Source organism: Pseudophaeobacter sp. TrK17 (genome assembly GCF_042192375.1).
GTDB lineage: Bacteria > Pseudomonadota > Alphaproteobacteria > Rhodobacterales > Rhodobacteraceae > Pseudophaeobacter.
Genome location: NZ_CP071700.1, coordinates 3584577 through 3640486, shown reverse-complemented (window position 1 = coordinate 3640486; position 55910 = coordinate 3584577). Strand labels below are relative to the sequence as shown.

General features: G+C 58.6%; 56 protein-coding genes, 1 tRNA gene and 3 pseudogenes (2 of these 60 cut by a window edge). 38 read left to right on the top strand and 22 right to left on the bottom strand.

All coding sequences use genetic code 11. The annotated features are described in order from the left end of the window. The 5 genes in view from def (JZI28_RS17280) to JZI28_RS17260 are tightly spaced (at most 49 nt apart) and all read left to right on the top strand, a layout consistent with a single transcriptional unit that may run on beyond the window. Positions 1 to 145, top strand: the final stretch of a protein-coding gene (gene def / locus JZI28_RS17280; protein WP_375698396.1) for a peptide deformylase. It extends 365 nt beyond the left edge of the window; only the last 145 of its 510 coding nucleotides appear in the window; its start codon lies off the left edge, out of view; the stop codon is at positions 143 to 145. Further along, the gene (gene def / locus JZI28_RS17275) at positions 142 to 639 is read left to right on the top strand and encodes a peptide deformylase (RefSeq protein ID WP_295454683.1); all 498 of its coding nucleotides are present in this window, start codon (positions 142 to 144) and stop codon (positions 637 to 639) included. Before def (JZI28_RS17280) ends, def (JZI28_RS17275) begins: the two co-directional genes overlap by 4 nt. Positions 640 to 657: 18 nt before the next feature. After that, on the top strand, positions 658 to 1605 hold the full coding sequence (fmt, locus tag JZI28_RS17270) for a methionyl-tRNA formyltransferase (protein ID WP_375698395.1): 948 nt from the start codon (positions 658 to 660) through the stop codon (positions 1603 to 1605). 49 nt (positions 1606 to 1654) lie between these two features. Then, positions 1655 to 1891: a hypothetical protein gene (locus JZI28_RS17265; protein ID WP_375698394.1), complete on the top strand. Its 237-nt coding sequence runs from the start codon at positions 1655 to 1657 to the stop codon at positions 1889 to 1891. 12 nt (positions 1892 to 1903) lie between these two features. After that, the gene (locus tag JZI28_RS17260) at positions 1904 to 2140 is read left to right on the top strand and encodes a GlsB/YeaQ/YmgE family stress response membrane protein (RefSeq protein WP_375698393.1); all 237 of its coding nucleotides are present in this window, start codon (positions 1904 to 1906) and stop codon (positions 2138 to 2140) included. 13 nt (positions 2141 to 2153) lie between these two features. Here JZI28_RS17260 and JZI28_RS17255 read toward each other — a convergent pair whose 3' ends face one another. From JZI28_RS17255 to ispH, 5 genes are all read right to left on the bottom strand, one after another. Next, entirely contained in the window at positions 2154 to 2777 is a 624-nt protein-coding gene (locus JZI28_RS17255; RefSeq protein WP_375698392.1) for a trimeric intracellular cation channel family protein, read from the bottom strand. Positions 2778 to 2808: 31 nt separating this feature from the next. Then, positions 2809 to 3276: a ribonuclease HI gene (gene rnhA, locus JZI28_RS17250; RefSeq protein WP_295454688.1), complete on the bottom strand. Its 468-nt coding sequence runs from the start codon at positions 3274 to 3276 to the stop codon at positions 2809 to 2811. Next, positions 3269 to 3862 (bottom strand): class I SAM-dependent methyltransferase, encoded by a 594-nt coding sequence (locus JZI28_RS17245; protein ID WP_349387429.1) that lies wholly within the window; start codon positions 3860 to 3862, stop codon positions 3269 to 3271. The genes rnhA and JZI28_RS17245 overlap by 8 nt, the downstream gene beginning before the upstream one ends. Positions 3863 to 3905: 43 nt before the next feature. After that, positions 3906 to 4520, bottom strand: coding sequence for a LysE family translocator (locus JZI28_RS17240; RefSeq protein ID WP_375698391.1), 615 nt, complete (start codon positions 4518 to 4520; stop codon positions 3906 to 3908). A gap of 150 nt (positions 4521 to 4670) precedes the next feature. Beyond that, positions 4671 to 5645, bottom strand: coding sequence for a 4-hydroxy-3-methylbut-2-enyl diphosphate reductase (gene ispH, locus JZI28_RS17235; protein ID WP_295454691.1), 975 nt, complete (start codon positions 5643 to 5645; stop codon positions 4671 to 4673). A gap of 315 nt (positions 5646 to 5960) precedes the next feature. On the opposite strand from ispH, the gene JZI28_RS17230 reads away from it, so the two are divergent. Continuing rightward, positions 5961 to 8162 carry an ATP-binding protein gene (locus JZI28_RS17230; protein WP_375698390.1) on the top strand — a complete coding sequence of 734 codons (2202 nt, stop codon included), beginning with the start codon at positions 5961 to 5963 and terminating at the stop codon, positions 8160 to 8162. 400 nt (positions 8163 to 8562) lie between these two features. Here JZI28_RS17230 and JZI28_RS17225 read toward each other — a convergent pair whose 3' ends face one another. Then, positions 8563 to 9135 (bottom strand): NYN domain-containing protein, encoded by a 573-nt coding sequence (locus JZI28_RS17225; protein WP_297339761.1) that lies wholly within the window; start codon positions 9133 to 9135, stop codon positions 8563 to 8565. Between the two features lie 136 nt (positions 9136 to 9271). On the opposite strand from JZI28_RS17225, the gene folK reads away from it, so the two are divergent. From folK to recO, 12 genes are all read left to right on the top strand, one after another. Then, positions 9272 to 9841: a 2-amino-4-hydroxy-6-hydroxymethyldihydropteridine diphosphokinase gene (gene folK, locus JZI28_RS17220; RefSeq protein WP_375698389.1), complete on the top strand. Its 570-nt coding sequence runs from the start codon at positions 9272 to 9274 to the stop codon at positions 9839 to 9841. Positions 9842 to 9934: 93 nt separating this feature from the next. Continuing rightward, positions 9935 to 10288: a DNA-directed RNA polymerase subunit omega gene (rpoZ, locus tag JZI28_RS17215; RefSeq protein WP_297339763.1), complete on the top strand. Its 354-nt coding sequence runs from the start codon at positions 9935 to 9937 to the stop codon at positions 10286 to 10288. A 41-nt stretch (positions 10289 to 10329) separates the two neighbouring features. Further along, positions 10330 to 12462 carry a RelA/SpoT family protein gene (locus JZI28_RS17210; protein WP_375698388.1) on the top strand — a complete coding sequence of 711 codons (2133 nt, stop codon included), beginning with the start codon at positions 10330 to 10332 and terminating at the stop codon, positions 12460 to 12462. A 32-nt stretch (positions 12463 to 12494) separates the two neighbouring features. Continuing rightward, on the top strand, positions 12495 to 13202 hold the full coding sequence (locus JZI28_RS17205; RefSeq protein ID WP_375698387.1) for a DUF2062 domain-containing protein: 708 nt from the start codon (positions 12495 to 12497) through the stop codon (positions 13200 to 13202). A gap of 84 nt (positions 13203 to 13286) precedes the next feature. After that, complete coding sequence (locus JZI28_RS17200; protein ID WP_375698386.1) at positions 13287 to 14036, top strand: pyridoxine 5'-phosphate synthase; 750 nt, start codon at positions 13287 to 13289, stop codon at positions 14034 to 14036. A 17-nt stretch (positions 14037 to 14053) separates the two neighbouring features. Beyond that, positions 14054 to 14584, top strand: coding sequence for a hypothetical protein (locus tag JZI28_RS17195; protein WP_375698385.1), 531 nt, complete (start codon positions 14054 to 14056; stop codon positions 14582 to 14584). 81 nt (positions 14585 to 14665) lie between these two features. Beyond that, positions 14666 to 15121 (top strand): holo-ACP synthase, encoded by a 456-nt coding sequence (gene acpS, locus JZI28_RS17190; RefSeq protein WP_297340852.1) that lies wholly within the window; start codon positions 14666 to 14668, stop codon positions 15119 to 15121. A 61-nt stretch (positions 15122 to 15182) separates the two neighbouring features. Continuing rightward, positions 15183 to 16019 carry a signal peptidase I gene (gene lepB / locus JZI28_RS17185; RefSeq protein WP_295455130.1) on the top strand — a complete coding sequence of 279 codons (837 nt, stop codon included), beginning with the start codon at positions 15183 to 15185 and terminating at the stop codon, positions 16017 to 16019. Further along, complete coding sequence (gene rnc, locus JZI28_RS17180; RefSeq protein WP_295455128.1) at positions 16016 to 16702, top strand: ribonuclease III; 687 nt, start codon at positions 16016 to 16018, stop codon at positions 16700 to 16702. Before lepB ends, rnc begins: the two co-directional genes overlap by 4 nt. After that, the gene (era, locus tag JZI28_RS17175; protein WP_295455126.1) at positions 16699 to 17604 is read left to right on the top strand and encodes a GTPase Era; all 906 of its coding nucleotides are present in this window, start codon (positions 16699 to 16701) and stop codon (positions 17602 to 17604) included. The genes rnc and era overlap by 4 nt, the downstream gene beginning before the upstream one ends. 124 nt (positions 17605 to 17728) lie before the next feature. Continuing rightward, a complete protein-coding gene (locus JZI28_RS17170; protein ID WP_297340849.1) occupies positions 17729 to 18058 on the top strand; it encodes a DUF1491 family protein in 330 nt (109 codons plus the stop codon). A 107-nt stretch (positions 18059 to 18165) separates the two neighbouring features. Then, entirely contained in the window at positions 18166 to 18900 is a 735-nt protein-coding gene (gene recO, locus JZI28_RS17165; RefSeq protein ID WP_375698384.1) for a DNA repair protein RecO, read from the top strand. A gap of 2 nt (positions 18901 to 18902) precedes the next feature. On the opposite strand, the gene JZI28_RS17160 is transcribed toward recO, so the two are convergent. Beyond that, entirely contained in the window at positions 18903 to 19517 is a 615-nt protein-coding gene (locus JZI28_RS17160) for an SGNH/GDSL hydrolase family protein (RefSeq protein WP_375698383.1), read from the bottom strand. 322 nt (positions 19518 to 19839) lie between these two features. Beyond that, the gene (locus JZI28_RS17155; protein ID WP_375698382.1) at positions 19840 to 21525 is read right to left on the bottom strand and encodes an acyl-CoA dehydrogenase family protein; all 1686 of its coding nucleotides are present in this window, start codon (positions 21523 to 21525) and stop codon (positions 19840 to 19842) included. A 161-nt stretch (positions 21526 to 21686) separates the two neighbouring features. Between JZI28_RS17155 and JZI28_RS17150 the strand changes: the two genes are divergently transcribed. The 3 genes from JZI28_RS17150 (at position 21687) to dgt (ending at position 24852) form a co-directional block, all read left to right on the top strand. Beyond that, entirely contained in the window at positions 21687 to 22454 is a 768-nt protein-coding gene (locus JZI28_RS17150) for a sulfite exporter TauE/SafE family protein (protein WP_375698381.1), read from the top strand. Between the two features lie 64 nt (positions 22455 to 22518). Next, entirely contained in the window at positions 22519 to 23415 is an 897-nt protein-coding gene (locus tag JZI28_RS17145) for a cation diffusion facilitator family transporter (protein ID WP_375700117.1), read from the top strand. A 90-nt stretch (positions 23416 to 23505) separates the two neighbouring features. Continuing rightward, positions 23506 to 24852, top strand: a complete 1347-nt coding sequence (dgt, locus tag JZI28_RS17140; protein ID WP_375700116.1) for a dGTP triphosphohydrolase — start codon at positions 23506 to 23508, stop codon at positions 24850 to 24852. 84 nt (positions 24853 to 24936) lie between these two features. On the opposite strand, the gene JZI28_RS17135 is transcribed toward dgt, so the two are convergent. Next, complete coding sequence (locus JZI28_RS17135; RefSeq protein ID WP_295455112.1) at positions 24937 to 26535, bottom strand: phosphoenolpyruvate carboxykinase; 1599 nt, start codon at positions 26533 to 26535, stop codon at positions 24937 to 24939. A 356-nt stretch (positions 26536 to 26891) separates the two neighbouring features. Between JZI28_RS17135 and JZI28_RS17130 the strand changes: the two genes are divergently transcribed. From JZI28_RS17130 to JZI28_RS17100, 7 genes are read left to right on the top strand one after another with little or no spacing between them, the layout of a single operon-like run. Then, positions 26892 to 27596 (top strand): response regulator transcription factor, encoded by a 705-nt coding sequence (locus JZI28_RS17130; protein WP_295455111.1) that lies wholly within the window; start codon positions 26892 to 26894, stop codon positions 27594 to 27596. 33 nt (positions 27597 to 27629) lie between these two features. Further along, positions 27630 to 29345, top strand: coding sequence for a sensor N-terminal transmembrane domain-containing protein (locus tag JZI28_RS17125; protein WP_375698380.1), 1716 nt, complete (start codon positions 27630 to 27632; stop codon positions 29343 to 29345). Between the two features lie 6 nt (positions 29346 to 29351). Further along, positions 29352 to 29810: an HPr kinase/phosphorylase gene (locus tag JZI28_RS17120; RefSeq protein ID WP_375698379.1), complete on the top strand. Its 459-nt coding sequence runs from the start codon at positions 29352 to 29354 to the stop codon at positions 29808 to 29810. A gap of 14 nt (positions 29811 to 29824) precedes the next feature. Next, the gene (gene rapZ / locus JZI28_RS17115) at positions 29825 to 30685 is read left to right on the top strand and encodes an RNase adapter RapZ (protein ID WP_295455105.1); all 861 of its coding nucleotides are present in this window, start codon (positions 29825 to 29827) and stop codon (positions 30683 to 30685) included. A gap of 21 nt (positions 30686 to 30706) precedes the next feature. Beyond that, positions 30707 to 31114, top strand: coding sequence for a PTS sugar transporter subunit IIA (locus JZI28_RS17110; RefSeq protein WP_295455103.1), 408 nt, complete (start codon positions 30707 to 30709; stop codon positions 31112 to 31114). Then, entirely contained in the window at positions 31115 to 31384 is a 270-nt protein-coding gene (locus JZI28_RS17105) for an HPr family phosphocarrier protein (protein WP_295455101.1), read from the top strand. It begins immediately after the preceding gene. A gap of 33 nt (positions 31385 to 31417) precedes the next feature. Further along, complete coding sequence (locus JZI28_RS17100; protein WP_375698378.1) at positions 31418 to 32311, top strand: lysophospholipid acyltransferase family protein; 894 nt, start codon at positions 31418 to 31420, stop codon at positions 32309 to 32311. A 259-nt stretch (positions 32312 to 32570) separates the two neighbouring features. Here the strand turns inward: JZI28_RS17100 and JZI28_RS17095 are convergent, their stop codons facing one another. Next, positions 32571 to 33446 (bottom strand): 3-hydroxybutyryl-CoA dehydrogenase, encoded by an 876-nt coding sequence (locus JZI28_RS17095; RefSeq protein WP_375698377.1) that lies wholly within the window; start codon positions 33444 to 33446, stop codon positions 32571 to 32573. Positions 33447 to 33603: 157 nt separating this feature from the next. Here JZI28_RS17095 and JZI28_RS17090 point away from each other — a divergent pair, with 157 nt between their 5' ends. Next, on the top strand, positions 33604 to 34419 hold the full coding sequence (locus JZI28_RS17090; protein WP_353402429.1) for a DUF6473 family protein: 816 nt from the start codon (positions 33604 to 33606) through the stop codon (positions 34417 to 34419). A 175-nt stretch (positions 34420 to 34594) separates the two neighbouring features. Here the strand turns inward: JZI28_RS17090 and JZI28_RS17085 are convergent, their stop codons facing one another. The 6 genes from JZI28_RS17085 to JZI28_RS17060 form a co-directional block, all read right to left on the bottom strand. Beyond that, the gene (locus JZI28_RS17085; RefSeq protein WP_295455094.1) at positions 34595 to 35524 is read right to left on the bottom strand and encodes an electron transfer flavoprotein subunit alpha/FixB family protein; all 930 of its coding nucleotides are present in this window, start codon (positions 35522 to 35524) and stop codon (positions 34595 to 34597) included. Next, entirely contained in the window at positions 35524 to 36282 is a 759-nt protein-coding gene (locus tag JZI28_RS17080; RefSeq protein ID WP_297339394.1) for an electron transfer flavoprotein subunit beta/FixA family protein, read from the bottom strand. The genes JZI28_RS17085 and JZI28_RS17080 overlap by 1 nt, the downstream gene beginning before the upstream one ends. A gap of 369 nt (positions 36283 to 36651) precedes the next feature. Next, complete coding sequence (locus JZI28_RS17075) at positions 36652 to 37224, bottom strand: cob(I)yrinic acid a,c-diamide adenosyltransferase (protein WP_348157384.1); 573 nt, start codon at positions 37222 to 37224, stop codon at positions 36652 to 36654. 2 nt (positions 37225 to 37226) lie between these two features. Next, the gene (locus tag JZI28_RS17070; protein WP_297339392.1) at positions 37227 to 37433 is read right to left on the bottom strand and encodes a twin transmembrane helix small protein; all 207 of its coding nucleotides are present in this window, start codon (positions 37431 to 37433) and stop codon (positions 37227 to 37229) included. Positions 37434 to 37504: 71 nt separating this feature from the next. Then, on the bottom strand, positions 37505 to 38335 hold the full coding sequence (locus JZI28_RS17065) for an SDR family NAD(P)-dependent oxidoreductase (protein WP_375698376.1): 831 nt from the start codon (positions 38333 to 38335) through the stop codon (positions 37505 to 37507). Positions 38336 to 38389: 54 nt separating this feature from the next. Then, a complete protein-coding gene (locus tag JZI28_RS17060; protein ID WP_375698375.1) occupies positions 38390 to 39133 on the bottom strand; it encodes an SH3 domain-containing protein in 744 nt (247 codons plus the stop codon). Between the two features lie 314 nt (positions 39134 to 39447). On the opposite strand from JZI28_RS17060, the gene parC reads away from it, so the two are divergent. The 4 genes from parC (at position 39448) to JZI28_RS17040 (ending at position 44808) form a co-directional block, all read left to right on the top strand. After that, positions 39448 to 41793, top strand: coding sequence for a DNA topoisomerase IV subunit A (gene parC, locus JZI28_RS17055; protein WP_375698374.1), 2346 nt, complete (start codon positions 39448 to 39450; stop codon positions 41791 to 41793). A gap of 140 nt (positions 41794 to 41933) precedes the next feature. Continuing rightward, positions 41934 to 42554, top strand: coding sequence for a hypothetical protein (locus JZI28_RS17050; RefSeq protein WP_375698373.1), 621 nt, complete (start codon positions 41934 to 41936; stop codon positions 42552 to 42554). Between the two features lie 143 nt (positions 42555 to 42697). Next, the gene (tuf, locus tag JZI28_RS17045) at positions 42698 to 43873 is read left to right on the top strand and encodes an elongation factor Tu (protein ID WP_349376251.1); all 1176 of its coding nucleotides are present in this window, start codon (positions 42698 to 42700) and stop codon (positions 43871 to 43873) included. Between the two features lie 194 nt (positions 43874 to 44067). Further along, positions 44068 to 44808, top strand: a complete 741-nt coding sequence (locus JZI28_RS17040) for a hypothetical protein (protein ID WP_375698372.1) — start codon at positions 44068 to 44070, stop codon at positions 44806 to 44808. A 50-nt stretch (positions 44809 to 44858) separates the two neighbouring features. On the opposite strand, the gene JZI28_RS17035 is transcribed toward JZI28_RS17040, so the two are convergent. After that, positions 44859 to 45554: a lysophospholipid acyltransferase family protein gene (locus JZI28_RS17035; protein WP_375698371.1), complete on the bottom strand. Its 696-nt coding sequence runs from the start codon at positions 45552 to 45554 to the stop codon at positions 44859 to 44861. 142 nt (positions 45555 to 45696) lie between these two features. On the opposite strand from JZI28_RS17035, the gene JZI28_RS17030 reads away from it, so the two are divergent. Beyond that, a tRNA-Trp gene (locus JZI28_RS17030) sits at positions 45697 to 45772 on the top strand. 574 nt (positions 45773 to 46346) lie between these two features. On the opposite strand, the gene JZI28_RS17025 is transcribed toward JZI28_RS17030, so the two are convergent. The 3 genes and pseudogenes from JZI28_RS17025 to JZI28_RS17015 all read right to left on the bottom strand — a co-directional run. Then, a complete protein-coding gene (locus tag JZI28_RS17025; RefSeq protein ID WP_375698370.1) occupies positions 46347 to 46994 on the bottom strand; it encodes a hypothetical protein in 648 nt (215 codons plus the stop codon). Positions 46995 to 47163: 169 nt separating this feature from the next. Next, on the bottom strand, positions 47164 to 47643 hold the full coding sequence (locus tag JZI28_RS17020) for a hypothetical protein (protein WP_375698369.1): 480 nt from the start codon (positions 47641 to 47643) through the stop codon (positions 47164 to 47166). A gap of 537 nt (positions 47644 to 48180) precedes the next feature. Next, positions 48181 to 48453 (bottom strand): annotated as a pseudogene (locus JZI28_RS17015) (transposase); the annotation flags it as partial. Between the two features lie 137 nt (positions 48454 to 48590). Between JZI28_RS17015 and JZI28_RS17010 the strand changes: the two are divergent. Continuing rightward, positions 48591 to 49847, top strand: coding sequence for an IS110 family transposase (locus JZI28_RS17010; RefSeq protein ID WP_375698368.1), 1257 nt, complete (start codon positions 48591 to 48593; stop codon positions 49845 to 49847). A gap of 234 nt (positions 49848 to 50081) precedes the next feature. Here the strand turns inward: JZI28_RS17010 and JZI28_RS17005 are convergent. Beyond that, positions 50082 to 50896, bottom strand: a pseudogene (locus JZI28_RS17005) (IS3 family transposase); the annotation flags it as partial. Between the two features lie 245 nt (positions 50897 to 51141). Here JZI28_RS17005 and JZI28_RS17000 point away from each other — a divergent pair. The 3 genes and pseudogenes from JZI28_RS17000 to JZI28_RS16990 form a co-directional block, all read left to right on the top strand. After that, a complete protein-coding gene (locus tag JZI28_RS17000) occupies positions 51142 to 52302 on the top strand; it encodes an ABC transporter substrate-binding protein (protein ID WP_375698367.1) in 1161 nt (386 codons plus the stop codon). 179 nt (positions 52303 to 52481) lie between these two features. Further along, entirely contained in the window at positions 52482 to 55085 is a 2604-nt protein-coding gene (locus tag JZI28_RS16995) for a methyl-accepting chemotaxis protein (RefSeq protein WP_375698366.1), read from the top strand. Positions 55086 to 55260: 175 nt separating this feature from the next. Further along, a pseudogene (locus JZI28_RS16990) lies at positions 55261 to 55563 on the top strand (IS5/IS1182 family transposase); the annotation flags it as partial. Positions 55564 to 55781: 218 nt separating this feature from the next. Here JZI28_RS16990 and JZI28_RS16985 read toward each other — a convergent pair. Next, positions 55782 to 55910 carry the 3' portion of a tetratricopeptide repeat protein gene (locus tag JZI28_RS16985; RefSeq protein WP_375698365.1) on the bottom strand. 2097 nt of this gene lie beyond the right edge of the window, so 129 of the gene's 2226 nt are visible here — the last part of the coding sequence; its start codon lies off the right edge, out of view; it ends in the stop codon at positions 55782 to 55784.

Here is a 55910-nt window from a genome sequence, read left to right as displayed (position 1 = left end):
CGGCACATTCGACGGCTTTGCCGCCCGGTGCATACAGCATGAATATGACCACCTCGATGGTCTGGTGACCTTTGACCGTCTGGTGCCCGAGGCCCGCGTTGAAGCCGAAAAGACCTATCGCCGACATCTGGAGAGACCCGCATGACCGCACGTATTTGCCTGCCCTGGCCCGACAAACGCCTGCGCACCGCCGCCGCTGAGGTCAGCGAGATCACCGATGAGATCCGCGCGGTCTGGACCGACATGATCGACACCATGGAGGCCATGCCCGGCGTTGGTCTGGGTGCAAATCAGATCGGGGTGATGCTGCGCCTTGCGGTGGTGGATGGCTCCAAAGAACGCGGTCGCGCCGTGCGCATGGCCAACCCCGAGGTGCTGCATGCCTCGACCCAGCTGCGCGAACACGAAGAGGCCAGCCCCAACCTGCCCGGGGTCTCGGCCAAGATCAAACGCCCCCGCGCCGTCACCGTGCGCTATATGGACGAAACAGGCGCGATCACCGAGCGCGATTTTGTCGGCATCGAGGCCACCAGCGTGCAGCATCAGATCGACCATTTGAATGGCAAGCTGTACATTGATCATCTCAGCAAGATGAAGCGCGATATGCTGATCAAGAAATCCAAGAAACTGAACGGGTAAACCCAAGGGGGCAACAGCATGCGTATCATTTTTATGGGAACGCCGGAGTTCTCAGTGCCGGTCTTGGATGCGCTGGTTGCGGCCGGTCACGAGATCGCAGCGGTCTATTGCCAGCCGCCCCGTCCGGCAGGCCGGGGCAAAAAGGACCGACCCACCCCGGTGCATGCCCGCGCCGCTGAGCTGGGCTTGGAGGTGCGCCACCCGGTATCGCTTAAGGGCGCCGCCGAACAAGAAGAATTTGCCGCGCTGGGCGCTGATATTGCGGTAGTGGTGGCCTATGGCCTGATTCTGCCGCAGGCGATTCTGGACGCGCCTGCCAAGGGCTGTCTGAACATTCACGCCAGCCTGCTGCCACGCTGGCGCGGCGCGGCGCCGATCCACCGTGCAATCATGGCCGGCGACGCCGAGACCGGCGTCTGCATCATGCAGATGGAGGCCGGGTTGGATACCGGGCCGGTGCTGCTGCGCGAAGGCACCCCCATTGGCGATGAGGAAACCACTAGCCAGCTGCATGATCGCCTGTCTGAAATGGGCGCGTCCTTGATTGTCACCGCGCTGCGCCATCTCGATGGGCTGACACCGGATGTGCAGCCAGATGAGGGCGTGACCTATGCCGCCAAGATCGACAAAAGCGAGGCGCAAATCGACTGGGCGCAACCGGCGACAGAGGTGGACCGCAAAATTCGCGCCCTATCGCCCTTTCCCGGCGCCTGGGTGGACATAGATGGCCAGCGGATAAAGCTTCTGGCCTCGCGGCTGGCCACCACAGGCACTATGGGCACCGGCACCATGGGCACCGGCGCGCCGGGGCAGGTGCTGGATGGCGACAGCCTGACAATTGCCTGTGGCGCCGGGGAGGAGGCTGGCGCGGTTGAAATTCTGCGCTTGCAACGGGCCGGCAAAGGCGCGCAGGATCGCGACATCTTTGTGCGGGGCTTCCCGCTTGCCACAGGGCGACAGTTGTAACAGGGCGGCAGTTTCAAACTGGGCGTCACTGTAAACGGGGAGTAGGGCATTGTTTCTGACCATGATGGGCACCGTGGTGATTGCCGGGATCACCGGCTACGCGGCAGAGAAAAGCGGCTTTACCCAAAACGGCTACCTGCCTTCGATCATCATCTGCATCGGCGGCGCCTTTTTGTTCTTCTTTGTACGGATCATGTTTGGCATCGGGTTTGCCTCACCGGGGCTTAATGCCATTGTGTCCGCAATAGGGGCACTGATCATCGTGCCGTTTCACTGGCGACGTTAGCGGAGAGATATTATGAGTGTTGTGTTTCTGATCATCATTGGCGTGGCCGCTGGTTTCCTGGCGACGCGGATTATGGGGATTGAGTCCGATATCATCACCACCATGGCGATTGGCATTGCCGGCGCACTGATCGGCGGCTTCGTCCTGCGTGCGCTGTTGACGGTGATGGGCATGGTTGCAGGTCTTGTTGGTGCCGTGCTGGGCGCCCTGCTGCTGATCTGGCTGTGGCAGATCTATATCAAGCGCTGACCTGCGCTCTATTTTATTGGCGTGGTGGGCGGCTTTTGTAGACGGGTAGATGCCAGCCAAAGGCAATGGAACCTGCCCGCAGCCCCCAACAGACCATGGCGCATAAGACCAGAGCGAGGCCAGAGGCCAGGCCGAATGAGCTGGCCGCAACCGCCACAATGGCGCCGCTCATGGCGCAGGTGATATAAAGCTCTCCCTGTTTCAGCACCAAGGGGACTTCCCCCACCACCACATCGCGCATCAGCCCGCCCATGCTGCCGGTGGCCATGCCCATCAGCACCACGATGACAGCGGGCTTGTCGAGCGCCAGTGCCACACCGGTGCCAGCCGAGACCGCAACGGCCAGGGCAAAACTGTCGAGCCAAATCAGCAGGCGCAAACGGCTCTCGACCAGATGGGCGGTAAAGAACACCACAACAGCTGCGCCCGCCGCCAGCAGGATGTGGTTGGGATCGGCAACCCAGAACACCTCTTCGCGGTTCAACACCAGATCCCGCACCGTGCCGCCGCCCACCGCCGTCAGACACGAGATGAAGGCAAAGCCGACTATATCCAGTTGGGCGCGGCTGGCCACCAGCGCGCCTGTGAGGGCAAAGACCAAAACAGCGGCATAATCGAGCAGGGTGACAAAAGTCATTGTGATCTCTCCATGATCCCCTGCGCGGGCCTCATGCCTTTGATTTGCTTTTCTTGAACGGCGCCATGCCGGCGCGGGCCAACTCATCGGCGCGTTCGTTTTCGGGGTGGCCGGCATGGCCCTTGACCCATTCCCAGGTGACCTGGTGGCGGCTTTGGGCGGCATCCAGACGCTGCCACAGCTCGACATTTTTGACGGGCTTTTTGGCAGCGTTTTTCCAGCCGTTTTTCTTCCAGCCAAAGATCCAGCCGGTGATGCCGTTTTTCACATAGTTGCTATCGGTCACCAGGGTCAGGGCTGAGGGCCGGTCGAGGCTTTCCAGCGCATTGATCGCGGCCAGAAGCTCCATCCGGTTGTTGGTGGTATTGGCCTCGCCGCCTTTGAGTTCCTTTTCCTTGATGACGCTACCGCCATCCTTGGCCTGCAACAGGGCGCCCCAGCCGCCGGGGCCGGGATTGCCGGAGCAGGCACCATCGGTATAGGCATAGAGATCAGCCATGACAGGCCACCGAAATCCAGCGGGCCATGGTGCCATCAAGGCCTTCGCTTTCCCCAAACGCGCAGTTCAGCACGGTAAATCCGGCGGTCTTGAGCAAATCTTGCAAGTCGTCTTCCTCGTAATAGGTATAAAGCCGCCCGAGAGCGTCGCGGGCTTCGCCTTTACCCAGCTTGAGGGCGATATAAAAGACGCCGTTTGATTTCAGGGCGCGTTTTAGTGCAGCCAGATGGTGGGGCATGGCGGCACGTGGGGCGTGCAACAGGCTGTAATTGGCCCAGATCCCGTCATAGAGTGCGACGCCCTGGATCTCCTCAAAGGTCGCCCGCCAGGCGGTAACACCTGGCAGGGCCTGCGCAAGAGCAACCATTTCCTGCGAGGCATCGGTGGCGTCGGCGCGCAGGCCCGCTTTGGCCATCACCGCAGCCGAGGTGCCGGGGCCGCAGCCCAGATCCAGCACCCGGCCTGCGGAAGGGCAGGCGGTAATGAACTCCAGCAATCGCGGGTCATTGCTGAGATAGTCCTGGTTCAGTGCTGCATAGTCTGCGGCCCGGTCACCATAAACTTTGAGTGTTTCTGTGTCGCTCATCGAAGGCCTTATCAATGGGGGGGGTGGAGGTGGGCCGTGGCGGTCAGGCGCGTTCAATGGCCAGTCGGGCAGCAAGGGCGGCAAAAATGCCAGCAAAGCCCCGGTTGAGCCATTTTACCACGGTTTCGGATCCCAGCACAAATTGCCGGGCCTGGGCTGCGAAATACCCATAGAGCACAAAGACCCCAAAGGTGAGCCCCATGAACACCGCGCCCAGCAGGGCCATTTCAGAGGTGGCATGCGCCGGGTCGCCGGACAGGAAGGGCGGCAGCAGTGCCAGGAAAAACACCGACAGCTTGGGGTTGAGGATATTGATCAGCGCGCCGCGTTGGGCGATGCGCAGAGCCGATTGCCGTTTGGTCTGCGAAGAGATGGTCAGTGCCCCACCAGAGCGCAGCGCCTGCCAGGCCAGATAGAGCAGGTAAAGCACCCCGAGCGTTTTGACGACTTGGAACAGCAGCGCGGAGCTGTGCAGTACCGCCGCCAGCCCCAGGGTTGCCGCAGCGAGATGCGGCAGGATGCCAAGGGTGCAGCCCAAAGCGGCCCAAACCGCAGACCGCGCCCCCTGACCAAGCCCCAGCGCCAGCGTATAAAGAACCCCGGTTCCGGGGGCCAGAACGACAACAATTGCGGTGATGAGAAACTGCATGGAAATCATAAGCTGGCCCTTTCGGTGGGGTCTCGATCTGGTTTGACATCTCAGCCTAAGAGCAAGTGAGCGCGCCGTAAACCGCCAGGGTCACCACGCGCTGGCTCTTGGCCACTATTGTCAGGTCATTGCCATCCGGCGGCTGTCATTAGGATCCTGTCAGGCCGAGCTCTCAGCTGATTTGTTGGCGGGGTGGCGCAGCACTCGCGGGACTTTGAACTCGACACGTTCCACGGCGGTTTCAACCACCTCGACCGTGACATCATAGCGGGCGCGAAAGGCGTCGATGACCTCATTGACCAGCAGTTCAGGTGCTGAGGCGCCGGCGGTGATGGCAATGCTTGAGATTCCTTCCAGGGCGCGCCAGTCAATGTTGTCGGCCCGCTGCACCAGCTGGGCATATTTGCAGCCCGCTTTTGCCCCGACCTCAACCAGTCGGCGCGAATTTGACGAATTTGGCGCGCCCACAACCAGCATGGCATCGGATTTGGGCGCAACCGCCTTAACCGCTTCTTGCCGGTTGGTGGTGGCGTAGCAGATGTCTTCCTTATGGGGGCCGACAATGGCAGGAAACCGTGCTTCCAGCGCCGCGACAATGCCCTTGGTGTCATCCACCGACAGGGTGGTCTGGGTGACATAGGCCAGTTGCTGCGGATCGCGCACCTGCACCTTTGCCACATCTTCGGGGGTTTCCACCAAAATCACCTCACCCTCGGGCAATTGCCCCATAGTGCCGACGGTTTCCGGGTGGCCCTTATGGCCGATCATGATCATCTGCAGCCCCTGTTCCGCGTGGCGCTGCGCCTCGATATGCACCTTGCTGACCAGCGGGCAGGTGGCATCCACATAGACCATCTGGCGCGCCTCAGCGGCGGCGGGTACCGATTTGGGCACCCCATGGGCTGAGAAGATTACCGGACGATCCTGGGGGCATTCTTCCAGCTCTTCGACAAAAACCGCACCTTTGGCCCGCAACCCATCCACCACAAATTTGTTGTGAACGATCTCGTGGCGCACGTAGACGGGGGCGCCCCATTTTTCGAGCGCCAGTTCTACAATCTTGATGGCGCGATCAACGCCGGCACAAAAACCGCGTGGCGCAGCCAGATAAAGTGTCAGGGCAGGTTTGGTCATCGGCGTCTCCTTCGCGGCAGAAGTAAGGCTTTGCCGGCCCAAGGTCCAGCCTGATGAACCCGCTGGATGAGGCTGTGCACAGCCCCGGTTGTTTGGTCAGGCCGGGCAGAATGCCGCTGGGGTGCCCGGAGGTCGGCGTGTTCTCGTGGTGCAGAGTGTCTATCCAAAAAAGGAATATGTTAACTGATCTGCTCCATGTTTGGGGCAATGCGGGGGCCTTTCCTGCGCCAAAGGGGGCTGCGCGCGATACCTCTTTGGGGGTGAACAGTATGTAGTTTTGGTCGGGTAGAGGATAAAAGCGCCGTGTACGGAAAAATGAGCCCAACCGAGTGCCTTGCGTTGGAGGAAAAGGGCGATTTTGCCACCAGGCAATATGCGGTCACGATGGAGCGCCGTTTTCGCACTGTCAGCGTCAGCTGCAATCTTGTGGTTGTGCTGGGCCTTTTGTGGATCGCTTTGGGCATCTCCATAAATGCGCCCAGCGTGGTGATCATCTCAACAATTGCGATCTTGGGTTCGATCGCCGCGCGTTTGCTCATAAATACGGAATATACGCTTTTGGCCCGCCTGCTGTGGTATTTCACGGGCTTGGTTGTGGTCATGGGGTCCGTTTTCACCATGCCCCCCGAAAGCTATATCGAACTGTTTTTTGTTGTCCTGCTCGGCGGGCCCTTTATGACGTTTTCGATGCGTCGCGAAAAGGCGATGATCATTACGCTGTTGGGGATCGTCTTTGCAAGCTGGGTGATGTTTCGGTTTTTGGGGCATGACTATTTTGGCCCGCCGCTTGTCGAGGTGGCGATTCCCGTCAGCTATCTTTCTGGCGGTGTGTTGGTCACGGTTTTTGCCGTCCTCGTTGTCGAAATGATGGCTTTTGGCGAGTTGGCGGAAAGCTATAGCGATGATCTGTTGCAGGCCCACCAAAAGGAAAGCCAGGCGAATCACGCCAAAAGCGAGTTCCTTGCCGCCATGAGCCATGAAATCCGAACGCCGATGAATGGGGTGCTGGGGATGGTTGAGGTGCTTGAAAGAACGGATCTCACCCTTGAACAGCGGCGCCTTCTGAACACCATCAAAGAGTCTTCGACCTCGCTTTTGTGGATTATTGACGACATCCTGGATGTCTCCCGTATTGAGGCAGGCAAAATGGAGTTGTTTGAAACGCCCATGCGCCTGTTGCCGCTGGTCGAGGGAGCGGCGGCAACCCTGCGGCCCCATGCCAGCCAGATGGATGTGGACCTGGCCCTGACGATACAGGCAGATCTGCCGGATACGCTGAGGGGCGATGCGGGGCGCCTGCGTCAGATTTTGCTCAACCTCATCGGCAATGCGATCAAATTTTCTGAACCGCTGGCCGGCGAAGCTGCCGGACGGGTGCGGTTGCGTGTAGAGATCTGCGAGCCCGGCTGGATTGATTTTGTCGTTGAGGACAACGGCATCGGGATTGAGCCAGAGGTCCAGGAGGCGATCTTTGCCCCCTTTGAACGTTCAGCAGTGGTGGCCAAGCGGATGATCAAGGGCAATGGCCTGGGATTGACGATTGTGCAGCAATTGGTCTCCAAGATGGGGGGCACTGTTTCGGTGGACAGCACCTTGGGTGAAGGCAGCACCTTCACGGTCCGGCTGCCCGTTCTGGAACCCTCCGGACCGATTAAGGGGCCGCGGTTGGCAGGGACAAAAGTTGTGGCAATGCTGCCAGAGCAGGGACGGGAGTGTAACTGGCCCACCTATGTCCTGGCTGCGGACTGTGATCTGAAATGGGTGTCCAGCCGGGAAGAGTTTATCGGGCTTGCCCGTCTTGCCGGACGGGAGTCCATTTTTGTGCTGCCGGATGAGATTGAAGATGATCAGCGGTCCGGCTGGTGTCGCACCCGCATTGAACAAGAGCTTCCGGACCTGAAAGTTCTTGAGTTCAAATCTTGCGCTGACATGTTGCAGCTGAGCTCAAGCAACCGCTGGGCTGTGGTGCAATCCGGGCCGGTGCTGCCCAGCGAGCTGTGGGATGCCCTTGAAAATCTGGTGGGATATGGCACCAACAAAGAGCCCCAGACCCATTCGGGAACCAAAGACCGCGCGACCGCACTGAATATGACGGGGGGGCGGATCCTGGTGGCTGAGGACAATGAAATCAACCGCGCGGTTATTGAGAGCCAGCTGGGGCTGCTGGGGTGCACGGTGACCATGACGCGTGACGGGGCAGAATGTCTTTCGGCCTGGAACAACGGTAACTTTGACATGGTTCTGGCGGATTGCCAGATGCCGGTGATGGATGGCTTTGAGCTGACACGCGCTATTCGCCAGATCGAAACCGAGCAGGGGCTGCGCCATACGCCGATTGTGGCGGTTACGGCAAACGCACTGGAGGGGGAGATTGGGAAATGCCTGGCCGAGGGGATGGATGCTTTTGTTTCCAAACCCGTGACATTAGCTGGTTTGGAAGCGGTGATCCGTCAGCAATTGCCTGCCTCCGATGTTAGTGCAGAAACCCGGCGATGGGCTGCGGCGCAACGAGGTTAAGGGCAGCACAAGGCAGTGCAGGGCGAACCTACAGGGGCAGACCTGGTGAGGCTGCTGGATTTTGCGCTTTTGGGCTTTGTAGCAGGGGTTCAAAACGGGCTGAGTGAGTGGCTACCCGTTTTGAACCGTCTGTTTTATGACCAACTGCCAGAGGCTGCTACCCTGGGGGCGCTGTTGCCTTGGGGCAGGGGGCATAACGATCAGGTCTTCTGTCGGCGGGACTTCTGCTGACAGCTTTTCCCTTTGAAAACGACTGGGAACAGTTGAGTGCTGTTATTGATCGGGCAGGTTCTGACGCTTAATCCTAACACAAGCGCAAAGAGCAGACCGATCCGGCAGAAGGTCCCTCGGGAATGCAAGCAGTGTGCCCCAAATACAGGCCACGCCGTCGCACATTTGTTTAACCCGGAACGGCAGACACGGACCTTGTGTCAGCGGGATGCTCCCGCGGGGGGCGCCCAAGCACATCTTTCAGCTCTTCCAGCTCGATGAAGTTGTCGGCCTGACGACGCAACTCATCAGAGATCATAGGCGGCTGGCTGCGAATGGTGGACACCACAGAGACGCGTACACCCTGCCGCTGCAAGCTAGCAATCAACGGGCGGAAATCGCCATCGCCTGAAAACAGAACAATGTGATCAACGCGTGGTGCCAGTTCCATAGCATCGACTGCAAGTTCGATGTCCATGTTGCCTTTGACTTTGCGGCGGCCCATGCTGTCGGTGTATTCCTTGGCAGGTTTGGTCACCATGGTGAAACCATTATAATGCAGCCAGTCAACAAGGGGGCGGATGGGGGAGTACTCATCATTTTCCAGCAGAGCCGTATAATAAAAGGCCCGCAAGAGCTTTCCGCGGCGCATGAATTCCTGCCGCAGAAGCTTGTAGTCGATATCAAACCCTAACGCCTTGGCTGCGGCGTATAGGTTCGAACCGTCTATGAACAGCGCAAGCCGTTCGTCTTTGTAAAACATCCTAAAGTGTCCTTCCGGTAAGTCCGTTTGCGCCATTTAGTCCGTGAGTGAATTTTGGGCGGCGAAACGGGTGGACATATTGTAAGTACTTTGGCACCTGCTTCAAGTGTACGGGTTTTCCTAAGTGGGGTCAAAAGTGACCATTATACGATCAAAAGCGATCATTTCTTTGGGTGGCAACCTACCCTTGGGCGAAATGTCGCCACGAAAAACACTATTGGCTGCAACTCAGGAAGTTTCTCGCCTTATAGGTGAGCAATGCCAAGTTTCGCGGCTTTTTCAAACCCCTTGTTTTCCGGCAGGTGCCGGCCCCGATTTTGTCAATGCGGCCATGGCGATTGAGACTGCCCTAGACCCCGAAGAATTATTGCAATGCTTACATAGTGTTGAGCAGAAATTCTCGCGGGTGCGAAAGCAGCGCTGGGGGACGCGCACTTTGGATCTGGATCTGATTTCTTTGGGCGAAAGTGTGTTCCCTGATCCTGCCATTCACCAACATTGGCGTGACCTGCCCCTTGAACAACAAATGTCACAAACACCTGAACAACTGATTCTCCCGCATCCCCGGATGCAGGACCGCGCCTTTGTTCTGGTGCCGATGTGCGACATTTGCCCCGAGTGGCGCCACCCCATTTTGGGGAAAACGGCGGCGGAACTCTGTGCTGCGCTGCCAAAATCGGACCTGGAGGCGGTTCTGCCGCTGTAATCCCCGGTTGAAGCGCTTTCTGCGCTTGTCAACAAAAAGATATCGGCGTAAAAGTCACTTTTCCGGACCCACACTGATTTTGGAGAGTCGCCTATGGCCCGCGTAACGGTTGAAGACTGCGTAGATAAAGTACCAAACCGCTTTGAGTTGGTCATGCTGGCGGCCCATCGTGCCCGCGAAATTGCTGCCGGAGCAGAGATCACGGTAGATCGTGACAACGACAAGAACCCTGTCGTATCGCTGCGTGAAATTGCGGATGAGACCCAGCGCGCGGATGATCTGCGCGAGCGTCTGATCGAAAACAATCAGAACCAGATCGAAGTCGATGAGCCCGAAGAAGACTCGATGGCTCTGTTGATGGGCGCCGAAAACGACAAGCCCGCTGACGACGATATGTCAGAAGAGAAACTGCTGCGTGCACTCATGGAGGCGCAGGGGCAGGGCTGACATCAGCCATTCACTCCCAATATTGAGGCTGCGGACCGGATATGATTTCACCAGAAGACCTGATTGCTCTGGTCCGCAACTACAATCCCAAAACCAATGCAGACAAACTCGCCGAGGCCTTTGCCTATGGCGAAGAGATGCATGAAGGCCAGTTTCGTCACTCGGGCGAGCCCTATTTCACCCATCCCGTGGCCGTTGCGGCCCTGCTGACCGAACAGCGACTGGATGATGCCACCATCATCACCGCGCTGTTGCATGACACCATCGAAGACACCAAGGCCTCTTATGAAGAGGTGGTCAGCCGCTTTGGTACAGAGGTGGCCGAGCTGGTGGATGGGGTTACCAAACTGACCAATCTACAGCTGTCCAGCCGTGAGACCAAACAGGCGGAGAACTTCCGCAAGCTGTTCATGGCGATGTCCAAGGATCTGCGGGTCATTCTGGTCAAACTGGCTGACCGTCTGCACAATATGCGCACCATCAAGGCGATGCGGCCGGAAAAGCAGGCGCAAAAAGCCCGTGAAACCATGGATATCTACGCGCCGCTTGCGGGTCGCATGGGGATGCAATGGATGCGCGAAGAGCTGGAAGACCTGGCTTTCAAGGTGCTCAACCCCGAGGGCCGCCAGTCGATCATCCGCCGCTTTGTGACCTTGCAACGGGAAACCGGCGATGTGATCCACCGGATCACCGGTGATATGCGGATAGAGCTGGAAAAAGCCGGCATCGAGGCCGAAGTCTTTGGCCGCGCCAAGAAACCCTATTCGATCTGGCGCAAGATGCAGGCCAAGGATCAGGGCTTTTCGCGGCTGTCAGATATCTACGGGTTCCGTGTCATCACCCAATGCGAAGAAGACAGCTACCGGGCGCTGGGCTGTATTCACCAGCGCTGGCGGGCGGTGCCGGGACGGTTCAAGGACTATATCAGCCAGCCAAAATCCAATGGTTATCGCTCGATCCATACCACGGTTTCAGGCCGGGACGGCAAACGGGTGGAGGTGCAGATCCGCACCCGCCAGATGCATGATGTGGCCGAGACCGGCGTCGCGGCCCACTGGTCGTATCGCGATGGCGTGCGCTCGCAGAACCCCTTTGCTGTGGATCCGGCAAAATGGATCGCCTCGCTCACGGAGCAGTTCGACGGGGAAGAGGATCACGACGAGTTCCTCGAAGCGGTCAAGCTGGAGATGTATTCCGACCAGGTCTTTTGCTTCACGCCCAAAGGCGATGTGACCAAGCTGCCCAAGGGCGCAACTCCAATTGATTTTGCCTATGCCATTCACACCCGGATTGGCCATGCCTGCGTTGGCGCCAAGATCGACGGCATTCGGGTGCCCCTGTGGACGCGTATTCGCAACGGTCAATCGGTCGAGGTGATCACCGCCGAGGGGCAGACCCCACAGGTGAGCTGGCTGGAAATCGCCACCACTGGCAAGGCCCGCACCGCTATTCGCCGCGCTCTGCGCGAGGCGGACCGGGCGCGATTTGTCAAACTGGGGCGCGAACTCGCGCGCTCTGCTTTTGAACATGTGGGCCGTAAATCCACCGATAAGACACTGGAAACCGCCGCAAGAGCATTGCGCATCGAATCGGTGAACGAGTTGTTGGCGCGTCTCGGCGCTGCCGAGATCACCACCCATGATGTGGTGCAGGCGGTTTACCCTGAACTGTCATCACAAGAGGGTGAGGTGATTTCGCCCCGCCGTGCGGTTATTGGCCTGGAAGCGGGCCAGAGTTTTGAGCGCGCGCCCTGTTGTCAGCCCCTGCCGGGGGAGCGGATCATCGGCATCACTTACCGGGGCCGCGGCGTTGTGGTTCATGCGGCTGATTGCGATCGGTTGGGCGAGTTCGAGGAACAGCCGGAACGCTGGGTTGATGTGCATTGGCACAGTGGCACCCACCCGGCGGCCTACGGCGTCACCCTGGGGTTGACCATTGGCAACGATGCTGGTGTGCTGGGACGAATTTGCACATTGATTGGTGAAAAAAAGGCCAATATTTCCAATCTTGAATTTGTCGACCGGAAACCAGACTTTTACCGGCTGATGATAAATGTTGAACTTCGGGATGTAGAGCAACTGCATTCTCTGATGTTAACATTGGAGGCCGAGAGTAACGTCGCCGAGGTTGCGCGTTTCCGGGAGCAGCCGGAGAAACGTTTGATTTCGGGCTGAGGCTCGGTTGGAACTAGGAAGGACGCAGGGCTTTGGTATTCAGGCGCCGTGATAGACGCCCGCTTCATCGCGCGGTTGCGGATTTCATCTGGCCCCGTGGGGGCTGGAAACGGGCATTTCTATACGTAAAGCACCGGGTCCGCCGTCTGCCTGATTCGCCTGAACGCATCGCCCGCGGGGTCTGGGCCGGGGTCTTCACCACCTTTACGCCGTTTTATGCCATGCATTTTGTCGTCGCGGCACTGATTGCCCGCTTGATGAACGGCAATATTCTGGCGGCGCTGAGTGGAACCTTTTTTGGTAACCCGCTGACCTATGTGCCGATTGGTGTGGCTGCCTTGCAGACCGGGCACTGGCTGCTGGGCACCGAATACGAAGAGGTAGACCGCTCGCTGGTTGGTAAGTTCCTGGATGCGGGCAAAGATCTGAAAGACAATCTCTTTGCGCTGTTCCATGATCAGCCGGCCGACTGGCACGGGCTGTCGTTGTTCTACGATGAGGTGTTTTTTCCCTATCTGGTTGGTGGTGTTCTGCCCGGTGCCATCACCGCAACCATCTGTTACATGATCAGCCTGCCGGTGATCCGCGCCTACCAGCAGCACCGGCGGTCGCGCATCAAGGCCAAATTTGAAGCGATCAAGAAACGCGCCGAGATGGAGGCCGCCGGGATCACACCGGCTGCCGAGACCAAAAAAACCAAACCCAAACTGGCCCTGCCACGGGTGCGTAAAGTGAAATAACCCGCCGCCTCGTCGCGGGGGGTTGCTCTTGGCGGTCTGCTGTCTAATCTCGCGGCAACAGATACTGATCTCAGGATAGATGACATGGCTCAGAACGCGTTGCGATTGGGTGTGAATATTGACCACGTGGCCACCGTGCGAAATGCGCGGGGCGGCGATAACCCGGATCCGGTCCGGGCAGCGATCCTGGCACAGAGCGCAGGCGCCGATGGCATCACGGCCCATCTGCGTGAGGACCGCCGCCATATTGTCGACGCCGATATAGACGGCTTGATGGCGGCCCTGCGCATTCCGCTGAATTTCGAGATGGCCGCCACGGCAGAAATGCAGGCCATCGCCCTGCGTCACAAACCTCATGCGGTTTGTCTGGTGCCGGAAAAACGGGAAGAACGCACGACTGAGGGCGGGCTGGACGTGGCGGGCAATGACAATGCGCTTGCTGACTATATCACGCCTCTGCGCGAGGCCGGTAGCCGGGTGTCGATGTTCATCGGTGCCGAAAAGGCGCAGGTCGAGGCCAGCCACAGAATCGGCGCACCGGTGATCGAACTGCATGCGGGCGCCTATGCCGACGCCTGGGCCGAAGGCCGCTGGGACGCGCGCGACGCGGAACTGGCCAAGATTACCGAAATGGTCGCCTACGCCAGTGAACTGGGCTTGGAGGTGCATGTGGGCCATGGTCTGACCTATGACAGCGTTGGTCCGATTGCCGCCCTGCCAGAGGTCAAGGAGCTCAACATCGGTCATTTCCTGATGGGAGAGGCGATGTTTGTCGGCCTGCCCGCCGCCTTGGCCGAAATGCGCCGTCAGATGGATCTGGCACGCCAGAGTTAAAACTGAGGAGACCCAGGATGCGCCGTTTCTTTTCAGCACTTTTTGGCAGTGCGGTGATCGCTGTGTCAGGGGCGTCTGCTGTCGGGGCGCAAAGCCTGCAAAGCTGCGACTGGGTGGCCTCAGCCGCCAATCTGGTTGAACCTTGGGAAGAGACCAGTCGCACCTATGGGGATGGCGCGGTGCGTATCGCCCTGCTGGACACCGGCGGCGAGCCTGCCTGCTGTTCCAGTCATTTGCTTATCCTGTCGCCAGACCCTGACTATGGTCAGGCCTGTCACGTGCTGTCTGACCAGCCTGGAACCGGGTTTCGCCAGGTGTTCCTGGAAGAGAGCAACAGCCGCTATGAGGCTGGCAGGGGCCTGCTGGTGACCATTCCCGTTGGCCGGTTTGACCCGGATACCGGGGCCGTGGACAGGGCGGGCATCCGGCCTGTGTCGATCCGGATCAATCAAGCCTCGGGTCAAGTGACCCTGGAGGCGGCCGCTGCAGCCCCGAATTCTGCGCCGACTTCTGCCCCCTCATCTGGCGCTCAGGGGGCAAAGAAGTAACATCCTTTGGCAAGAGCGCCCTTGGACAATTGTGTCGCCTTGCACCCGGGGCATCGCCCTTGAACTCCTGAGAGGCCTACCATGATCCTTGGTATCGGAACCGACCTTGCCAATATCGAACGCATTCAGGGCACCCTGGATCGGTTTGGGGATCGGTTCCGCAATCGGGTGTTTACCGATGTCGAGCAGCGCAAGGCGGAGCGACGCCGCGATGTGGCGGGCACCTATGCCAAACGCTGGGCCGCCAAAGAAGCCTGTTCCAAAGCGCTGGGCACCGGGCTGCGGATGGGCATCGCCTGGAAGGACATGGCGGTCAGCAATCTGCGCAGTGGCCAGCCGGTAATGCAGGTCACTGGCTGGGCCGCCGAGCGCCTGGCTGAAATGACACCCGCTGGCCACAGCGCGATTATCCACGTGACATTGACCGATGATCACCCCTGGGCGCAGGCCTTTGTGGTCATTGAGGCCCGGCCAATTCACGCTCAGCCCGTGGATCAGTCTGCGGATCAGCCCTCTGAAACCGCCAGTGAAGCTTGACTCGCGCCCCTCACGCGCTCATGTAGCGCCGGACCCTTAAATTCATAACCCGGAGAGCCTGATGACGGCAAAACCCACGGCCGGACAATCGATCCTCGAAACGGTAAAGACCATTGTTTATGCCCTTTTGATTGCTGGGGTCTTTCGGACCCTGTTTTTTCAACCCTTCTGGATCCCATCGGGGTCGATGAAGGAGACGCTGCTCATTGGTGATTTCCTCTTCGTCAACAAGATGGCCTATGGCTATTCCTATGCCTCTTGTCCCAGTGTCCGCATCGGCGCTATCGGGCTGAATATCGATGCCGAAGACATCTGCGGCTTTCTCGACAATGATAACACCCGGTTGTTGGGCTCTGACCCAGAACGCGGCGATGTGGTTGTCTTCCGCCACCCGGTGACTGGCACCGACTTCATCAAACGGCTGGTTGGCCTGCCGGGGGACAGTATCCAGGTCAAAGATGGGGTGCTGTTCATCAACGGCACAGCCGTTGGGCTGGAGGATGCGGGCAACTTTGAGGAAGCCATGGCGCCGCAGGGGCCACAGGGCTCTCGACCTCGCTGTGAAAACGCGCCTGTTGGTCTGGGTGGGGCCTGCCTCAAATCGCGCCAGATTGAGACCTTCCCCAATGGCAACACCCATGCCATCCTCAATATTGGCAACCAGTCTGCGGATCACACGGGCGTCTATAAGGTGCCTGAGGGGCATTTTTTCTTCATGGGTGACAACCGCGATAATTCCAGTGACAGCCGTCTGGTACAGACCGCTGGCGGGGTTGGCTTTGTGCCACTCAAAAATCTGATCGGGCGCGCGGATCGCATCATGTTCTCGTCTGCTGGCCGCTCCATGTTGTTTTTCTGGACCTGGCGTTCTGACCGCTACTTCAAGGGGATCGAGTGAAACTATCGAAAGAAATGCGCGTCTTTGAGCAGCGGATCGGGCACCAGTTTGCCCGGCCGGAGCTTTTGGTGCGCGCCTTGACCCACCCCTCGGTGTCTTCTCCAAACCGCAAGGATAACCAGCGTCTGGAGTTTCTCGGGGATCGTGTGCTTGGCCTGGTCATGGCAACAGCCCTGCTGGAGCATGACAAGGAGGCCAGCGAAGGCCAGTTGGCGCCACGCTTTAACGCGCTGGTGCGCAAAGAAGCCTGCGCCGATGTCGCCCGCGAGATCGAACTGGGTGAGGTGCTGAAACTGGGGCGTTCGGAAATGATGTCCGGCGGGCGCCGCAAGCTGGCCCTGTTGGGCGATGGCATGGAGGCGGTGATTGCTGCCGTCTACAAAGACGCCGGGTTCGAAGTCGCCCAGGCGATGATCCTGCGGCTCTGGGGCGCGCGTATTCATCAGGTGGAGGCCGACGCCCGAGATCCCAAAACCGCGCTACAGGAATATGTCCAGGCGCGCCGTCAGAATCCACCGGACTACGTGCAGGTGGCACGCGAAGGTCCGGATCACCAACCTATTTTTACCATTGCTGTTCGGCTGGAAGATGGCACCGAAGAGCGCGCAACTGCGGGCTCAAAACGTCTCGCAGAACAGGCCGCAGCCAAGGCGCTCTTGGCACGTTTGGAGCACTCAACATGACAACACGCGCCGGTTTCGTCGCCCTGATCGGAGAGCCCAACGCGGGCAAATCCACTCTTCTTAACCGAATGGTCGGGGCCAAGGTCTCGATCGTCACCCATAAGGTCCAGACCACCCGCGCCCGGGTGCGCGGCGTGGCGATGGAAGGCGAAAGCCAGATCGTTTTTGTCGACACGCCGGGCCTGTTTCAGCCCCGCCGCCGTCTGGATCGCGCCATGGTGGCAGCCGCCTGGGGCGGCGCTGCCGATGCTGAAATTGTGCTGCTGCTGGTCGAGGCCCACCGGGGCATCACCGAAGGGGTGGAGCGCATTCTCGAAGGTCTCGCGGATGTGGCTCAGGGCCGGACCGTGGCTCTGGTGATCAACAAAATCGACCGGGTGCAATCCGAGGTGCTGCTTGGCCTCACCAAGGATCTGAACGATCGCTTTGATTTTGCCGAAACCTTTTTGATCTCGGCCGAACGCGGCCATGGGGTCGAGGTGCTGCGCAGCTGGCTGGCCAAAACACTGCCCGAAGGTCCCTGGCTCTACCCCGAAGACCAGATCGCTGATCTGCCAATGCGGATGATCGCGGCGGAAATCACCCGCGAAAAACTGACCCTGCGCCTGCACCAGGAACTGCCCTATCAGATGACGGTCGAGACCGAAAACTGGGAAGAGCGCAAAGATGGCTCGGCCAAGATCGACCAGGTGATCTATGTGGTCCGCGATGGTCACAAAGGCATCGTTCTGGGCAAGCGCGGCGAAACCATTAAATCCGTGTCGCAATCCTCCCGCGAAGAACTGACCGAGTTCCTGGGCCGCAAGGTGCACCTGTTCCTGCAGGTCAAAGTGCGCCCCAACTGGCTGGAAGAGGCCGAGCGTTACTCGGAAATGGGACTGGACTTCAAAGACGGCAACTAAGCGGGGCGCGCTCTGCACAGGGCGCGTACCACCCTTCATCTTTCCCTAACTATCTCCGCCGGAGGCTCCGGCAGCTGCCACAGATGCTGCGGCCTGCGGCGGGGATCACACCAGAGGCCCCGCAATGCCCCGACTGACCGCCCGTTTCTGGGTTGATGCCTATCTTGCCCGCCTGCGGTTTCAGGATATTCCGGGGTTTGTCACCGCCCATGGCGATGACACCGCAGGCGCGGTGCTGGTCAAGCTGAACACCCTGGACGGGCAGGCGCAGTCGTTTCATCGCTCCTACGATTTGATGAGCGGCGCACGCAAATGGATCGAACATGCCAGCGGAGTTGAGGCGGATGTGGACGCCGCGATCCGACGCCAGCAAGAGTTTGACCCCGATCTCTGGGTGATTGAGATTGAGGACCGTGCCGGGCGTCACCTGCTGGATGAACCAGGGCTGGAATGATCTTGGTTTGAACACCCAAGCTCCAAGGGCTGAGGCAAGGCTTGCCGTTGGGGGGCTGTTAGGGTCTGATAGTCAGGGCCGCAGCGCGCAATCAGGGGGAAATATCAGTGGAATGGCGTGATCATGGCATTCTGTTGTCCCGACGGCGTCACGGCGAAGGGGCTGCAATTATTGATGTTTTTACTGAACATCACGGCCGCCACGCCGGTATTGTGCATGGGGGCGCCAGTCGCAAAAAGGCGCCGGTGCTACAACCGGGTGCGCAGCTGGATCTGTTGTGGCGGGCTCGGCTGCAGGATCACCTGGGCAGCTATCAGGCCGAACCTCTGCGCAGCCGCGCGGCGGCGGCCTTTTCTGGTCGTATGGCCTTGGCGGGGCTGAATGCGGTGACAGCGCTGTTGGGGTTTTGTCTGCCCGAGCGCGAAGCCTACCCGGTGCTTTACAAACAGTCCGAACAATTGCTGGACCTGCTGGAGCAGGCGGAGGTCTGGCCCCTGGCCTACCTGCGCTGGGAAATGGCCTTGCTCAAAGAAATGGGCTTTGGGCTTGATCTCAGCGCCTGCGCGGTGTCCGGGCGCAACGAAGATCTGGCCTATATTTCGCCTCGGACGGGGCGGGCGGTGTCCGTTCAGGAGGCGGGGCAATGGGTCAGCCGCCTGTTGCCGTTGCCGCCGGTCCTGCGCGGGATCGGTGAGGCTGCAGATCATGAGGTGGCGCAGGGGCTGCAGACCACCGGATTTTTCCTGGCAGAGCGGCTGGCACCCAGTCTGGGGAACCAGCCGCTGCCCGAAGCCCGCAGCAGGTTTGTTGATGCCTTCATGCGGCGATTTCCGGACAGCTGAGACTACTCCGCCTGTGTTGCTTCGGTGATCAAATTCACAATGCGGGTTGCAATAGCATCGCTTCCCTTGACCGAGGGGTGGATCATATCAATCGCGTGGTAGCTGCGATCCCCATGTGGCACCAGGTCGGCCAGAGACAGGAAAAAGACGCCCTCGTCTCGGGCTGCCATCCGGGCCGCGCGTCGATCCAGCTCTTCGCCTTCGTCCTTGCAGTGTTCAATGGGAGAGCCAAGTCCGGGGCTGCGCAGATAGCCGGTGTAGATCACCTTGGCCCCCTTGCTGCGCAGCTGGTTCACCAGATCAGGAATTGCGCCGCTGCTGCCATCGCTGGTGGCCAACCCGTCCATCTTGCGCCCACATGCGGTGCAGCCGCACCCCAGCCACAGGTCATTGCCGCCGCCATTCAACACCACCCAGTTCCAGTCGCCCGCATTCCAGTCGCCCTTGGGCATTTGTTTGGGAATACTCAACCCGGCCGCGCCACTGACGGGCAGGCGATAGATCATGCGCGCCGCAGAAAGGGAGCGATCAGTGACCTCGACTTGGAGGTGTTCCTCCATCACGTCTGAGACCGCCCGCTGGGAGGTGCCATTCCAGGCCATCAGCGAATCGCCCATCACCAAAATTCCGCCCTCCGGGTTCTGGGGTGCGCGCTCGCCACAGCCGGATAGGGTAAGCAAGGCACAGAAAATGCAAGATAACCGGGGCAGAAATTGAAGCATGGGCACAGGGCTCACTTGGAGAGTAAATCGAATTTTAAATGCAGTTATACCGGATGTTGTAAATCAATAAACATCAGGGCAGGCGGTAAGGCAAAGCCGGGGAATTGTAGGGCAACAGGCCTGATGCGGGCCTTATGCCGAGATAAGATTGAGCTAACACCAGGAACAAAAAAGCCCGACCAATGGCCGGGCTTTTAGGGATCTTGTTGTAAAAGGATCAGGCCAGAAGGCGGCGGGCAATAACCTGTGCCTGAATTTCTGCGGCGCCTTCAAAGATGTTCAGGATCCGCGCATCACACAGCACCCGGCTGATTTTATACTCCAGCGCAAAGCCATTGCCGCCGTGGATCTGCAAACCGTTGTCAGCAGCGGCCCAGGCCACCCGGGCACCCAGCAGTTTTGCCATGCCGGCTTCCAGATCGCAGCGATGGCCGTGATCCTTTTCCCAGGCCGAGAAATACGTGAGCTGACGCGCCACCATTATCTCGACTGCCATCATCGCCAGCTTGCCGGAGACGCGGGGGAAGTTGATCAGGCTCTTGCCGAATTGTTTGCGGTCCTGGGCGTATTGCATGGAGATATCCAGTGCCGACTGGGCCACGCCGATGGCGCGGGCTGCGGTCTGGATCCGGGCGCTTTCAAAGGTCTCCATCAGCTGTTTGAAGCCCTTGCCCTCGGCGCCGCCCAGCAGGTTTGCCTGTTTCACGGCAAATCCGTCAAAGCCCAGCTCGTATTCCTTCATGCCGCGATAGCCCAGTACTTCGATCTCGCCGCCGGTCATGCCGGGGGTTGGGAAAGGTGCCTCATCTGTACCGGGGGTCTTTTCTGCCAGGAACATCGACAGGCCCCGGTGATCGGTGGTGTCGGGGTCGGTGCGTGCCAACAGGGTCATCACATGGGTGCGGGCCGCATGGGTGATCCAGGTCTTGTTGCCGGTGACCTCATAATCGCCGGCCTCGTTTTTGACCGCGCGGGTGCGCAATGAGCCAAGGTCGGACCCGGTGTTTGGCTCGGTGAACACAGCTGTGGGCAGGATTTCGGCGCTGGCGATTTTGGGCAGCCACTGGGCTTTTTGCTCATCGGTGCCGCCACAAAGGATCAGTTCAGCGGCGATTTCCGAGCGGGTGGCGAGGGAGCCGACACCGATGTAGCCGCGCGACAGCTCTTCAGAGACCACAACCATCGAGGCCTTGGAGAGGCCAAAGCCACCAAATTCTTCGGGGATGGTCAGGCCAAAGACGCCCATTTCGGCCAGCTCTTCGATGACCTCCATCGGGATCAGCTCATCCTTCAGATGCCAGTCATGGGCGTGGGGCTCAACCTTGTCTGATGCGTAGCGGCGGAACTGATCGCGGATCATTTCCAGCTCTTCTTCCAGACCCGACGCGCCGAACATGGTGGCGCCGGCCTGCTCTTGCATCAGCTCGGCCAGGCGGCTGCGTGCAGCCTGGGTATTGCCAGACTCGGTGAGGGCCACAACCGCCTCGGTGCGCAGCGCCCCCACGGCGTCCTGACCCAGGCCAAGATCCTGCAGCCGCAGGATTTCACCCTGGTTCATCTGAATGCCGCCCTGAACCTGCGCCAGATATTCGCCAAAGGCGATCTGGTGGATCAGCTGCTCCATCTCATGGAAGCCGCCATCGCTTTGCAGCTTGTCAGCCCAGTCCTGCATCTGGCGCAGCGCATAGACATAGGTGGCAAGCCAGGACAGCCCGTGCGCTGCGGTCTGGTTGGCTTCGATCAACTGGCCGGAAACGCGACCCTCCTGGGTGACCTGGTTGCGCACCGCAACCCGGGCGGCCTCCAGGGTCGCTTCGAGGGGGGCAATTGCTGCGCCAGTGAGCGCCAGCAGATCTGGGAGCACAATCGGTTTCATTTGCAGGTCCTGTCCGTCATGAGCCATTGAATCACGTCCTTCTTGGGTCGCTAAGGTGGTAAATCACTTTGCAGGTGCAGCGCAACAAAAATACGCCGCGCTGCGGCAAGGTGATAAAAAGTTGCGTGACGGAATTTGGCGCTCTGCGGTGGTTCTCCTTGCGGGAATGGGATGATAGGGCAGACTACATGGACGCATTTTTTTCACTCATTTCCGCCAGTGATTTGGCGATCGCCTTTGGGATTGCGCTGCTTGCCGGCACGGTGAAGGGCATGGTTGGCTTTGCGCTGCCAATGATTCTGGTCTCGGGGTTGAGCCTGTTTATCGCCCCCGAGCTGGCGCTGGCGGGGCTGATCCTGCCGACACTGGTGACCAATTGGATGCAGGCGCTGCGACAGGGCGGCGGCGCGGCCTTTGCCTCGCTTAAGCGGTTCCGTCTGTTCCTGTTGGCGGGGTTGGTGTTTTTGCTGCTCAGCGCCCAGATGGTGCGGGTGCTGCCGCAGCAGGTGATGTTCCTGGCGATTGGTGGCCCGGTGACCCTGTTTGTCTTGCTGCAGCTGATGGGGGTGCCTCTCACCCTGGCCAAGCCGACGCCACGGGTTGAGGTCATGGTCGGGGCCTTTGCCGGGTTGATCGGCGGGATCTCTGGTGTCTGGGGGCCACCAACGGTGGCCTATCTGACCGCGTTAGGCACTGAAAAGAGCGAACAGATCCGGGTGCAGGGGGTGATCTACGGCATGGGCGCCTTTGCGCTGTTGTTTGCCCATATTGGGTCGGGCGTGATGCGCCCCGCGACCCTGCCGTTTTCGATCCTGCTGATTGTCCCGGCTGTGCTGGGCATGTGGATTGGTGGGATGTTGCATGATCGCATTGATCAAAGAGTTTTTAAGCAAGCTACGCTAATTGTTCTGCTTCTGGCCGGGCTCAATCTGTTGCGCCGCGGGTTGATGTTGTAGGCTGGCCGTGTTGGACGACTGGCCGATCTGGCAAGCTGGTGTAACCAAGGAACACAAAAGCGCGATGCAGGGGATGAACGCAGAACGACTGGCTCTGGGCACCATCCTGATTGCCGTATTGGTGCTGGGCCTGAAACTGGTGGCCTGGTGGCTGACAGATTCGGTGGCCTTGCTGTCGGACGCGCTGGAGTCGCTGGTCAATGTCGGCGGGGCGGTGATGGCCTGGATGGCGGTGCATTACGCCAAAAAGCCCGCAGATGCCGGCCATCCCTTTGGCCATTACAAGGCCGAGTATTTCTCGGCTGTTCTTGAAGGCATCATGATCATCATTGCGGCGCTGCTGATTGTTCAGCAGTCGGTGCAGGCGCTTGGCAACCTGAACGAGACGGTGACCTGGGGCCGCGCCGGGCTGCTGGTCAATGGGGCGGCCCTGGTGTTGAACCTGCTGTGGGCGCGGTTGTTGATCAGCCGGGGCGGGGCGCTGAACTCTCCGGCGCTGACCGCCGGCGGGCGTCATTTGATGAGCGACGTCTGGACCTCGGTTGGGGTTTTGCTGGGGCTGGTGCTGGCGATGGTCACCGGATGGGCCATATTGGACCCGCTGTTGGCGCTGTTTGTGGCGGTGAATATCCTGCGCGAAGGCTACGGTGTTGTCGCCTCCTCGGTGAATGGGCTGATGGATTCCGCCGCCCCCAAGGAAGAGCGCGCCCGGATCGAAGAGCTGCTGCATCATGCGGCTGCGGGGGCGTTGCAGGTGCATGGGCTGAAAACCCGCCGCGCGGGTGTCGCCCTGTTTGTCGAATGCCACATGGTGGTGGAAGGCACGATGACGGTGCAGGCCTCTCACACGATCTGTGACCGCATCGAAGACCGCATCCAGGCCAGCTTTCCAGAGGCGCAGGTCACCATCCATGTCGAACCGGAACATAAACTGGAACCATCGGGCATCGCCCCGGTGTAAACCCGTCGGTGAAGCATTTGCATTTTGCCGCGTGCTCCCGTTTAACCGCCACAACGAAAGCGGCAGTCACGGGAGCGAGGCGCGATGGCGATGGAATGGGACAGGTTGTTGAATGCGGGGCGTCTGTGCCGCCCGGACTATCCCGAGGATCCTGGCCGTCCGGCCTACCTGCAGGACTATGATCGCATCCTGTTCTCAGAGCCTTTCCGTCGCCTGGCGCAAAAGACCCAGGTGCATCCCCTTTATGAACATGACCATGTGCACCACCGGATGATCCATTCGCTGGAGACCGCCAGCGCCGGGCGCTCGCTTGGGGTGCTGGCGGGGCAGGCGATGCTCAAGCAGGGATTTATCACCGAGGCGCAGCGCGATGTGATTGCCGGCACGGTTCAGGCGGCCTGTCTGGTGCATGACATTGGCAACCCGCCCTTTGGCCATTCCGGCGAAGACAGCATTGGCCAGTGGTTTGCGACGCAGTTTCAGGCGAAGAGCGGCGTTGCCGGAGCCGTCCCTGCAGCCCAGCAGGCTGAGTTTGAGGCCTTTGAGGGCAATGCCCAGGGCTTTCGCATTGCAGCGGCCCTGGAAATGGCCCGGCGCGATGGCGGCATGCGCCTGTCCTATGCGACCCTTGCGGCATTTATGAAATACCCCTGCACCGCCGAGGCCCGGCACCTGGCCACTCCCGGCTATGTGGGGCTCAAGAAATTTGGTGTCTTTGGCTCAGAGGCGGCATTGTTTGCCGAGGTGGCCGAGGCCACGGGGCTGCGCAGTGATTGCGCCGGGCCGGGGAAATATTGGCGGCGCCACCCGCTGGCCTTCCTCGTCGAGGCGGCGGATGACATCTGCTATCGGATCCTGGATCTGGAAGACGCCGCCACGGTAGGCGACCTCAGCACCGCCCAGGTGATCGACTGTCTGGAAATGATTGCAGGTAAGCCCAACCGGGCGGATGATACGGCTATGACGGCGCGCGAAATTGTCGCCATGCGCCGGGCCAGCGCCATCCATCAGGCGATCATAGCCGCGGTTGCCGCCTTCATGGACAATTATGATGCTATCATGGCGGGTGAGTTCAACGACGGTCTGATGGAGGTCTCCTCCAAGGCGGCTGCCTTTGATCAGATGAAAGAGATTTCAAATGCGCGGATCTTTACGGCACGGCGCAAGACCGAGCTGGAGATTGCCGGGCGTCAGGTGATTTTTGCGGTGCTGGATCATTTCCACGGGCTGTATGATGATCTGCGCAGCTGTGACTGGGATGTTGAGGCGTTTCTGGCCGGCAATGGCTACTGGGCCAAACTGGTGCGGGCGGTGGATCTGGATCTGCGCGGCATTACGGATGAATACAGCGCCATGCATAGCCTGGGGGATTTTGTATCTGGCATGACCGACCGCTACGCGGTGAAGGTGCGCGACATGGTGGCTGGGCGGATCTAATCTGGCCAAAAGGCACCACCGCAGCAGGATAGACAAAAAAACCCGGCCACTGGCCGGGTTTTCTATTTCGCGGTGACGCGGGCCTTAGCTGATCGCGGCGGCTTTTACGTCTTCGTCGATATAGGGCAGATACTGTTCGAAGTTGTTGGAGAACATTTCAACCAGTTTGGCGGCCTGTTTGTCATAGGCGGCCTGATCGTCCCAGGTGCGGCGTGGGTCCAGCAGGACTTCGGCAACGCCGGGCACCGAAACAGGCACGTCAAAGCCAAAGTTGCTGTCCTTGCGGAACTCGACCTCGGCCAGAGTGCCTTCGAGGGCAGCGGTCAGCAGCCCGCGTGTGGCGCGGATCGGCATCCGCGAGCCAACGCCGTAGGCACCACCGGTCCAGCCGGTGTTGACCAACCAGCAGGTTGCCCCATGGGCGGCGATCTTTTCGCGCAGCAGGTTGCCGTAGACCTCGGGGCGGCGTGGCATGAACGGCGCGCCAAAGCAGGTGGAGAAGGTGGGCTCGGGCTCGGTCACGCCGCGCTCGGTGCCGGCCACCTTGGAGGTGAAACCAGACAGGAAGTGGTACATCGCCTGCGCCGGGGTCAGACGGGCAATCGGAGGCAGCACTCCAAAGGCATCGCAGGTCAGCATGATGATGTTCTTGGGGTGGCCGCCAAGCGCGGTTTCCGAGGCGTTGGAGATATAGTGCAGCGGATAGGCGCAGCGCATGTTTGCCGTCAGGCTGTCGTCTTCAAAGTCCAGCTCTTTGGTCTCTTCGTCAAAGACCATGTTTTCGATCACGGTGCCGAACTTTGTGGTGGTCGCGTAGATCTCTGGCTCGGCCTCGGGGTTGAGGCTGATGGTCTTGGCGTAGCAGCCGCCTTCAAAGTTGAAGGTGCCATTATCGGCCCAGCCGTGCTCATCGTCGCCGATCAGAACGCGGTCAGGGTCAGCAGAGAGCGTGGTCTTGCCGGTGCCGGACAGACCAAAGAACACGGCGGTGTCGACAGGGTTGCCCTTGGCGTGGTTGGCCGAGCAATGCATCGGCATGATGCCTTTTTCGGGCAGCAGGTAGTTCAGCAGGGTAAAGACGGATTTCTTGTTTTCACCGGCATATTCGGTGCCACCGATCAGGATCATCTTGCGATCAAAGTTCATCGCAATGACGGTTTCGGTACGGCAATCGTGACGCTTGGGGTCGGCCTGGAAGCTGGGGCAGTTGATGACGGTGAAGTCTGCAACAAAATCGTTCAGGTCTTCGCGCTCGGGGCGCCGCAACATGGTGCGGATGAACAGCCCGTGCCAGGCCAGCTCGGTGACCATGCGGACATTGATCGAATGCTTGGGGTCGGCACCGCCAACCAGATCCTGCACGTGGTAGTCGCCACCTTTCATGTGCTCCAGCATATCGACATAGAGATTGTCGAACCCTTCGGGCGACATCTCGGCGTTATTTTCCCACCAGATGGTGTCTTTGACGCTGTCGGATTTGACGACGTGCTTATCCTTGGGGGAGCGACCGGTGAACTTGCCGGTGGTCACAAGGAACGCGCCGCCATTGCCCAGGGTGCCTTCGTTGCGCTTTACCGCTGCTTCGACAAGGGCAGGCTCCATGAGGTTGTAATGGACATTGCCCAGACCCTCGATACCTTGATCCTCGAGGCGGAAATTCGGGTTAACCCGTCCAGATGCCATGTGTTCTCTCTCCTGTGCCGGCTTGGTGTGCCGCATAGATTAAAAGCTGCGCCCCAAAGGCAGATCGGGGCATAGGGTCCGGTATCGACACCGGTGAGGCAGCTCATAACATGACGTTTCCATGACTGAACAGGACGGTTTGGCGCAGTTAGCGCCATCAAGGCGGAGTTTAGCGCAACCATCTGTCGCGGGGATGGATCGCTGTTCACTGTTCAGCGGTTGATAAGACATTTTTGCCCTAATTGTGGCCAAAGAGAGACCTGATTCGCCAATGGGGATTGATTCGTCGCGCAAGACGGGCGATGAAAGGGAAAAAATACTGACAATATAAAAGAGCAGATTTAGGGGCAAATCCAATGTCGAAGATTGCTTTGGTGGATGATGACCGCAACATTTTGACTTCTGTGGCGATGACGCTGGAAGCCGAAGGGTTTGAGGTGGAGACCTACAACGACGGGCAGGCCGCGCTGGATGCCTTTAACAAGAAGCTGCCTGACATGGCGGTGCTGGACATCAAAATGCCCCGCATGGACGGGATGGATCTGTTGCAGCGGCTGCGGCAGAAAACCCAGATGCCGGTGATTTTCCTCACCTCCAAAGATGATGAAATCGACGAGGTTCTGGGGCTGCGCATGGGGGCGGATGATTACGTCAAAAAACCCTTCTCGCAGCGCCTGCTGGTAGAGCGCATCCGCGCATTGTTGCGCCGCCAAGAGGCGCTCAACAGTGATGAGGCCGGAACCGAGGCCCCAGAGACAAAAGTGATGGACCGGGGTAATCTGCGGATGGACCCGCTGCGTCACGCGGTCAGCTGGAAGGGCAAGGACGTGTCGCTGACGGTGACTGAATTCCTGTTGTTGCAGGCCCTGGCGCAGCGCCCGGGTTTTGTCAAAAGCCGCGATCAGTTGATGGATGTGGCCTATGACGATCAGGTCTATGTGGATGACCGGACAATCGACAGCCATATTAAACGGCTGCGCAAGAAGATGCGGACAGCCGATGGTGACTTTGCAGCGATCGAGACCCTCTACGGGATCGGGTATCGCTATAATGAAGAGTAAGACCCGCAGTCTTTCCCAGGGGGGCGTGCAACAATGCGTGACACTGGCCTGACACCGAGTCGGCAAGATGGAGATGTGGTTCTGGGCGACGATTGGGTCGCACCAGACCAGACCGTTGCGGCCGAAATGCAGGTGAAACGGGCGCGTCGCGGGTTTTTCTCTTTGAAAGGCTCACCTCTGACGCGCAAAATCATCACCTTCAACCTGATTGCTCTGATCATTCTGGTTGCCGGCATTCTCTACCTGAACTCCTCGCGTCAGAGTCTGGTAAAGCAGCGGGCCGGGGCTCTGGTGGCCGAGGTCTCGTTGATTGCTGATGTTTTTGAAGCGGTGCTGCCCTCCTCGGGGGCTGTCAGCCTGACAACGGGCGATGGCATTGACCCGCTGGACGTGCTGGAAGGGGTGACCCTGCGCGGCGGGGTCGAGGCCTTTGTCTTTGATACCTCCGGCGTGTTGGTGGCGCAGGTCACCGGGGTCAACCGGCCTGACGCGCTGAATGCGCTGAACGAGGGCTCCAAAAACCGCACGTTGATTTCCGACGGATTGTCCAGGCTCTGGACGACGTTGGGGGGGGCGTTCCAATCCGAACCTGTCGATGGGGGGCCCATCAAGCCGCTGAGTGATCAGCTGCAGAGCCTGGTGCGACAATCCTTGACCGAAGGGGCCAAGATCGAAGTGGTCGGCGAGACCAGCGGCGGAACGGTTCTGTCGGCAGTGGCACCGATCCTGAGCAATGGCACCGCCATCGGGGTCGTCGCGCTGGCCTCGCCATCCGGTGAAATCGACGCCCTGGTGCGCGGCGAGCGCGAACGGGTTTTGCAAATCTTCATTATTGCCTTGCTGGTTTCTGTCGGGCTGAGCCTGGTGTTGGCCTCGACCATTGCCAATCCGCTGGCGGATCTGGCTGAGGCTGCCGAGCTGGGCCGTGAGCGGAATTCTCGCAAGGCCCATGCGGGTCGTATTCGTATTCCCGACCTGTCAGCGCGCCCCGATGAGATCGGCCGGTTAAGCCGGGCGCTGCGCGGTATGGTCACGGCGTTGTATAGTCGGATCGACAGCAACGAACAGTTTGCAGCCGATGTGGCCCATGAAATCAAGAACCCGCTGGCCAGTCTGCAATCTGCCGTCGGCACCCTGCGGATGGTCAAACGCGAAGATCAGCGTGAAAAGCTGATGGAGGTCATCGAACATGATGTGCGCCGCCTGGACCGCTTGGTGAGCGACATCTCCAATGCCTCGCGCCTGGATGCTGAGCTGGTGAAAGAGGAAGAGGACGAATTCGATCTCTTGCAAATGCTGACCAATCTCAATCAGTATCTTGGCGAAGACGCACGGGCCAAGCAGATCGACTATATCACCGATCTGCCCCAGCGTCCGGTGATGATCCAGGGTCTGGAGGCGCGTCTGGCGCAGGTCTTTGTCAATCTGATCACCAATGCGATCTCCTTTTGTGAAGAAGGCGATGCGATCCGCGTCTGGGCCCGCCGCCGCGACAACAGGGTGCTGATCGTGGTCGAAGACACTGGCCCCGGCATTCCCGAACAGGCGCTGGCAAAGATTTTCAAACGGTTCTACTCGCAACGCCCGGATGAGCATTTTGGCAATAACTCCGGCCTTGGGCTGGCGATTTCCAAACAGATCGTCGAAGCCCATGGGGGCGTCGTCTGGGCCGAAAACATCCGACCCACCGAGGCCGATGTTACCTCTGAACCACTGGGCGCACGATTTGTTGTTGGCCTGCCCGTCTGAGTTGTGATGGCACCGGTCGCACCCTGCCTCTCCCTGCACGCCAGTTGTGTGACATGGGGCGCGCGCGGGCTGTTGATCCGGGGCGCGTCTGGCAGCGGCAAGTCCGCCCTTGCTTTGCAGTTGATGGCCTACGGGGCGGATCTGGTGGCCGATGACCAGGTGCAGATCTGGCAGCAGGGGCGGGACGTCTGGGCCAGATCTCCGGCAGCTGAGGGCCTTATTGAGGCGCGATTTGTTGGGATCTTGACCGTTGCCGCCGCCAAAGAGACAGCGATCTGTGCGATCGTTGACTTGGATCAGGTGGAGACCGAGCGCCTGCCTCCCAAACGGCACCAGGCGCTGCTGGGGCAGCAGATCCAGGTGTTTCATCGCGCAGAGGGCAGCCATTTCGCAGCAGCCCTGATACAGTTTCTCAAATCGGGCGCTTTGGATCCCGATGCCAAGCTTTCTGATGCAAACCCCTGACTGGCGGAACACCAATGCCTGAACCCAAGGTGACCCCGATTGTACTGGTAACTGGGCCTTCGGGCGCTGGGCGTACAACTGCGATTAACGTGCTCGAAGATCTTGGCTATGAGGCCATTGATAACCTTCCTCTGCGGCTGTTGCCGGGGCTGGTTTCAGCGGCGGACGGTGCGGGGCCGATGGCTCTGGGGCTGGACAGTCGCAACCGGGATTTTTCCCCGGCAGCGCTGTTGGAGGTCATTGATATGCTGGAGGCGCGTGAGGGCTGTGATCTGTCGGTGCTCTATCTGGATGCCCGTCCTGAGGTGCTGTTGCGGCGCTATTCGGAAACCCGGCGCCGCCATCCGCTGTCGCCGGGGGAAACGCCTGAACTGGGGGTGCAACGAGAGCTGAGCCTGATGGGGTCGATCCGCGACAGGGCCAGCCTGTTGCTGGAGACTTCGGATATGAATGTGCATCAGCTCAAGGCGGAGATCGAGCATCTCTTTGTTCCCACAGGCCGCAATCTGGCGCTGTCGATCCAGAGCTTTTCCTATAAACGCGGGGTGCCGCGCAGTGTTGATATGGTGTTTGACTGCCGTTTTCTGAACAACCCCTACTGGGATCCGAGCCTGCGGGGGCAGGATGGGCGCGATGGCTCTGTGCAGGCGCATGTGCAGGCGGATCCGCGCTATGAGGGCTTCTTTGCGCGGGTGCTGGACATCACCCAGTTTTTGCTGCCGGCCTACCGCGAGGAGGGGAAATCGCATCTGTCGATCGCCTTTGGCTGTACGGGGGGGCAACATCGCTCGGTGACCTTGGCAGAAACCCTTGCAAAAGCCCTTGCAGAACGGGGCCAGCAGGTGTCAATTAGACACCGCGAGCTGCAAAGCTAGCAGGGATACGGAGTTACAGGATTGATCGGGATCGTGATCGTGGCACATGGCGGGCTGGCCGGGGAATACCTGGCCGCGGTCGAGCATGTCGTAGGGCCTCAGCCCAACCTTTTGTCCATTGCCATCGCACCTGATGATGACCGTGAAGACAAGCAGCGCGAAATCTGCGCGGCAGCGGACCAGGTGGATACTGGCGACGGCGTTGTCGTGGTGACGGATCTCTATGGTGGATCGCCCTCGAACCTCAGTTTGCGGGCCTGTAAACCTTCCGGCAGGCGCATATTGTACGGAGCAAATCTGCCGCTTTTGATCAAGCTCACCAAATCCCGAGATCTTGTGGTGGGGGAAGCCGTACGCCACGCGATGGAAGCGGGGCGTAAGTATATTAATTCTCTAAACATCAATCCCGACGGGGAGCAGGCGCAATAAATGGCTTTGAAGACATTAAAAATCGTAAATGAAAAGGGGCTGCATGCCCGTGCCTCTGCCAAACTGGTGGAGGTTGTCGAAGGCTTTGACGCAACGGCTGAGGTCTCAAAAGACGGAATGTCTGCCTCTGGGGACAGTATTATGGGGCTTTTGATGTTGGCAGCCTCGAAAGGAACGACTATTGACGTCGAGACTTCGGGGCCGGATGCTGGTGCTCTGGCTGATGCGGTGGAGGCCCTGGTGGCTGACAAATTCGGCGAGGGATTCTAAACTCGGCTTCCCTCAATTGACAGGAATGGCACGGTGGCGGATACGGCACATGAGCAGAACACCGGTGTTGCACCGGAGAGCAAAAAGGACATCGGTGAGGTCTACGACCGCCGCACCCTGACCTATGCCAATTCTTTTGATGATCGCTGGACCTCTTTGGCCATCAAAGCCATTGAGTGGATGACCGGCAAACTGACCATTCTGCGCATGGTCAAGAAGTTCGAAAATCAGAACGCGGAATATCGCGGTCAGAAGTTCTGGCGCGGGGCGCTCAATATCATGGGCATCGATCTGATGACCCCGGAAGAGCAGATCAAACGCATCCCCAGCGATGGCCCGGTGGTGATTGTCGCCAATCACCCCCATGGCATGGTGGACGGCATGATCTTTGCCGATCTGATCGGTCGGGTGCGCCAGGATTACCGGATTTTGACCCGGTCAGTGCTGACTGGTCTCGATGAGGCTGCGACCTCCTTTATGATTCCGGTGCCCTTTCCACATGACCCGGATGCGCAAAAGAAAATGGTCGAGATGCGCGCCAAGACCATGACCCATCTTAAAGCCGGCGGGGTTGTGGCGCTGTTCCCGTCAGGGGTGGTGATGTCATCCGAGACCTGGTTTGGTCCTGCGATCGAGCAGGAATGGAATGTCTTTACCGCGCAGCTGATCCGCCGTTCTGGCGCCCGGGTGGTGCCGATCTTTTTCCCCGGACGCAATTCACGCAGCTACCAGATCGCCAATAAGATCTCGCCGATCTTACGGCAGGGGCTGCTGTTGCATGAGATTGTGCGCTCTTGCAATAAGCCCCAGGCGCCAGTCGTGGGTGAGGCTTTGACCGAGGAACAGATGCAGCGGCTGCAAAGCGATCCACGTGGGTTCATGGCCTGGCTGCGAGAGTATACGCTGGATCTTGGTCAAAAGAGCTGAGCTCATAGAGCTTAGACTGTCCTTGCCGGGGGCTTTCAGCTTCTGAGCCACCAAAGCAGCAACGTCAAAGCCCCCATAGCCTGATCCCTGCGTGACAGCGGCTTGGCCCTGTCCCAAGCAAAATGACGGTGTCCACGCCCAAAGGGCGCGGAGCCTCCGCAATTTGGCTTGTGCCCTGTCCGCGCCGCCGTCCTGCGGGTGTCAGGCGATGAGGGCTCCGAAGCAGCAGCTTAAGGCGGGGGGGATTACAGGCGGGGGATTAGCGGGTTGGAACGGGGGTTTCACCGCGATAGTCATAGAACCCGCGTTGGGTTTTGCGCCCCAGCCAGCCTGCTTCGACATATTTGGTGAGCAGCGGGCAGGGCCGGTATTTGGTATCGGCCAGACCTTCGTGCAGCACGTTCATAATGGCAAGGCAGGTGTCCAGGCCGATGAAGTCAGCCAGTTCCAGCGGGCCCATCGGGTGGTTGGCGCCAAGTTTCATCGACTCATCGATAGATTTGACCGAACCAACGCCTTCGTAAAGCGTATAGACCGCCTCGTTGATCATCGGCATCAGGATGCGGTTGACGATAAAGGCCGGGAAATCTTCGGCGCTGGCCGCAGTTTTGTCGAGGCGTTCAACCACAGTCCTGCAGCTGGCAAAGGTCTCTTCATCGGTGGCAATGCCGCGGATCAGTTCCACCAGTTGCATCACGGGCACCGGGTTCATGAAATGAAAGCCCATGAATCGTTCGGGGCGATCCGTCCGGCTGGCCAGGCGGGTAATCGAAATGGATGAGGTGTTGGAGGTGAGAATCGTATGCGGCAGCAAATGCGGCTGCAGGTCCTCAAAAATCGCCTGCTTGACGGTTTCGCGCTCGGTTGCGGCCTCGATCACCAGATCGGTGGCACCGACGTCCGCCAGTGTCAGCGTGGTGGTGATCCGGGCCAGAGCCTCGGTGACATCTGTTTCGGAGATTTTTCCACGGCTGGCCTGACGCGCCATGTTTTTGTGAATCGCGCTAACCGCAGCATCCAGAGATTGCTGGCTAATGTCATTCAAAACAACATCATAGCCTGCCAATGCGGTGACATGTGCAATGCCATTTCCCATCTGGCCCGCGCCAATGATGCCGATCTTTTTGATATCCATGCCAGTGGCTCCCAATTTGCCTGCTTGGCAACCTTATCGGTGGCCTTGGGGCAGACACAAGGCTGCACGCCTGGAATTTTAGGTGAAATTTAACTTTAGGGAATTTGCAATCTTTCGCCCCCAAAGTGATCCTTGGGTGAATAAAACGGTGGGAACTATGAGCTACGAAGCCAAAAGCGCAGGCGCGCTTTCGGGTGGAACGTGCTGCTATGCGGGATCACGCTTGCCAGTACGTGGCCCCCAAAGAGAATTAGACAGTCCATATATCGCTTTTCTTGGTGGGACAGAGGTATTTGGACGGTTTGTGAAGACTCCCTTTTCAGACGTTAGCGAATCTTTGTTAAAAACACCCTGTGTCAATCTGGCTGCGGTGAACGCAGGGTTGGACACCTTTGCCAGCGACAAGGTGCTGATGGAGGTTGCGCGGGGGGCGGACCTCTCTGTGGTGCAGGTGTTGGGGGCGCAGAATGTCTCAAACCGCTATTACCGGGTGCATCCACGGCGCAATGACCGCTTTTTGCAGGCGCAGCCTGCGCTCAAGACGCTGTTCCCTGAGGTGGACTATACCGAGTTCCACTTTAACAAACATTTGCTTACCACCTTGCAGGCGCTTTCTGAGGAGCGGTTTGCTGAGGTGCGTCGGCATCTTCAAGACACCTGGGTTGATCGCATGGCGCAGGTGATTGCGACACTGGAAGGGCGGGTTGTGCTGCTCTGGGTGCGCTATCGTCTGAAAGGCAATTCCGCCTTCAACCACGAGCCGGTGCTGGTGGAGAACAGCATGATCCAGGCGCTGCAGGACCGCACCAAAGGCGTGGTGGAGGTCGATGTGGCGCCCGCCGGTCTGTTGGATGATTTTGACGGGATGACTATGGGCGCGCTGGACTTTCCGGCGGCCCAGCACATGTTGGGCCCCAATGAACACGCGCGCATTGGCTGCGCCCTGGCTGAGAAGCTGCAGAGCCTGCGCTGACCTCTGGAGCGCGGGGACAGGCCCTCATCGCAGAGGCTGATAGCAGCGGGCGACATCGGCGGGTGACAGGGGCCGGATTTTTGAACATGCAAACAAAAACGGGGCCAGCACTCAGTGCGGGCCCCGTTTGTTGTGGTGATGCAGTCTGGGATCGCCCCGGACTGCAACTGTTCGCTTAACCGAGTTTTTCGGTCAGCTCAGGCACGGCTGCAAAGAGGTCGGCAACCAGGCCAAAGTCAGCAACCTGGAAGATGGGTGCTTCTTCGTCCTTGTTGATCGCGACGATCACTTTGGAGTCTTTCATGCCGGCCAGGTGCTGGATCGCACCAGAGATGCCGATGGCGACGTAGAGATCAGGCGCCACGACCTTACCGGTCTGGCCAACCTGCCAGTCGTTGGGCGCGTAGCCGGAATCGACCGCTGCCCGCGAGGCCCCAACCGCAGCGCCCAGCTTGTCAGCCAGACCTTCGATCAGTTTGAAGTCTTCCTCGGAGCCAACGCCACGACCGCCGGACACAACAACGCCAGCCGAAGTCAGCTCGGGGCGGTCGGATTCGGCAACCTTGTCTTCGACCCACTCAGAGAGGCCGGGGTTTTCGGCAGCACCGATGGTGTCAACAGAGGCGGAGCCACCCTCGCCAGCGGCGTCAAAGGTCGCGGTGCGGAAAGAGATGACTTTCTTTGCATCCGAGGATTTGACGGTCTGGATGGCGTTGCCTGCGTAGATGGGGCGCTCAAAGGTGGAGCCGTCAACAACAGCTGTCACATCCGAGATCACCATCACGTCCAGCAGTGCGGCGACGCGGGGCAGAACGTTTTTGGCATCGGTGGTGGCAGGGGCAACGATGTGTTCGTAGTCACCAGCCAGCGAGGCGATCAGCGCCGCTGTGGGTTCCGCCAGGCGGTGGCCCAATGATGCATCTTCAGCAACCAATACGCGTGAAACGCCAGCGATTTTGGCGGCTTCGGCACCGGCAGCGGCAGCAGATGCGCCAGCGGCCAGAACGGTCACGTCACCCAGAGCCGCAGCAGCTGTCACAGCCTTTGCGGTTGCGTCCAGCGCCAGGGCGCCATCGGTGACTTCAGCAAGGAGAAGAACAGCCATTACACAGCCCCCGCTTCTTTGAGTTTCTCGACCAGCTCATCAACAGAACCAACCATGATACCGGCGGCACGGGCCGCTGGCTCAGAGGTGGAAACCACTTCCAGGCGCGGCGTGACATCGACGCCGTAATCGGCGGCAGTCTTTTCGGCCATTGGTTTTTTCTTCGCCTTCATGATGTTTGGCAGCGAAGCATAGCGAGGCTCGTTCAGGCGCAGGTCAACGGTGACGATGGCGGGCATGTTCACCTTGATGGTCTGCAGACCGCCGTCCACTTCGCGGGTCACAACGGCCTTGTCGCCATCGATGTCCAGCTCAGAGGCAAAGGTCCCCTGCGACCAGCCCAGCAGGGCGGAGAGCATCTGACCAGTGGCGTTCATGTCGTTGTCGATCGCTTGCTTGCCAGCCAGAACCAGGCCGGGCTGCTCTTCTTCGACGACGGCTTTGAGGATCTTGGCAACCGCGAGCGGCTCGATGTCGCTGTGAACATCGTCAGCAGCAACAACCAGGATGGCGCGGTCGGCGCCCATAGCCAGAGCCGTGCGCAGGGTTTCCTGAGCCTGCTTCACGCCGATGGATACAGCAATGACTTCTTCAGCCTTTCCTGCTTCCTTGAGGCGGATGGCCTCTTCGACAGCGATTTCGTCGAAGGGGTTCATCGACATTTTGACGTTGGCGAGATCGACACCGCTTCCGTCCGCTTTGACGCGGACTTTCACGTTATAGTCAATCACGCGTTTGACAGGCACGAGTACCTTCATTTTGCGTTCTCTCCTTAACAAACGGCACGCCGCCGAAACGGGCACCCTCTATGCTCTCGCGCTGTTGATACCGGGTCAGTCCCGGGCACAACAGAGAAAAATCGTCACGTTGCAGGTCGCAGACGTCGTGTTTTGTCTTTTGACACGACAATCTTGCAAGAATGTTTCGTGATGGCGGCTTACATTTTGCAAGATAGCCCGAAACCAAGCTGGCGGTTTGCTCCGGTGTGACAGCCCCGGAGCAGGGATTTGGTAGGCGCGAATCGCCCCTGCTGTCGATGGGGTTTACCCCAAGGTGACGCTGCGGCGCAGCATGTGACGCAGGGTGCTTTTGGTGCAGGACGGGCCGCAGCCCGCGCCGGGGGTGTCTTAGCGATTGGCGCCGGGCACCCAAAGCACATCCTTGGCGCCATTGTCATTGGCCTGACGGGAGGCAACAAAGAACCAGTCTGACAGACGGTTCAGATAGGTCGCCACCACCGGGTTGATCTCTTCGACCATGGCCAGCTCTGTTGTCAGCCGTTCGGCGCGGCGGGCCACGGTGCGACAGACATGCAGATGCGCCGCCAGGGCGCTGCCGCCGGGCAGCACAAAGCTGCGCAGTGGCGCCAGTGCTTTGTTCATCCCGTCAATTTCGCTCTCGAGTCGATCGACCTGGGATTGCACAACGCGCAGGGGCGGGTACTCGGCTTCGGCGTCTTTTGCCATCTCGGGGCGGCACAGGTCGGCGCCCAGATCAAAAAGATCGTTCTGAATGCGCGACAGGGCGGCATCCATGTCACCGCTGGCCTCCAGACGGGCGACGCCGATAAAGGCGTTTAGCTCATCCGAGGTGCCATAGGCGTTCACCCGGGCATCATGTTTGGCAACGCGTGCGCCATTGCCAAGCGCGGTATCGCCCTTATCGCCCGTGCGGGTGTAGATCTTGTTCAGAACAACCATGATTACTGCCCTCCCTGGCCGCGCAGGTAAACATAGGCCACCAAGAGCGCCACGGCGATGAATTGGAACAACAGCCGCAGCCGCATCAGCTTGTTGGCGTATTTCTGGTTGAAGGCGCCGCCTTTGCCAAAGCCGCCAAGCCCGAGAATCAGCACCACAACCACAGCCGCTATCGCCAGCACGGCCAGAATATAAAGCGGATCACCCATTGATGTCTTCCTTCGCGTTTGCCTGGGCTCTGGTCTAGCCTGTGCCGCCAGCCTTGGCGACAGCCAATTGCCTATTTAGGCCGCGCCAGGATGCGGTCAATTGCCCGGGTTGTCAGGATACGGCGCAGCACACCGGCGACATAGGTCGGGGTGGTTACATAATAGCGCGGCCGGGGGCGCGGCGATTCGCAGGCGTGGATCAGCTTGGCAGTCACCGCGCTCGCTGGCAGTTCGAACTGATCCGGCCCGGTGCTCTCATAGAGCCGCTTGAGCAACTTTTTCTCATAGAGGGGACGAAAGGGCGAATTCTGCCAGTCAATGAAGCGCTCAAAATGGGGAATGGCATTTTCGCGGAATTTTGAGGTCACCGGGCCGGGTTCAATCAGGGCGACTTTGATATCCGTATCGAGCAGTTCCACCCGCAGCGTGTCGGTGAGCCCTTCAATGGCAAATTTTGTCGCCACATAGGCGCCGCGCCAGGGAAAAGAGACCAGCCCCAGAATGGATGAGTTCTGCACGATGCGGCCATGGCCCTGCGCCCGCATCACCGGCAGCACCTGCCGGGTCAGCTCGTGCCAGCCAAAGACATTGGTCTCAAAGATCTCGCGCAGGCCTTGGGTGGCAAGATCTTCTACCGCGCCCGGCAGGCCGTGGGCGCCATTGTTGAACAGCGCATCCAATGTGCCACCGGTGGCCTGCAAGACCTCTGCCAAACCGGAGGTGATGCTGTGTTCGTCGGCGTAGTCGATGCGCGGGCTGTCAAAGCCTTCGGCCTGCAACCTGTCGCAGTCCGCCTGTTGACGGCAGGAGGCAAAGACCCGCCAGCCGCGATCCCGCATGGCACGGGCGGCGTCCAGGCCAATCCCAGAGGAGCAGCCGGTGATCAGAATTGATTTGTGCATCTGGTGACCCTGTTTCTGAATGTCCGGCCTTGAGACAGGCCCAGTTCAGAAGGGTTATGAGCGTTTCTTGCTCACCAGGGAAGCGGCAACCCACCCCACCTTGGTGCCCGCACGGTTTCTGAGCTGCAGCCAGCCTGTGCCGCTGTCCTCCATGATGAGAACCTCATCGCCAGCCAAGAGCCGCGCTGTGACAGGATAGATGGTGCCCGGACCCTGGCGCATGTTGACGCTCGAGGCGCGGATTTCGCGAATATCAAGATAGCTTTCAACCGGGATCAACGGCTGCGCGGGTTCTGCGCCTGTCAGCCCGGTGTTCAGCACGACCCCGCCATTGGTGCCACCAAGATTTCCACCAGCGGCAGGGCGGGTTGTCATCGCGGCCAGCCCTCCCTGGATATTGTCCATGTGCAACAGGCCGGTTTCAGCCGTCGGGGCAAAGGCGCTGGCAGAGCTGTGCAGGCTGGCCCCGGCAGAGGCGATTTTGTCCAGTGCAACAGCCTGACGATGGGCAGGATCCGGTATGGGCCGGGAATTGGGCTCTGACTGGGAGGGAGAGGCCGCTGCCTGCTGCAGGCCCGGTTGCAGCACAGGCGCTGTGACCAGAGTTGCGGCGCGAATTTTTGCGCTGCGTTGGAATGTGCTGGCTGCCGGTGTGGGAGTGTCCAGGGTCGCAGATGTGCTGGCGACTTTGAGCAGGTTTTCAGGCGGGCGTTCGGGCGCTACAAAATCGCCGCCGCCGCTGAACTCGTAAAACCCCCAGCCCAAAAAGGCAAAAGACACAATAACCAAGCGCGACATAGCGCATCCCCCTGAACAATAAATCAATAGCGGCAAATATTGGCAGCGAGTCCAAATGATCTGGAACAAGACATCGGACCACCGCGGCAGCACCAAAGGCCGCCATAGCCTAAACTGATCCCGTTAATATAGTTCAAAGCGTAACGAAGCACAGGGGAGACTGCCGGGGCTTCTCCCCCTTTTGTGCGCTCAACCCCAAAACCGGGGCGGGAGCAGGGGGGGCGGCATGCTGGAAATGCACCACCTGGCGCAAGCCGGTGGATAAATATGAACCATCGCTTTACCGCAGCAGATGGGAGAAGTATCACCAAAGCATGAGCGACACCCAAGATGATACCAATGCCCCGCTGCCGCAAAACGGCGAGATCCTGGAACCCCTGCGCCGCGCCATTGGTGAGCGCTATCTTACTTATGCGCTGAGCACCATCATGCACCGGGCCTTGCCCGATGCGCGCGATGGGCTAAAGCCGGTGCACCGGCGGATCCTCTACGCCATGAGTCGGCTGCGGCTCAGCTCGACCGGTGGATTTTTGAAATCGGCGAAGATTTCCGGCGATACCATGGGCGATTTCCACCCCCATGGTGATGCGGCGATCTATGATGCCATGGCGCGTCTGGCACAGGAGTTCAACGTCCGCTACCCGCTGGTCGATGGCCAGGGGAACTTTGGCAATATCGACGGCGATAACCCGGCGGCCTCGCGCTATACTGAGGCGCGTATGACCTTTGTCGCCGAGGCGATGCTCGAAGGGTTGGCTGAGGATTCGGTTGATTTTCGCGACAACTATGATGGCCGCCTGACGGAACCTGCCGTTCTACCGGCGACCTTCCCCAATATCCTGGCCAATGGCGCCGCCGGGATTGCCGTGGGCATGGCCACCAATATTCCGCCGCATAACATTGCCGAACTGATTGACGCCTGTATCCACCTGATCAAATCACCAGGGGCCGATGATGACACCCTGCTGAAATATGTGCCGGGACCGGATTTTCCCACCGGCGGTATCATTGTTGAACCCCGCGACAACATCGCCAAGGCCTATCGCACCGGGCGCGGCTCCTTCCGGCTGCGCTGCACCCATGAGGTCGAGGATCTGGGCCGGGGCCAGTGGCAGATTGTTGTCACCGAAATCCCCTATCAGGTGCAAAAGTCCAAACTGATCGAAAAGATCGCCGAGCTGATCCAGACCAAGAAGGTGCCCATCCTGGCGGATGTGCGCGACGAATCGGCCGAAGACATCCGCATCGTGCTGGAACCCAAATCAAAGAACGTCGATCCGGACGTGTTGATGAACATGATGTTCCGCAACTCGGATCTTGAGCTGCGCTTTAGCCTCAACATGAATGTGCTGATCGACGGGGTCACCCCCAAGGTCTGCTCGATGAAGGAGGTGCTGCGCGCCTTCCTCGATCATCGCCGCGACGTGTTGCAGCGCCGGTCCGAGTACCGCATGGGCAAGATCGATCACCGGCTGGAAGTGCTGGATGGTTTTATCATCGCCTTCCTCAATCTGGACCGGGTGATTGATATCATCCGCTATGACGAGGATCCCAAATCCGCCCTGATGCGGGAAAACTGGGATCTGGACCATCCGCGCGCCTATGAAGAAGCGGATTACGTCACCCCCGCCGCCGGGGAGGGCCAGCTGAGCGAAGTCCAGGCCGAGGCGATTCTCAACATGCGGCTGCGCTCGTTGCGCCGTCTCGAAGAGGTGGAGCTGACCAAGGAACGCGACGCCCTGCGCGAAGAGCGCGCTGGGCTGGTTGAGCTGTTGGGCTCTGACGATCTGCAATGGAGCAAGATCACCGAGCAGCTGCGCGCCACCAAAAAGCAATTTGGCAAAGACTATGTCGGTGGAGCCCGCCGCACCCGGTTTGGCGAGGCCGGTGAGGTCGAAGAGGTGCCGCTGGAGGCGATGATCGACCGCGAGCCGATCACCGTTGTCTGCAGCCAGATGGGGTGGATCCGGGCGATGACCGGCCATATCGACCTGAACCGCGAGCTGAAGTTCAAAGATGGCGATGGCGCCCGCTTCATTTTTCATGCGGAAACCACCGACCGGCTGCTGGTCTTTGGCAGCAATGGCCGCTTTTACACCGTCAGCGCCGCCAATCTGCCCGGTGGACGTGGCATGGGCGAGCCCCTGCGTCTGATCGTGGATCTGCCCAATGAGGTCGAGATCGTCGACATTCTGATCCACAATCCCGAAGGACGCCTGCTGGTGGCCTCTTCGGCGGGCAACGGGTTTATCTGCGCGGAAAAAGAGATCGTGGCGCAGACCCGCAGCGGCAAACAGGTGCTGAACGTCAAAGATGACGATCGCGCGCAGATCTGTATCCCGGTGACCGGCGATCACGTGGCGATTGTCTCGGAAAACGGCAAATTCCTGGTCTTCTCGGTGGAGGAGATGCCGGAACTCAGCCGTGGCAAGGGCGTGCGGTTGCAGAAATACAATATGGCGCGCGGCAAGCAGGGCTCGCTTGAACTGGACGGTGGGCTCAGCGATATCACCACCTTCAACTGGGACGAGGGTATTTCCTGGGAAATGGGCGGTGGCAAGACCCGCCATGAAACCGACCTCAGCCAGTGGCTGGGCAAACGAGCCGGCATCGGCAAGCGCCCACCCTATGGCTTCCCGCGGAACTACAAGTTCAAATGATCGGACGTTTTTCGCCTATGATCTGTGACCCTTAGGCCACCGACCCTGCCAGAGCCGCCGCTTTCGGTTTACCGATTGGGCGGCTCTGGTCTATCTGATGCTAGATCAAAACCCATAGTTCCTACCTGATGAGGCCCTTGATGTTCCGAATCCTTGCTCTTTTGGCCTCTATGGTCCTGCTGGCTGCCTGTGAAGAAACCCAATTGAACGAGGCCAAAGAAGACCTTGGCGACTTCAATATGCGGGTCTCCTTTGTCTATACCGACAAGGCGTTGCAATGGCCGCTGTCCCGCGCCGCCGAGCCTTCGGAATGGAATGAACCCATCGAGCGCGCCCTTGAGGCCCGTTTGGGGCGCTACGCGGGCAGCGGAAAGTACGATGTGGCCATCACCCTTGAGGGCTTTTTGCTGGCCACCGGCGGCATTCCGGTGCTGGTGAACCCCAAAAGCGCAGCCGTGGTGAATGTCTTTGTCTATGATGTCAGCACCAAGACCTATCTCCTGAAAGAGCATCAAATGAAGATCTTTGAGGACACCACCGGCGAGAGCGCCATCATTGGATCGGGCTACAGCCGCACCAAGGCTGAACAGATCGACGGGCTGGCGCTGAAAATCGTTGATGGTCTGGAAGAATACATGGCCAAGCAACGTGTCGAAAAAGGCTGGTTTGGCGGGGACAGTGCCGCTGAGGAAAACACCGATTCCGCAGCTGTGCCAGACCAGGTTGAAGCTACTCCTGACACAGCGCCTGTTGCAGAGTAAAAACAGGCGAGCCGAAGATCGCCAAAAGCTGCTTGATCAATCAGGTACGGGTTGATTTTCCTCTCCAAACCAAATATGCGGCCCGCGCAGAGGAAATCTTTGGGTCGGTTGTCGGCCCTCTCTTTCAAAAGGGCGCCTAGAGAATGGCTAAGGAAAAGTTTGAACGTAATAAGCCGCACGTCAACATCGGCACCATCGGCCACGTTGACCACGGTAAAACCACTCTGACCGCAGCGATCACCAAATACTTTGGTGACTTCAAAGCCTACGACCAGATCGACGGCGCACCAGAAGAAAAAGCCCGCGGCATCACCATCTCGACGGCGCACGTTGAGTATGAAACCGAGACTCGCCACTACGCGCACGTCGACTGCCCCGGCCACGCTGACTATGTGAAAAACATGATCACCGGTGCGGCGCAGATGGATGGCGCCATCCTGGTTGTGAACGCGGCTGACGGCCCTATGCCTCAGACCCGTGAGCACATCCTGCTGGGTCGCCAGGTTGGCATCCCTTACATGGTTGTCTTCATGAACAAAGTTGACCAGGTCGACGATGAAGAGCTGCTCGAGCTGGTTGAAATGGAAATCCGTGAGCTGCTGTCCTCGTATGAGTACCCAGGCGACGATATTCCTATCATCGCAGGTTCCGCTCTGGCGGCGATGGAAGGCACCAGCCCTGAAATCGGCGAAGAGAAAATCAAAGAGCTGATGAAAGCCGTTGACGAGTATATCCCTACTCCTGCACGTGCCGTTGACCAGCCCTTCCTGATGCCTGTTGAAGACGTGTTCTCGATCTCTGGTCGTGGTACCGTTGTGACCGGCCGTGTTGAGCGTGGCGTGATCAATGTTGGCGACAGCATCGAAATCGTTGGCATCAAAGACACTCAGACCACCACCTGTACCGGTGTTGAAATGTTCCGCAAGCTGCTGGATCGCGGTGAAGCCGGCGACAACATCGGCGCCCTGCTGCGCGGTATCGACCGTGAAGCTGTTGAGCGTGGCCAGGTTCTGTGTGCACCTAAGTCGGTGAACCCACACACCAAATTCGAAGCCGAAGCCTATATCCTGACCAAGGATGAAGGTGGTCGTCACACACCGTTCTTCGCCAACTACCGTCCTCAGTTCTACTTCCGTACAACTGACGTCACCGGCACCGTGACCCTGCCCGAAGGCACCGAAATGGTTATGCCAGGCGACAACCTGAAGTTCGACGTTGAACTGATCGCCCCCATCGCGATGGAAGCCGGTCTGCGCTTCGCCATCCGCGAAGGCGGCCGCACCGTTGGTGCCGGCGTTGTGTCCAAAATCACCGAGTAAGGTCGAGTTTCCATAGGAAACTCTGGCCAGTGGTGACAGGTGATTTTCCCCACCGGGGAAATCACCGAAATCCACACAGGTGAAGTCTACAAAAGGGCGCCCCCAGGGGCGCCCTTTTGCATTGCTACCGCAGCAGGTGGGAGGCAGCATAGGGAGCAGGAACAGGACGTAGACGGTTCCCGAGGGAAGACTAAATGCCGGTTTTAAAATTTCTGTTCTGGATTCTGGTGGGGTGGCAAGGGGCGCTGGTGATCTGGCTGTTCAAGCGCGTGCCGTGGTGGGCCTTCTTTTTTCTGGCCTATTTCCTGCTAAGGTTCATGGGGCCAGAGTACGCAAAATACCAAATTGCGATGGAGAATGTCGTCGCTGATACCGATCCCCCACGCGCGCCGCTTGTATTGGTCGAAGACTTTGACGCCAGTCGAGATCTTGGTCCGATGAATGAAATTTTGGTTCAGGCTAGATGGTCCGAGGACCTGCCCGCCATCGCTTTTGATGGGGTATCAGTTATGAACTTCACAGTGCTCCCACTGTTGTCCACCGCCGAGGATCGGATTGCGGGGCTCGCCTTTGCCGGAAAGAGCGAGCGCGAGCAGCTGTTGCATCTGGTTCGCGCAGGTTTAGAGGCAGGGGCGCAGCTGCCTCTGCATGGGCGCTACGACAACGTGCCTTTTACCGACCAGCGCGTGCAAAAGGAGTTACAGCGCTATCGCAGCAGGTTCAATCGCTTGGGTTACGAGATTGGGGAGCATCTGGTCCTCATCAGCCCCTATCTGGACGGGCGCCGTGCAGAATTGGTTCGGGCAGCGGAAGCCAATAGATTCTGGGCGCGTGTGTTGATGGCCCTGGCGGGCCTCAGCCTTGTCTGTGGCACTGTAAAGCTTGTGCAAAAGCGCCGATCTGCCGCGGGCAAGATCAGCATTGGCAGCTCTTGAAGTCAAACCTCTTAGGTTGAGGCTAAGGGGGGCTTCCTGATATTGCTTTGCTATCTTGGTTCGGGGGGCCGCCCGACTGCGAGGTCGGCTTGATCGGTGATCTCATCCAGCGCGGCTTGCAGGCTGAGCCGCAGGGCCTCGGCCTCGGCCTCGCTGGGCTTTTTCGGCACCGGGTCGGTCCATTCCTGACAGATCAGCACGCCGCGTGAAAAGGGCAGGGGCAACATCTGTTTGTCCCAGGTGGGCATTTTCAGCACCCGGCGTTCGGCAAAAGCGACGGTAAAAACCCGGCAGCCGGTCATCCGCGCCCAGGTGATGGGAACCCCCGAGCAGACCCGTGCAGGGCCACGGGGGCCATCTGCGGCAATGCCGATGGAGCAGCCCTCTTTGGTACGGCGCAGCACTTCGCGAGACAGGGCAACATGGCGTTTGTGGCTCGACATCGGGATGGTTTCAAACCCCAGGCGCACCAGGATCTGCCCGGCCAACCGCCCGGCGCGTGCTGCGGATGTCAGGGCGCAGATGCGGCCCAAAGAGGTGTCAAAGATAAAGGGCGCCATAATCAACCGCTGATGCCAAAGTACAAAAATAACCGGCGCGCCGCTGGCCACAGCCGCATCCATGTCTTCACAGCCAGAGCGCTGCCAGCGCGATGTCCGGAAGGCAAAGCTGACATAGCGGGCAAAGAGCCCTTCAATCATCCGATTGAAACGAGGGCTGTCGGCAATTTTCTTTCGTAGGCTCAAAAGTCGGTCCCTTTTTCAACTGTCATAGAATACTGAACCGGCAAGAGCCAGTCTGGTTGAGCATTGGGGCAAAAAGCCAAAGGTTTCTGCTGATTTCCCTCTTGCGAGTCAGCGAGAGGTGGCTTAGGAACACCGGCACTGCAGGGGTATAGCTCAGTTGGTAGAGCGACGGTCTCCAAAACCGTAGGTCTCGGGTTCGAACCCTGATGCCCCTGCCAGTAAAATAAGGGCTTATGGCCCTTTTCGATCTCTCCTGAAAAACAGCTTCCCACAAAGTTTCCCGCGGTCACGTTCTGTTCGCGCAGTGCTTGAGCCTGCTTGGCTAGGATTTTTTGACTCGCGCCGCGTGAATTCTTCTGGATCATGGACAAACTTTTGTGCCCGGTGATGGCTGCAATCTGATGGCCGGTACACCCTGCCTCTGCCAACTCACCTGCCGCGCTGTAGCGAAGGCCATGCAGGCTGTCTTCTTCCAAGCCAAGCGTCTTTTTGATTTTGAGGATTTTTTTTCTGAATTAGATCATAGCGCACCTGGCGCCCGCATTTGTCAGACAGGATGTAGTGCAGGCTTTGCCGGGGCATTGCGCGAAGAGTCGCCCGCAAATTGGCAGTGAAGGGAATCCACAGCCTAACGCCGGTTTTGTTATTGGTTACCCTCAACACCAATAGGGAACGCGGTTCTCGTTGCCGCACATGCACAAATCGCGTCCCGTCTTCCGGGAACCGGACATTCGAGTTGTCGAACGCGGATTTTGCCCTCGATGTCGGCAGTGAGCCCAGAGTTACACTAGGCTAATCTCTAAGCGGGCCATTGACGAATGTTAATCTCGTGCTCGCCTCAACTTTGCGGGGTAATTTGGCGTCCGGTCCGACTGCCGCAAGCAAGATAACAGTTATCCAACCGTTTTCTTCGTCATACCTCGTCGTTCGACTGATCCTGCCCCGATAAACGCCCTTTTCATACGTAAGTGTTCCGAGCGCTTCTGCTTCCGAGCCTATATCTCCGGTCCGCTGAGTGGACGACGTCGCAAAAGCGCATGTGGCGAAATTTTCATAGTTGGTTGGCGCGATATCGCCTAAAAATACAAAGCTGTCGCCACGCTCTAATACGAAGGGCCAATTCAAATGTTCTTGAAGGTTGAACTGCAAGGCCAATTGCTCCGTCCAATCTTCCTCTGTGTTGGTTGAAGGTAGGCGAATAAGGGCGTTTGAATCCGCGATTGCGCGGGCAGCTCTTTCAAGGTTGGTGGATAACTTCCATCCAGCAGCCTCGAACTCCTCAAGTCTCTCCCGCGTGTTGTCAGCAAGTCGGGTACATATGCCCATTACGTCATCGACAGGCTCTGCAATCGCTTTCTCTGCGAATACCACAGCAGTAGCGAAAGAAATCATGGTAGCAACTGCATGGTGCCAAGCGATGTTGAAAATTGTTTTCGCCATAAAGTGAACTTGCCAATTCTTGAATCAGGGATACGCGTGAGTAAAGAAGCATGAAATGTTGGGGTGTGAAAGTCCGCTTCGTCCGCTCAGCCGCCGATGGTGTACCAAATGCGCTGGGTTACTCTACCAAAATTGTCAGAGGTCCGCTTTGTGCCCTTAACCACCAGAATTATGGGCAATCTCTCGGGAGATATGGGTTGCGTTTAATATCGAGACGTTCGAAGCGCATCCACCTCTTTGACCAGTTATAAACCTCGGCTTGTTCGTCAGAGGGTACGACGAGTATCGCATGGTAATCCAAAATGACCGTACCGGTCGGACCGGTGTTGCTCTCTACGACTTCGGCAAGGCGCATGTCCCAGACAGAGCTCAGCTCGGTGGTATAGCGAAGGGATTTGGGGGCAAGGATACATGAAGCATCAGTGTCGTTGGCCGATCCGATGTGGAAATACATGCTCAAGGCCGATGCCCAAGACCAGGCGGCGAGCAGAACAAGCATGACAGCCCCTGTTCCAAGATGGCTTTTCGAGGTTTGCCTGGGCGACAAAACATCCCTGATCAAAAAGATATAGCCCGCGAGCCCCAAAGCAAAGAAGAGCGTGATCGCGCCCTCCGCTGGCGTGCCGAGGGCGCCGGCCAAAAAGGTCAAGAGCGCTCCGCCTATCAAAGCTATGTATCCGAGTACCGAAACCGCTTTTGCGGGCCAGTGGCGATCCCCAAGGATCCTTTGGACAAGAAGAGCTGCGACCAGTCCAAGACAGAGGCCAGCTACGGTATAAATGACCCATCTATCAGCGGACGTCGGGAGCCAGCTGCTGATCCATAAAGCCAAAACAATGAACGAAACAGCGGCTTTCAAATGACGTCTTCCCCGATATTAGTCTACGCCGTGGCACGACTATGGTTATGGATTTGATATCTTGTCTGTACGCGTTTCCAAAGTCCGCTTTGTCCCACATTGCTGGCTTTCACCCGTAAAATCTAGCTGCAAGCCTCACCAATGTCCGTTTTTCACGCGGCACCGCAGCGGTCGAGGGCTGTGTTCCCAGGCCGAAAGGTCGGCTTTGCAGAGGTCGCTCTCTGCGCTTTGCTGCCATTCGCAGCTTGTGCAGCGACGGGCAGTATCTCGCTCGAGCTGTAGAGGTAGGGTAATCCCCCCATTTTTAATTGGGTCCAGCCGTAGAATTCACGCAGCCGTTTTCAGTTTCATGGCGGGTGTCATGCCGCCGATGCCCATGTTGGGTCGCTCGTTGTTGTAAGTCCAGAGCCATTGTGTTGCCTGGTCCTGTGCCTCCTCGATGGTTTCGAAGATGTATTGCCCCAGCCATTCGCCACGAACGGTGCGGTTGTAGCGCTCGATATAGGCATTCTGTTGGGGCTTACCGGGCTGGATATATTCGAGCCGCACATTGCGTTTCTCAGCCCATTCCATGAGCTTCCCGCTGACGTATTCTGGGCCGTAGCACGTCGGGAAGCAGCGCTGATTTTTGAGGTTATGGCCACGCGCGCAGCCCCCAAATAGCGAAGCGTGTGGCCATAACCGGTCTCAGGTCTCAACAGTGGTTTTGCATAACCACACTGCTGAGGAGACCGGCTATGACCGCCACCGATACTAACTCTTCGACCTTGCTGGTCGCCATCGATATTTCTAAGCATCGCCATGAGGTGCTGATCGCCATCCCTGGCAAGAAGCGCCGTCGCCGATTGACGATCCTGAACACGCTTGACGACTTCCAGCGTCTGTCTGCATCCCTTGCCAGCTACGACCTGCCGGTACGGATTGGGTTTGAAGCGACCGGCAACTACCACCGCGCGTTGGCGCACCATCTCGGGCAGGCCGGGTTCGAGCTGAAGTTGGTCTCCTCGGTTGGTCTGGCTCGCACGCGGGAAGCCCTGCACAACAGTTGGGACAAGAATGATCCCAAGGACGCCCAGGTCATCCTTCACATGCTGGAGATCGGCGCGGTGCAATTCTTTCATGATCCGATGGTGGTCGGGACCATCGACATCCAGGAACTCTCGAAGACGCACGAGATCGTCTCCCGATCGAAGACCGAGCTGTGGCACCGCATTCTCACCCACTACCTGCCACTGTATTTTCCCGAGGCCGAACGATTCCACCGAAGCTCGCGGACGGATTGGTTCCTTGCGTTCCTCGAGAAGTACCCATCACCACATATGATCTCCGCCATGGACCGGGACGCCTTCATCTCCGATGCCTGGGATGTCGTCGGCCGGAAGGTTTCCAAAGAACAATTACTTTCAGATATTTACGCCACTGCGGCCGCTTCGGTCGGCTTGCCAGTTCAGGCAGATTCTGACGCGGTGCGCATGTTCCGCCTCGTTCTTGCAGAGGGGCGCGGCCTCGTCCGGCAGCGCGATGCGATTGAGGCACGGGCCGTCGAGTTGTTGTCGGACCTGCCTGATTATCAGCTGCTGACCACCATTCCCGGCATTGGTCCAATCAACGCCATGACAATCCTCGCGGAGGCCGGCGACCTGCGCCGTTTCCGCCATCATCGCCAGTTCCTAAAGTTCTGCGGCATGGACCTCGCCACCGTCCAATCAGGCATGTTTCGCGGTCAGAGCCGTATCTCGAAGTATGGCAATGCTCGGCTTCGGCGGACGCTCTGGATGGCTGGCCAGACCGCTGTTCTCAAGCGGACGAACAGCTTCCGGGACAAGTTCGAACGCTACATCTCCAAGGATCGACACAATGCCCATCTGCGCCGCAAGGCCTACACCGCGATCGCGGCCAAGATGGCGCGCACCGTACACGCTGTGGTCAATCACGGCGAACCCTATCGCCCCTTCTTCGAGGGGGTGAGCCCAGGCGGAAGGACCTCTCTCTGACGAGCCGTGGAGGCAGCTTGCTGACCTCGTAGATAATGTTCGGGCCTTCTGCTTGGGATTTGGGATCTCGTATTGAGGACGGTGAGGGCCGCCAGTGCGCGTACCCTGTGTTTGCTATGGAAGAGATCATTTCTTGACGGCAGAGCCCGTCTGGGCAACATTAACAGGGCATCCGGAACTCCGGATGCCCCATGACCTGCTGACCTAAGCAGCCAGATCTTCCCAACATAGGACGTTGTCCACACGAATAGCTTGGGGCTTTCCGCGCCACTCAATGATCTGGTTCAGCGCACGCACGACACGTTCAGCAGGCAGCGAGAAGTCGACCTCAATAGCCAGTCCTTCGCGATTGAAGTCATCCAAGACGTTTAATGCCCTGATCGACCGGCCATCCGCCAGCTGATCCGCCATGAAGTCCATGGACCAAGTTTCATTTGGTCTTTCAGGCACAGCCAGTGGTTCCGGCTTGTCCCGCTTCAAGCGTTTCTTCGGCTTGATACGCAGGTTCAACGCCAGCTCACAGTAGACCCGGTAGACACGTTTATGGTTCCAGCCATAGCCCTGCACGTTGCGCAGATACAAAAAGCACAGGCCGAAGCCCCAGGTCCGCTTGTTAGCCGTCAAGCGTTCAAGCCAATCTGCGATCTCTTCGTTGTCATCGCTCAGCACAGGGCTGTATCTATAGCAGGTCTCGCTGATCTCGAACGCACGGCAGGCCAGAGCTATGCTGACCCCATATTGCGCAACTGCATTCATGGCCATCTCTCGCCGATGAGACGGCCTTAACGCTTTTTTCCAAGCGCTTCTTTCAGCAGGTCGTTTTGCATGCTCATCTCGGCATACATGCGCTTCAGACGACGGTTCTCTTCCGCCATATCCTTCATCTCGGAAATCAAGGACGCGTCCATGCCGCCAAACTTGGCCCGCCATTTGTAAAAACTCGCGCTGCTCATTCCGTGCTCGCGGCAAAGCTCAGAGACCGGCACACCGCCCTCCGCCTGCTTCAACACTGCCATGATTTGCGCGTCGCTAAATCGTCCATTCTTCATCATAAATCTCCTCAGATATCTTGCCGAGAAAATTCTACTTTGGAACACCACTATTTTTAGGGGGGATTACCGTAGCACCGCCGATGGCCCCTAAATCACGTGACGACAGGGGGGGGTGAAAGATCCAGTTTTCCCCAATCTTTCTGAGATCAATAAAATCGTACCTAAAAACACAGACCAAATTTCGCACAAGTTAACATTCCACCAGCAAGTTGGCTCACCATCATCTATGTGGAGTCTGATTGATGTCTTTCAACAAGTCTATCTTGGCTGCTGCGGCTTTAGCAGCGCTACCTATGTTAACGAGTGCAGAAGAAGGCGTGACCAGTACTTCTGTTGCTTTTGCCCAAGTCGCGGCCCTTGAAGGTCCTGCGGCGGCACTGGGCCAGGGCATGCGTCTTGGCATACAGGCGGCGTTCGAAGAAGCCAATGCTGCTGGTGGTGTTCATGGCCGTACAATTACTCTGGACAGCATGAATGACAACTACGAGCCCGATCGCTCGGTTGCGCTGGTGAAGTCCGTTGTTGCAGACAACAATCACCTGGGCCTGATCGGCGCAGTTGGAACGCCAACAGCCTCAGCGACCCAGCCAATCGCGACCGAAGCGAATATGCCTTTTGTTGGTCCCTTTACTGGCGCTGGCTTTCTGCGGGATGCGAGCCTTGGCAACGTCTTCAATGTGCGCGCGACCTATTTTGCTGAAACCGAGGCTTGGATTGAGTATCTGGTTGACCAACAGGGCATGAAATCCATTGCTTTGTTGTACCAGGACGACGGGTTTGGTCGTGTTGGTCTGGCCGGGGTTACCGCTGCGCTGGAACGCCGTGGCATGACTTTGGTTGCCGAGGGCACCTATACGCGTAACACCACTGCGGTGAAAAAGGCGCTCCTGACCATCAAAAAGGCCAAACCGGATGCGGTGGTCATGGTTGGCGCCTACAAACCGGTTGCCGAGTTCATCAAATTGTCTCGCCGTCTCAAGTTCAACCCAACCTTTGTAAATATCTCATTTGTTGGCTCCGATGCGCTGGCGCAAGAGCTGGGTGAAGCCGGTGAAGATGTGATCATCAGCCAGGTTGTGCCTTTCCCATGGGATACAGACGTACCAGCCGTTGCACAGTACCAAGCGGCCTTGAAAGCCGTCGCCCCTGACGCCAACCCTGGTTTTGTTACGCTTGAGGGCTATCTGACCGGTCGCCTCGCATTGGCCGCCCTGGACGCTGCGGGTGCGGATCTGACGCGGCAATCCTATCTGGAGGCTCTTGGCGGACTGCAAACGCTCGATTTTGGCGGCGTGACCATGACCTTTGGCCCGGACGACAACCAGGGCATGGACAGTGTCTTTTTAACCAGAATCACCAAAGATGGCGGCTTTGAGCAAGTCACTTCCGACGGAGCGTCCTGATCCAGGATCTCTGGCTCGGCGCTGAGGCGTCTTAAAGAAAAATCTGCCCGGTGGACGGGCAGATTCCACTGGGCCCTGCGACACCACTCGGGATCGCGAAAATAGGTACGAACATGACGAAGCAGCCAAAACAAACAGCCAAACGTCGCCGCCATCCCCTGTCCAGCATCAGGGCAAAGATGATCCTGATTCTTCTGTCTATGGCCGCAACGTCAGCAGCATGTGGGTTTGCCGTTTTCTTTGCTTTTGAACGCATTGCCGGAGATATGGACAGTCTCGCCCAGAACAAGCTCCCGCAAATGGAACAAAGCAGCCAGCTCATGGGGGCTGCCAGCACCACAAAAGATGCGATGGTCGCCGTGATGCTTGCAGAAACCCCTGAATCCCTGGATGTGGCGGCAGGCTCGGTAAGCGAGGCGGTTGCACAGTTGAAAACCGCAGTTGGCCAGCTCCCTGAGGTGCTAGGTTCTGAATTTGCGGAAGATGTTGTCGCCGTTGAAACCGCTCTGGCAGCTTCGATTTCGGCCCGTTCGACCGCTTTTAAAAACTCGGCATGGGTTGTGACCCAAACCAGCGAACTCCAAGAGAACAGCAGTATCCTGCAGGGAACTTTGGTGCAGATCGCGGATGATGCCTATTTCAATCTGACACTTGGCGGCGAAGATACCATGTCGTCAATCGAGGCCACCTTGATGGATCTGGTCGAAACAAAATTCGCAACCCTGCAAACACTTCTAGAAGCCCGTGCCGAGGTCAACCTTTTGTCCGGTGTCGCACTGGCCATTGGCCGCGCCCAGGACAGCGGCCTGGTTTCTATCCTGGCGGATTTGGCAAAGGCGTCCGATGCTCGTTTGTCGGATGCTTTGGACAGTCTTGAAACCAACGCAGCCGATATAATCGCGGTTGCCGAGTTGCGCAGTGCGAAGGATGCGCTGCAGCAGGCGATTGCGCAGGGCAACTCTCAAAGCTCTGCAATGCGGCAAGACGTTCTCTCGGCCCGCCAGTCCAGCGATGCGATCCTTGCGTCAGCTGTGGATGACATGGTTTTTGAGCTTACTCTTTCAGCCGATGACGTCAGTACCGGAAACCGAGATGCAATCCAAAGCCTGCTCGACAATGAGGTCGGGTTTTTGAACACGCTGTTGGAAATCAACACTTGGATCAGCAGCTTTCAGGTCGCGGCTTTGGATGTGGTGACATCCCCGGGAGTCGATGAAACGCGCCTGGCTGCAAAAGCTTTGGAACGGGCTGCCGAAGCTCTTGGGGGGTATATGGATTTCAATGATGGAATTCTGTCGGAATCCTTGACGGCGATGACAGCATTGGCAGATCCGGATCAGGGGCTTGCCGCCTTTCGGATTGCTTCTATTTCTGCAGATGCGACGGCCACAGTTGAAGCGAAGTCCACTGCAAAGGCTGTGCTTCAAATTGCAGGGCGCGCCTCACTGCTTGGGTCTGAAAGTCAGGGCGAAATCGAGGTCATGGCCGGAGAAATTTCCTCCGAAGTCGGGACTGCAAAAGCAAACCTTGAATATCTCTTGATGTTCTCTGGTGGCCTTCTGGTCGCAGCGCTTCTGCTGACACAATGGCTGGTTCAGCGCCCTCTGAATGCCATCAGCCAAACCACGGAACGTTTGGCCGATGGCGATCTCAGCCCGATTGCGGGTTTCGACAAGGCCAGTGATGAGATCTACAGAATTGCTCAGGCGTTGACGATCTTTCGCAACGGCCTGGTTGAAAAACAAGAACTGGCCAAGACTGCTGAAGCAGAAAGGGCGGCCCATCAGGCGCATCAAGCCGCAGCGGTCACTGCTATCGGTGACGGGCTGTCGCATCTGGCAAAGGGCGATTTGACCTACCGGATAAAAGAGGAACTGACAGATGGCTATGCCCAGCTGAAGGCAGATTTCAACAGCACCGCCGAAACACTTTGCAACACGGTTGTCGAAGTGGTCGCTGTATCCACCTCAATTCGCAACGGAGCCTCTGAAATCAGTCAGGCGTCGGATGATCTGTCACGCCGAACAGAAAGCCAGGCCGCGACCCTGGAGGAAACTGCGGCTGCCCTGGACGAGCTGACAGCCAGTGTGCGCTCGGCCGCCGAAGGTGCCCGTTCGGCAGAAGCAACAACACAGGAAGCGAAATCAGAAGCAACAGATAGCGGTGCCATTGTCGAGCGGGCTATGGTTGCCATGCAGGACATCGAGACGAGCTCGACTCAGATTGCTCAGATCATCGGGGTTATTGATGATATTGCATTCCAGACCAATCTATTGGCTCTGAATGCGGGTGTGGAAGCTGCTCGTGCAGGCGACGCCGGCCGTGGCTTCGCTGTTGTAGCCTCCGAGGTCCGGGGTCTTTCTCAACGCACAGCGACAGCGGCCCGGGAAATTACCGGTCTGATTGGCAAAAGCTCTCAACAGGTGAACTCCGGTGTTGAGTTGGTCGGCGGCGCAGGGGAGGCCCTGCAATCCATCGTCGACCGGGTGAGCAATATTTCTCGCCTGGTTTCGGAAATCGCTGACGGCGCCACAGAGCAGGCAACTGGACTGAATGAAACAAATATTGGCATTACTGAACTGGACAAGGTCACACAGCAGAATGCAGCCATGGTGGAAGAATCCACTGCAGCGAGCCATTTGCTAAGAAGTGATGCCGGGAAATTGTCAGAGCTGGTGGCACATTTTAACGTTTCAATCGACCTGGCTGGCGAAGACGAAGGCGCTGCCCAGGACTGGGACGTGGCAAACGATCATGAGGGCGCAGCAGTCCTTTATGGCTGATGACGATCATGGGCTATTGGCTGACTGTATCGTGTTTGTTTCGCGGTATGATTTCGGGTCAGCGGAGGCGGGTTTTGAATGTCAGCTTACAGGCCAGCAGGGCTCTGTTGCGCCAAGCCGAGGGGGACATCTGGCGAATCCAGAGCTTGGTCGCTGGCATGCATAAGCCGAAGACCCGCCCCGCAAGAACGCCAAGCCCTGGTTGTCTTTGACCGCCTGGGCGACCGCCCGGAACCAAGCGCTGCGTGCCTTGAAATATCGCGGCCGTGTGATTTGGCGAAAGTGGTGGAGCGGATAGCATAGCCGGAGTCGCACCGAGACAAGACGAAGATGCATTTCGTGGCGCTGTTTGGGCAGAGCTCACGGTACGCGACTTTGAGCGCCAAGTCGCAGAACTCCTGACCCCTTGCCGCCGCGCCGCAGTATCGCCGTGCTAAACGGCAACACCGCGCTTGGCATCCCGATGACCGAGAAAGTGCAAGATTACCGGGACCGTATAGCAAGTGCGCTCGGGCAAAGGGGGGTTCCCACCTTCACCGTTTGCGCGCAACAAAGTCCAATGGCGGACAACAGACCTTCAATCTGTTGTAACTTCACGACAGTCTTTTCAGATTTGGGCCCATATTGCCCCGCGTCTGGTTCCCCGATTGGAGAACCAGACGCGGGACCCTGGGCAAAGGGGGAGCCTTACGGCCCTCAGGGGGCGGAAACAGCCGGTGCGACGGATGGTGTGCGCAAGGGCCAATGAGGTGGTGTTGCACCCGAAACAGGTGTGTCTGTCACATCTATATGGGCAGGCGGCAGCCCCTGCAGATAGCGCTCATG

What these genes read in the sequence shown, in the direction of transcription:
- def (WP_295454683.1), top strand. Translation starts at nt 142, where the DNA reads ATGACCGCACGTATTTGCCTGCCCTGGCCCGACAAACGCCTGCGCACC.
- fmt (WP_375698395.1), top strand. Translation starts at nt 658, where the DNA reads ATGCGTATCATTTTTATGGGAACGCCGGAGTTCTCAGTGCCGGTCTTG.
- JZI28_RS17260 (WP_375698393.1), top strand. Translation starts at nt 1,904, where the DNA reads ATGAGTGTTGTGTTTCTGATCATCATTGGCGTGGCCGCTGGTTTCCTG.
- JZI28_RS17255 (WP_375698392.1), bottom strand. Translation starts at nt 2,777, where the DNA reads ATGACTTTTGTCACCCTGCTCGATTATGCCGCTGTTTTGGTCTTTGCC.
- rnhA (WP_295454688.1), bottom strand. Translation starts at nt 3,276, where the DNA reads ATGGCTGATCTCTATGCCTATACCGATGGTGCCTGCTCCGGCAATCCC.
- JZI28_RS17245 (WP_349387429.1), bottom strand. Translation starts at nt 3,862, where the DNA reads ATGAGCGACACAGAAACACTCAAAGTTTATGGTGACCGGGCCGCAGAC.
- JZI28_RS17240 (WP_375698391.1), bottom strand. Translation starts at nt 4,520, where the DNA reads ATGATTTCCATGCAGTTTCTCATCACCGCAATTGTTGTCGTTCTGGCC.
- ispH (WP_295454691.1), bottom strand. Translation starts at nt 5,645, where the DNA reads ATGACCAAACCTGCCCTGACACTTTATCTGGCTGCGCCACGCGGTTTT.
- JZI28_RS17230 (WP_375698390.1), top strand. Translation starts at nt 5,961, where the DNA reads ATGAGCCCAACCGAGTGCCTTGCGTTGGAGGAAAAGGGCGATTTTGCC.
- JZI28_RS17225 (WP_297339761.1), bottom strand. Translation starts at nt 9,135, where the DNA reads ATGTTTTACAAAGACGAACGGCTTGCGCTGTTCATAGACGGTTCGAAC.
- rpoZ (WP_297339763.1), top strand. Translation starts at nt 9,935, where the DNA reads ATGGCCCGCGTAACGGTTGAAGACTGCGTAGATAAAGTACCAAACCGC.
- JZI28_RS17210 (WP_375698388.1), top strand. Translation starts at nt 10,330, where the DNA reads ATGATTTCACCAGAAGACCTGATTGCTCTGGTCCGCAACTACAATCCC.
- JZI28_RS17200 (WP_375698386.1), top strand. Translation starts at nt 13,287, where the DNA reads ATGGCTCAGAACGCGTTGCGATTGGGTGTGAATATTGACCACGTGGCC.
- JZI28_RS17195 (WP_375698385.1), top strand. Translation starts at nt 14,054, where the DNA reads ATGCGCCGTTTCTTTTCAGCACTTTTTGGCAGTGCGGTGATCGCTGTG.
- acpS (WP_297340852.1), top strand. Translation starts at nt 14,666, where the DNA reads ATGATCCTTGGTATCGGAACCGACCTTGCCAATATCGAACGCATTCAG.
- lepB (WP_295455130.1), top strand. Translation starts at nt 15,183, where the DNA reads ATGACGGCAAAACCCACGGCCGGACAATCGATCCTCGAAACGGTAAAG.
- era (WP_295455126.1), top strand. Translation starts at nt 16,699, where the DNA reads ATGACAACACGCGCCGGTTTCGTCGCCCTGATCGGAGAGCCCAACGCG.
- JZI28_RS17170 (WP_297340849.1), top strand. Translation starts at nt 17,729, where the DNA reads ATGCCCCGACTGACCGCCCGTTTCTGGGTTGATGCCTATCTTGCCCGC.
- JZI28_RS17160 (WP_375698383.1), bottom strand. Translation starts at nt 19,517, where the DNA reads ATGGGCGATTCGCTGATGGCCTGGAATGGCACCTCCCAGCGGGCGGTC.
- JZI28_RS17155 (WP_375698382.1), bottom strand. Translation starts at nt 21,525, where the DNA reads ATGGCTCATGACGGACAGGACCTGCAAATGAAACCGATTGTGCTCCCA.
- JZI28_RS17150 (WP_375698381.1), top strand. Translation starts at nt 21,687, where the DNA reads ATGGACGCATTTTTTTCACTCATTTCCGCCAGTGATTTGGCGATCGCC.
- JZI28_RS17145 (WP_375700117.1), top strand. Translation starts at nt 22,519, where the DNA reads ATGCAGGGGATGAACGCAGAACGACTGGCTCTGGGCACCATCCTGATT.
- dgt (WP_375700116.1), top strand. Translation starts at nt 23,506, where the DNA reads ATGGAATGGGACAGGTTGTTGAATGCGGGGCGTCTGTGCCGCCCGGAC.
- JZI28_RS17135 (WP_295455112.1), bottom strand. Translation starts at nt 26,535, where the DNA reads ATGGCATCTGGACGGGTTAACCCGAATTTCCGCCTCGAGGATCAAGGT.
- JZI28_RS17130 (WP_295455111.1), top strand. Translation starts at nt 26,892, where the DNA reads ATGTCGAAGATTGCTTTGGTGGATGATGACCGCAACATTTTGACTTCT.
- JZI28_RS17125 (WP_375698380.1), top strand. Translation starts at nt 27,630, where the DNA reads ATGCGTGACACTGGCCTGACACCGAGTCGGCAAGATGGAGATGTGGTT.
- JZI28_RS17120 (WP_375698379.1), top strand. Translation starts at nt 29,352, where the DNA reads ATGGCACCGGTCGCACCCTGCCTCTCCCTGCACGCCAGTTGTGTGACA.
- rapZ (WP_295455105.1), top strand. Translation starts at nt 29,825, where the DNA reads ATGCCTGAACCCAAGGTGACCCCGATTGTACTGGTAACTGGGCCTTCG.
- JZI28_RS17105 (WP_295455101.1), top strand. Translation starts at nt 31,115, where the DNA reads ATGGCTTTGAAGACATTAAAAATCGTAAATGAAAAGGGGCTGCATGCC.
- JZI28_RS17095 (WP_375698377.1), bottom strand. Translation starts at nt 33,446, where the DNA reads ATGGATATCAAAAAGATCGGCATCATTGGCGCGGGCCAGATGGGAAAT.
- JZI28_RS17090 (WP_353402429.1), top strand. Translation starts at nt 33,604, where the DNA reads ATGAGCTACGAAGCCAAAAGCGCAGGCGCGCTTTCGGGTGGAACGTGC.
- JZI28_RS17085 (WP_295455094.1), bottom strand. Translation starts at nt 35,524, where the DNA reads ATGGCTGTTCTTCTCCTTGCTGAAGTCACCGATGGCGCCCTGGCGCTG.
- JZI28_RS17080 (WP_297339394.1), bottom strand. Translation starts at nt 36,282, where the DNA reads ATGAAGGTACTCGTGCCTGTCAAACGCGTGATTGACTATAACGTGAAA.
- JZI28_RS17075 (WP_348157384.1), bottom strand. Translation starts at nt 37,224, where the DNA reads ATGGTTGTTCTGAACAAGATCTACACCCGCACGGGCGATAAGGGCGAT.
- JZI28_RS17070 (WP_297339392.1), bottom strand. Translation starts at nt 37,433, where the DNA reads ATGGGTGATCCGCTTTATATTCTGGCCGTGCTGGCGATAGCGGCTGTG.
- JZI28_RS17065 (WP_375698376.1), bottom strand. Translation starts at nt 38,335, where the DNA reads ATGCACAAATCAATTCTGATCACCGGCTGCTCCTCTGGGATTGGCCTG.
- JZI28_RS17060 (WP_375698375.1), bottom strand. Translation starts at nt 39,133, where the DNA reads ATGTCGCGCTTGGTTATTGTGTCTTTTGCCTTTTTGGGCTGGGGGTTT.
- parC (WP_375698374.1), top strand. Translation starts at nt 39,448, where the DNA reads ATGAGCGACACCCAAGATGATACCAATGCCCCGCTGCCGCAAAACGGC.
- JZI28_RS17050 (WP_375698373.1), top strand. Translation starts at nt 41,934, where the DNA reads ATGTTCCGAATCCTTGCTCTTTTGGCCTCTATGGTCCTGCTGGCTGCC.
- tuf (WP_349376251.1), top strand. Translation starts at nt 42,698, where the DNA reads ATGGCTAAGGAAAAGTTTGAACGTAATAAGCCGCACGTCAACATCGGC.
- JZI28_RS17040 (WP_375698372.1), top strand. Translation starts at nt 44,068, where the DNA reads ATGCCGGTTTTAAAATTTCTGTTCTGGATTCTGGTGGGGTGGCAAGGG.
- JZI28_RS17025 (WP_375698370.1), bottom strand. Translation starts at nt 46,994, where the DNA reads ATGGCGAAAACAATTTTCAACATCGCTTGGCACCATGCAGTTGCTACC.
- JZI28_RS17010 (WP_375698368.1), top strand. Translation starts at nt 48,591, where the DNA reads ATGACCGCCACCGATACTAACTCTTCGACCTTGCTGGTCGCCATCGAT.
- JZI28_RS17000 (WP_375698367.1), top strand. Translation starts at nt 51,142, where the DNA reads ATGTCTTTCAACAAGTCTATCTTGGCTGCTGCGGCTTTAGCAGCGCTA.
- JZI28_RS16995 (WP_375698366.1), top strand. Translation starts at nt 52,482, where the DNA reads ATGATCCTGATTCTTCTGTCTATGGCCGCAACGTCAGCAGCATGTGGG.